The organism is Chitinophaga sp. CF118 (genome assembly GCF_900112615.1).
GTDB lineage: Bacteria > Bacteroidota > Bacteroidia > Chitinophagales > Chitinophagaceae > Chitinophaga.
The window spans coordinates 922,743-980,413 of record NZ_FOMK01000004.1 but is presented as its reverse complement, the minus strand read 5'-3'; the positions used below and the strand labels follow the sequence as shown (position 1 = coordinate 980,413).

At 42.5% G+C, this 57,671-nt stretch carries 32 protein-coding genes (2 of these 32 cut by a window edge); 30 read left to right on the top strand and 2 right to left on the bottom strand.

What is annotated here, in order from left to right; translation table 11 throughout:
• The 12 genes from BM176_RS20105 to BM176_RS20050 form a co-directional block, all read left to right on the top strand.
• Positions 1-2,807, top strand: partial view of a SusC/RagA family TonB-linked outer membrane protein gene (locus BM176_RS20105; RefSeq protein ID WP_090106082.1) — the 3' portion only. The gene continues 109 nt to the left of window position 1, outside the view; the window shows 2,807 of its 2,916 coding nt (coding positions 110-2,916); its start codon lies off the left edge, out of view; the stop codon is at positions 2,805-2,807.
• Positions 2,807-4,309, top strand: a complete 1,503-nt coding sequence (locus BM176_RS20100) for a RagB/SusD family nutrient uptake outer membrane protein (protein ID WP_090106081.1) — start codon at positions 2,807-2,809, stop codon at positions 4,307-4,309. Before BM176_RS20105 ends, BM176_RS20100 begins: the two co-directional genes overlap by 1 nt.
• Complete coding sequence (locus BM176_RS20095) at positions 4,306-5,880, top strand: carbohydrate-binding protein (RefSeq protein WP_090106080.1); 1,575 nt, start codon at positions 4,306-4,308, stop codon at positions 5,878-5,880. Before BM176_RS20100 ends, BM176_RS20095 begins: the two co-directional genes overlap by 4 nt.
• Positions 5,881-5,890: 10 nt before the next feature.
• On the top strand, positions 5,891-6,931 hold the full coding sequence (locus tag BM176_RS20090) for a DUF5007 domain-containing protein (RefSeq protein ID WP_090106079.1): 1,041 nt from the start codon (positions 5,891-5,893) through the stop codon (positions 6,929-6,931).
• A 60-nt stretch (positions 6,932-6,991) separates the two neighbouring features.
• The gene (locus BM176_RS20085) at positions 6,992-10,120 is read left to right on the top strand and encodes a SusC/RagA family TonB-linked outer membrane protein (protein ID WP_090106078.1); all 3,129 of its coding nucleotides are present in this window, start codon (positions 6,992-6,994) and stop codon (positions 10,118-10,120) included.
• Between the two features lie 30 nt (positions 10,121-10,150).
• Positions 10,151-11,680, top strand: coding sequence for a RagB/SusD family nutrient uptake outer membrane protein (locus BM176_RS20080; protein ID WP_090106077.1), 1,530 nt, complete (start codon positions 10,151-10,153; stop codon positions 11,678-11,680).
• A 10-nt stretch (positions 11,681-11,690) separates the two neighbouring features.
• The gene (locus BM176_RS20075; protein WP_090106076.1) at positions 11,691-12,392 is read left to right on the top strand and encodes a hypothetical protein; all 702 of its coding nucleotides are present in this window, start codon (positions 11,691-11,693) and stop codon (positions 12,390-12,392) included.
• Positions 12,393-12,412: 20 nt separating this feature from the next.
• On the top strand, positions 12,413-13,978 hold the full coding sequence (locus tag BM176_RS20070; RefSeq protein WP_143097865.1) for a DUF5008 domain-containing protein: 1,566 nt from the start codon (positions 12,413-12,415) through the stop codon (positions 13,976-13,978).
• Positions 13,979-13,991: 13 nt separating this feature from the next.
• The gene (locus tag BM176_RS20065) at positions 13,992-15,719 is read left to right on the top strand and encodes an alkaline phosphatase family protein (protein ID WP_090106074.1); all 1,728 of its coding nucleotides are present in this window, start codon (positions 13,992-13,994) and stop codon (positions 15,717-15,719) included.
• A gap of 9 nt (positions 15,720-15,728) precedes the next feature.
• Positions 15,729-17,069: a discoidin domain-containing protein gene (locus BM176_RS20060; protein ID WP_090106073.1), complete on the top strand. Its 1,341-nt coding sequence runs from the start codon at positions 15,729-15,731 to the stop codon at positions 17,067-17,069.
• Between the two features lie 135 nt (positions 17,070-17,204).
• Positions 17,205-17,981 carry an aminoglycoside 6-adenylyltransferase gene (locus BM176_RS20055; protein WP_143097864.1) on the top strand — a complete coding sequence of 259 codons (777 nt, stop codon included), beginning with the start codon at positions 17,205-17,207 and terminating at the stop codon, positions 17,979-17,981.
• 88 nt (positions 17,982-18,069) lie between these two features.
• On the top strand, positions 18,070-18,585 hold the full coding sequence (locus tag BM176_RS20050) for an O-acetyl-ADP-ribose deacetylase (RefSeq protein ID WP_090106071.1): 516 nt from the start codon (positions 18,070-18,072) through the stop codon (positions 18,583-18,585).
• Positions 18,586-18,587: 2 nt separating this feature from the next.
• Here the strand turns inward: BM176_RS20050 and BM176_RS20045 are convergent, their stop codons facing one another.
• Positions 18,588-19,481, bottom strand: coding sequence for an Abi family protein (locus tag BM176_RS20045; RefSeq protein WP_090106070.1), 894 nt, complete (start codon positions 19,479-19,481; stop codon positions 18,588-18,590).
• Positions 19,482-19,854: 373 nt separating this feature from the next.
• Between BM176_RS20045 and BM176_RS20040 the strand changes: the two genes are divergently transcribed.
• Positions 19,855-21,924: an acylase gene (locus BM176_RS20040; RefSeq protein ID WP_090106069.1), complete on the top strand. Its 2,070-nt coding sequence runs from the start codon at positions 19,855-19,857 to the stop codon at positions 21,922-21,924.
• Between the two features lie 537 nt (positions 21,925-22,461).
• Positions 22,462-23,205: a hypothetical protein gene (locus tag BM176_RS20035; RefSeq protein ID WP_090106068.1), complete on the top strand. Its 744-nt coding sequence runs from the start codon at positions 22,462-22,464 to the stop codon at positions 23,203-23,205.
• Between the two features lie 145 nt (positions 23,206-23,350).
• Here BM176_RS20035 and BM176_RS20030 read toward each other — a convergent pair whose 3' ends face one another.
• A complete protein-coding gene (locus tag BM176_RS20030; protein ID WP_090106067.1) occupies positions 23,351-23,743 on the bottom strand; it encodes a response regulator in 393 nt (130 codons plus the stop codon).
• A 346-nt stretch (positions 23,744-24,089) separates the two neighbouring features.
• Here BM176_RS20030 and BM176_RS20025 point away from each other — a divergent pair, with 346 nt between their 5' ends.
• The 16 genes from BM176_RS20025 to BM176_RS19950 all read left to right on the top strand — a co-directional run.
• Positions 24,090-25,814: a hybrid sensor histidine kinase/response regulator gene (locus BM176_RS20025; RefSeq protein ID WP_090106066.1), complete on the top strand. Its 1,725-nt coding sequence runs from the start codon at positions 24,090-24,092 to the stop codon at positions 25,812-25,814.
• Positions 25,815-25,938: 124 nt separating this feature from the next.
• The gene (locus BM176_RS20020; RefSeq protein ID WP_090106065.1) at positions 25,939-26,901 is read left to right on the top strand and encodes a terpene synthase family protein; all 963 of its coding nucleotides are present in this window, start codon (positions 25,939-25,941) and stop codon (positions 26,899-26,901) included.
• A gap of 200 nt (positions 26,902-27,101) precedes the next feature.
• The gene (locus BM176_RS20015) at positions 27,102-29,081 is read left to right on the top strand and encodes a KUP/HAK/KT family potassium transporter (RefSeq protein ID WP_090106064.1); all 1,980 of its coding nucleotides are present in this window, start codon (positions 27,102-27,104) and stop codon (positions 29,079-29,081) included.
• 572 nt (positions 29,082-29,653) lie between these two features.
• Positions 29,654-32,836 (top strand): SusC/RagA family TonB-linked outer membrane protein, encoded by a 3,183-nt coding sequence (locus BM176_RS20010; protein WP_090106063.1) that lies wholly within the window; start codon positions 29,654-29,656, stop codon positions 32,834-32,836.
• Positions 32,833-34,596, top strand: a complete 1,764-nt coding sequence (locus tag BM176_RS20005; protein ID WP_090106062.1) for a RagB/SusD family nutrient uptake outer membrane protein — start codon at positions 32,833-32,835, stop codon at positions 34,594-34,596. The genes BM176_RS20010 and BM176_RS20005 overlap by 4 nt, the downstream gene beginning before the upstream one ends.
• A 63-nt stretch (positions 34,597-34,659) precedes the next feature.
• On the top strand, positions 34,660-36,750 hold the full coding sequence (locus BM176_RS20000; RefSeq protein WP_090106061.1) for a DUF3826 domain-containing protein: 2,091 nt from the start codon (positions 34,660-34,662) through the stop codon (positions 36,748-36,750).
• Positions 36,740-39,814, top strand: a complete 3,075-nt coding sequence (locus BM176_RS19995; protein WP_143097863.1) for a DUF6298 domain-containing protein — start codon at positions 36,740-36,742, stop codon at positions 39,812-39,814. Before BM176_RS20000 ends, BM176_RS19995 begins: the two co-directional genes overlap by 11 nt.
• A 222-nt stretch (positions 39,815-40,036) precedes the next feature.
• Complete coding sequence (locus BM176_RS19990; protein ID WP_090106059.1) at positions 40,037-41,374, top strand: glycoside hydrolase family 140 protein; 1,338 nt, start codon at positions 40,037-40,039, stop codon at positions 41,372-41,374.
• Positions 41,375-41,377: 3 nt separating this feature from the next.
• A complete protein-coding gene (locus BM176_RS19985; RefSeq protein ID WP_090106058.1) occupies positions 41,378-42,274 on the top strand; it encodes a glycoside hydrolase family 43 protein in 897 nt (298 codons plus the stop codon).
• 88 nt (positions 42,275-42,362) lie between these two features.
• Complete coding sequence (locus BM176_RS19980) at positions 42,363-45,056, top strand: SusC/RagA family TonB-linked outer membrane protein (RefSeq protein WP_177230463.1); 2,694 nt, start codon at positions 42,363-42,365, stop codon at positions 45,054-45,056.
• Positions 45,057-45,068: 12 nt separating this feature from the next.
• A complete protein-coding gene (locus tag BM176_RS19975) occupies positions 45,069-46,766 on the top strand; it encodes a RagB/SusD family nutrient uptake outer membrane protein (RefSeq protein WP_218162240.1) in 1,698 nt (565 codons plus the stop codon).
• Positions 46,767-46,770: 4 nt separating this feature from the next.
• Positions 46,771-48,537: a sialidase family protein gene (locus BM176_RS19970; RefSeq protein WP_090106147.1), complete on the top strand. Its 1,767-nt coding sequence runs from the start codon at positions 46,771-46,773 to the stop codon at positions 48,535-48,537.
• Complete coding sequence (locus BM176_RS19965; RefSeq protein WP_090106055.1) at positions 48,534-52,226, top strand: family 78 glycoside hydrolase catalytic domain; 3,693 nt, start codon at positions 48,534-48,536, stop codon at positions 52,224-52,226. Before BM176_RS19970 ends, BM176_RS19965 begins: the two co-directional genes overlap by 4 nt.
• Positions 52,223-53,104 carry a sugar phosphate isomerase/epimerase family protein gene (locus tag BM176_RS19960; protein ID WP_255373549.1) on the top strand — a complete coding sequence of 294 codons (882 nt, stop codon included), beginning with the start codon at positions 52,223-52,225 and terminating at the stop codon, positions 53,102-53,104. Before BM176_RS19965 ends, BM176_RS19960 begins: the two co-directional genes overlap by 4 nt.
• A 97-nt stretch (positions 53,105-53,201) precedes the next feature.
• Entirely contained in the window at positions 53,202-57,392 is a 4,191-nt protein-coding gene (locus BM176_RS19955) for a glycosyl hydrolase (protein ID WP_090106053.1), read from the top strand.
• A gap of 6 nt (positions 57,393-57,398) precedes the next feature.
• Positions 57,399-57,671, top strand: the 5' portion of a protein-coding gene (locus BM176_RS19950) for a glycoside hydrolase family 2 TIM barrel-domain containing protein (protein WP_090106052.1). It continues 2,046 nt past the right edge of the window; only the first 273 of its 2,319 coding nucleotides appear in the window; the start codon lies at positions 57,399-57,401; its stop codon lies beyond the right edge, outside the window.

Genomic DNA, 57,671 nt, shown 5'->3' with positions numbered 1-57,671 from the left:
TTGTCGTTCCAAAAGCAGATTCTATATCGCTACAAAGGGAAGACATCTATCCCTATGCTTCTTTGCAACAACTGTTGAAAGGAAATGCTGCGGGTGTAAATATCCAGGAGTCCAGCGGGGAACCAGGAAGCGTATCCGGCATTTTCCTTCGTGGTAATGCTATTCCTTTTATCAGCGGCAAAAACGTTTCTGAGGCACAGCCTACCGTCATCCTGGATGGTATTCCATTGATCATGGACCATCCCTTTACCTTCGATGTGCAGCTATATGATTACAACCATCTTGGTCCCGCATCCAACCTGCTGTCAGCAATTGATCTGAACAATATAGCCACAATAGAAGTAGTAAAAGATTTCGGCCGGGCTGCCATCTATGGTCCGCGTGCTGCCAATGGGGGCGTGATTCTCATCACTACCAAAGCTCCTGTTAGCGGCCGGCGCAGAATCACCTTTAATACGTATTTCGGAATAGTACAACGTCCTCATATCTATACCACGAACGCAAAGTTTGAGAATGATTTCCGCCAGCAATTCTACAATAAATATGCAACTGTAGAACAGCAACAAACATATCCGCTTTATCTGCGAGATTCTACCAATTCTGCTTATTATGGTCCTTCCAACTGGACAGACCTCTACTATAAAAACAAGCCTGTTTACGGTGTAAATGCAAGTCTGTCGAGCGGCACCGATCGCGCAAACTTCATGTTTGCCGCGGGCAATCAGCGCTCTTCCAATTCAGCTGATAATACCCGTATGGATCGCTATAACGCAATGTTTGAAATTAATATGATGCCACTGCAGGGCCTTATGGTGTCTTCTATGATCAACGCTACCCGCCTGGAACGTAGACGTAATACCTGGCTGCGCGATCGCTTTGCTGAAATGCAATATCTGCCGGATCTCAGCAACCCGCTGCCACCAAATAAATTATACTATGGGCAGTATCTGAATGAATTCACAAAATCATTCGATGATAATAAAACGAACGAAGTAAATGGCTACTTCAAACTGAACCTGGACTTTGCGAACAACTGGCGCATTACATCTAATTTCGGATTTGATTATAATGAAGGCATACGTGATCTGTTCTACCCCAGTACCCTCCTGGAAACAGTGAATTATCTCTCCAATTATTTCGGATATAACCAGCGCGTTTATTTCAATAACACACTGACTTTTCATCACAAATGGAAAGCAAAACACGACCTCACAATAGAAGCAGGAGAGATGTTCCAGTCGGATTACAACCGCTATTCTTATGCCTATGCTTACAAAGGCCCGAACGACCTGATCCGCATAAACCTTTTGAACTCCGATAATACAAAAGACAATTACCTGTCCCCTAAGTCATTCAATCATGGACTCATCTTTTCATTCCTGGATAAACAGCGGCATCGCTTATTATCTTTTTATGGAAGAATGGCATATAAATATAACGACCAGCTGGACTTCTCTGTTCTGATGCGCGCAGACGGTTCCTCCAGCGCACAACCGGACAACTGGTGGATGTATTCACCCACATTTACTGCCGGATTAAACCTTAAAAACACCTGGCTGCAGGACTATAAAAATATCAATAGCATGCGCCTGCACGCAAGCTGGGGAAGAGTAGGCAGACTGATGCCAGACGACCGGTTTGGGGAAGGGCCACAATACATGTCCGACCTTTCATTCAGCAACAACCCCGTTCGCTTTTCTTACAACGGTTTTCCCGGTATCAGCCGTGCCTACTCATCCGGATATATTGGCTATGGTATCACCTGGCCTTATACAGACCAGCTGGATCTGGGTCTGGATGCTGCTTTCCTGCAAAACAAAGTGAATGTATCGCTGGATGTATACAATAAAACAGATAATAACATGATACTGGGAGTGCCCTTCTCCGCTGAGTATGGATACACTACCCAATACAAGAACGGGCTGAAGGTACGCAATCAGGGTGTTGATCTCTCCGTACAGGCATCTGTGTTACCACGGGAAAATAAACTGCAATGGATTCCGGGTATTAACATTAACTACAACCGCAATACTTTATTGGAATTACCCGGTGGCTTGCAGGAGCTGGTAGTAGCTAATGGCTCCAAACTATTGAAAGTGGGCCATGCCATAGACCAATACTGGGTATTGCAGAATAATGGCATCTATAACAGGGATTCAGATATCCCCGTGGATCATACCACAGGAAAAAAACTGAACTACAAAGGTATTCCTCTTATTGCAGGTGATCCCAGGTGGAAAGATCTTAATGGAGATAATATAATTGATGATAAGGATAAAGAACTGAAAGGACATGTGTTGCCCGTAATATCCGGTGGGTTTTCCAACGATTTCTATTGGAAGGGCTTTTCATTAGAACTCTCCTTTTATTACGCACTCGGTCGCAAAATCATGAATGCGGAAATGGCTAACCATTTTGATTTTATCAACAGGGAAGGCAAAATAGATATGAGTGCAGTAAAGGAAATAACCTTCTGGAGTAAAGCAGGTAACTATGATAAATATCCCGTGTATAATCCCTGGAGTACAGTAGATGCTTACCGCACAGATCAGGATCTCTTCCTGGAAAATGGGTCTTTCCTGAAACTGCGTAACCTCTCCATGCAATATGATCTTACACAAGCCAAATGGTGGAAGAAGAAAGGAACCGTCACTAAACTCGCTGTATATATTACCGCCAGCAATCTCTTTACCATCACGCCATACACAGGAGGTGATCCGGAACTGACGGACTATAACGGCTTTGATACAGGCTACGGATTACCAATGCCCAAAACATATACTATCGGGTTAAAAATGGATTTATAATGAAGCACCTACTGATCTTTATACTCATCATGTTTACCAGCTGTAAAAAACTGCTGGATATCAATTCCTCTCATGCAGTGTCAGAGGAGAACTTCTGGAACACTCATGATGATACACGTACCGCCCTTATTAGCGTATACGGATTAATGCGTGCTGCAATGGCAGATAATAATGCCTGGTGGATGTATGGAGAATTGCGTGAAGGTGATTTCACAGCATTGCAACGCCAGGATATGAAAGCAATTATCCGGGGAGATCTGCGTGCTTCCTATCCATTGTTACAGTCATTGTCTAACTGGCGCCGCTTCTACGCAGTGATCAATGCTGCTAATATGTTCCTGGAACATGTAGGTGAGGTGAAAGAACGAGATCCCAAATACTCCGAACAAAACATGCGGGTAGATATTGCGCAGATGCGGTTTATGCGGGCATATGCCTATTTCTTTATGGTATGTGTATGGGGAGATGTACCGTTGATTACCTCTTCACACGATGGAGAATTTGAAGATAAACCGCGTGAGGATAAACAGATAGTACTGGCTTTTATAGAGAAAGAACTGGTGCAATCTGCGGCAGACCTGCCTTATAAATATAGTGTGGATGATCCTCAGCAATCCGGGAGCTATTATAATGAAAGCAGCTCCAGGTGGGCTGGCGTGCTGGCCCGCAAACTCACTGCCTATGCTATTCTTGCCCACGTGGCTGCATGGCAGGGTAAATATGTAGATGCTTCCGTATACGGACAGTTTGTTCTCGATAATTATTCTAAAGCAGGAAGTTATTATCTCAGCACAGAAGACCTGGTAAGATCAGGAGGTTTCTTTCATTGGAAACAGGACAACCATATTCTGGCTTTCAACTTTGACTGGGGCCATGTGGATGCTACCTTTTCCGGCCACCTGGAAGAAATGACCCTGGCAAAGCCGGTGATTAATAAAGCACTACCAGATATCTATGTACCAAAAGATACCATCCTCTCTGTATTCGATCAGCCACTGGACGAACGCTTTAGTCTGGATACTCTAACAGGAGCACCTTCTTCTACAAGATACTTTGCGAACTTCAACAGCCAGGTACCCATCTTCAATAAAGTGAAAGTAATCCAGGATGGAAATACCGCAGATCCAACATTCAGGATTTACTCCAGTACCATTATCATTACCCGTCTTGAAAATATAACACTTCTACAGGCTGAAGCACTGGCAGTAATCGGTCAGCAACAAAGAGCTATTGATCTACTCAATACCATCAGGGATCTGAGAAAGATCAAACGATTTGATCCCGTTAGAGAGGGCGACCTCATTGATGCTATTTTCCGTGAGCGCCGCAAAGAGCTGATGGGAGAGGGCTGGCGCTGGTTCGATCTTATCAGATATAATAAGATCAAACAAAACGATCCGGCCTTTATGCAGCTGATTGCAAGCGGTGGTATCTACTGGCCGGTGGCAGATGAGATCATCACACAAAATCCATTGATCACACAAAACCCTTACTGGCAATGATAAAAATGATAAGTCTTACACTGCTGGCAATGATGTTGTTCTATGCAGGATGTAAAAAAGATCAGGGATATTATGATTACCAGAACCAACTGAAAAAGTATGATGGTAATACCTACGATTTCCTGAAAGAACAGCAACAATATGATTCTTTCCTGCTGGCAGTAGATCGCGTACAATTATCAGATAGTCTGAAATCGGGTGCCTATACAGTTTTCGCGCCTTCTGATGCAAGCTTCAAACAGGCTATTGACAATATGAATACGCTGAGAACCATTCAGGGCCGGGCGCTGATGAATATTAGCACAGTACCCTACGAACAACTGGATTCCCTGGTATGCCGTTACATTGTACGTGGTAAAGTGATGGCAGATAGTATGCTATTGCAGGACGGACTAAATCTACCGGATGTACGATACGGATATACGATGCATGGTAAACTCAATCGTACAGATGCGGAAGGACATGTAAAAGGAGGTCCGGGTGTAATCACCTACAGCGATACAAAAGAAGTGATCTATATAGACCGTTGGAGCAATGCCACTACAATGGCAATAGATATTATTACCAACAATGGAGTGGTAAATATCCTGGAAAAGGATCACATGTTTGGCTTCGATGAATTCATTCCGCGTATGAACCCTACCTACTCTTCTCCCTGGAATAGCGATGCTTTCTTCATCCCGGGTGTCATTGGACTTGAACAGTTTAATCGTGGGGGTAACAGAGTAGCCTACCTGGATTTCTCCAGCGCTAATTACGGCGGACAATACCGCCCTGCTGAATCTGTAGATATTGCTAACTCAGAAGAGGGTGGTATGAAAGTGGGCTGGACAGAAACCAACGAATGGATGTTGTATACAGTACAAGTTACAGAAACCGGTAGTTATAACATGACTCTCCGTTATGGTAGTCCTAATGATAATGGTCGCGTACACCTTGAACTGGATGGTATTATTGTACATGGTAGTGCAATCTTTACGCCTGCAACGGGTGCTTACAGTACTTTTCGTGATGTAACTACCACAGTGCAACTTTCGGCAGGCAACCACCTGCTCAAACTTTTCTATGACTTTGCCAATTTTGACCTGCGCTTCCTGAAGTTTACTCCCATCGGCAGGCCATTGCCTATACCCGGTGTGATCAATCTCGAAGATTATGATGCAGGTGGAGAAGGTATCGGATACCATGATAATAATACCGGCAATAACGGCGGTAAATGGAGACCGGGAGAAGGTGTGGACATCGACTTCTCGAAGAATGAAAGTGGTGGTTACCAGGTAGGCTGGACTGAAGACGGTGAATGGATGAACTATACAGTGGATGTAAAGGAAACAGGTTTCTATACAGCAGCAACTTTGATGGGAAGTCCTAATAATGACAAGAAGTTTCACCTGGAATTTGACGGGCTGGATGTATCTGGTATCGTGAAAGTCCCTAATACAACAGACTATCACAAACGGCAGTACGTAACGGCAACTGTATACCTCACCAAAGGAATTCATGTGATGCGCTTCTTTGAGGATACGGGGGGGTATGATGTGAAGTCTGTCACCTTCAAACCATTGAATTAAAAAGAGACCAATGAAACTAAGAATAGCCATCTTATTACTGATAACAATCTTCGCTGCCTGCCGCAAATGGGCGCCGGACGATCAGGATTTTCTGAGTAAACGCGCAGTATATAATCAGAAGATTTTCGCGCCTACACTTGGTCGCACTACCCTGTATTCCCAGATCTTTAATACAGATAATTCGTCCGTACCTATTCATTTTAAAATAGTGAATGTGCGGTATAAAAAAGATGGACAACCTTCCACAGATCTTGACAAACCTTTAGAGGTACTGACGTGGAAAACAACTTATACAGGTGAAGAAAAATCACTGGAAGAGATAGCCGCCAAACGTGTGATTGAAACACATCCTGCATGGGAAATAAGACCGGAATCAGGAGATTTTGTGCTATGGGCAGAAGCAGATAGTTCCTTCTTCCGTCAACAACCGGATTCGGGTTACCTGTTTGATGTAGAGGCCACTAATTCCGGAGGTACCAACGTGTATAAAGACATGTCGCTGATGCCACTTCGGGAACAGCCTTATAGTCCTTCTGAATATGATCCCATCACAGGAAAGCAACGGGCGGATTATCCAAACCCTGCAGATTCTTCCACTTTCATATTACAGTATAATCATCCGGGAATTAATAACATCATCAATGACGAAACAAACCTGGCGCTTAAATCAGACAGTGTAAGAGTGTTGTTCAATAGAAAGGGCGACGGTAGTTCACTTACATTCAAATTCATGGATAAAGATTCTCTGCCCATTGATCCGGCAATGTTTAATCTCACTCCGTGGGATTCGCTGTTGCACGGATTTAATAAAGTGCTAACTACTACAGCAGTTACGTACCAGGTGGCCTATCCCATTCCACTGATGCGGTATAGAACAAGATATACAAGTGGGGATGGCTTACAGGCTTATGTAAAGTTCAGTTTCACGAGGATAGGTTACGGTAATATCCGGCAAACGTGCGTAGTGGATCTCTATTTTAGTATCTACCGGAAAGGAGATTGGGAGATCATTTTTTATTTCCGGAATAATCCACGGTTCAGAGATGAGTAAGCAGCTTTCATAAGCATCCAATCATTCTATAGCATCGTTAAAATATTTAATACTGCATATATGCAATCCGATAAAAGATTAAGTTTCCTTTTCCTGTTCTTATTCCTCGCCTTGGCATCACAGGCACAGGAAAAGGTGCTGGTAAAAGGTATTGTTAGGGATGCCCAGACGAACGAACCACTGGTAGGAGTGAGTATTATGGCTGGCACTCCTCCAAAAGCCGTGGGCGTTACCAATGCAAGTGGTGCATTCTCGGTATCCATACTACCGGATGCGGCGATAGTATTCCGTTATATTGGCTTCTCCGATTACAGGATGAAATTGAAAGATAAACGTGATCTGGTAATACGACTGGTGGTGACGGAGAACAAACTGAACGAAACAGTGGTGATCGGTTATCAGAAGAAAACAAGAGAAGTTACTACAGGGTCTGCTGTGATTATCAGCGGAAAGGACTTGCAGGATATCCCTGTATCCAATGTGGAACAACTGTTGCAGGGGCGCGTGGCAGGATTAAATATTCAGAACAATACCGGCACACCGGGGGGTAGAGGTATTGTGCAGATCAGGGGACTGTCTAACATGAATGTATCGGGCAACGGGAATGATGCATTCTTATCGCCTACCTCTCCTTTATACGTGATTGATGGAGTACCGGTAGAAGCAGATGCCAACTTTGAATATGGATACCAGTCGGCCGGGCCAGGGGTAAGTCCGCTGTCATTAATCCCTCCGGAAGATATCGAAAGCATTGAAGCATTGAAAGATTCTCAGGCAACCGCCTTATATGGTTCCCGTGGTGCTTACGGTGTAATGCTGATTACTACACGCAGAGGTAGTTCTCCGATCCCCCTTGTACGTTATACAGGTAATTTCTTTGTTAATACACCACCAAAATTGCGTAACACTATTGGAGGGGTAGCAGAAAGACGGTTACGTATCGCACAGATATACAACAGTGGTAACATAGACGATATCAATAAAATTTCTACCACTCCTTTCCTGGCAGACAGTCTCAACCCTTATTATAATAATTCTACCAACTGGCAGGGCGTGTTTTATCGCGCCACCTTTAACCAGTCGCACAACGTGAATATCAGTGGTGGTGATCCTAAGTTCAATTACAAAGTAGATCTGGGATATTATAAGGAGAACGGTGTGATTCGTAATACCGGATTTGACCGTTATTCTATCAACACCAATATGCAATATCAACCCAATCCTAAACTCAGAGTAATGACAAGTTTATCTACACAGGTAGGTAAAAGGAATAAGGGAGATGGGAATGGACTTACACAAAGCGGCGTATCGAAGAATGCAGCATCTTCTTCTTTACTGCCAGGCCCCTCTTACTATCAGAGTACAGCAGGTGTATTATCATCTTTACAAACAAAAAACGACAATAAAACGGCCAACCTCCGCACTAATCTGGACATCAGTTACCAGTTGCTGAAAGGCTTTAATGTTGGTTCCAGCATCAGCTACGAATATGCTTCCAACACAGAAGACAGGTTCACACCAGCAGAAGCGCATAACGACTTCTCTCAGGTATACGCTTATAACGATCGTAAGTATACTTTGTATAACCGTAACACCTTATCCTATTTTTATTCCATCAATAACAAGCACAACTTTTTTATATCCGCATTCAATGAATTCTATAACCGTGGTTTCCAGGCGCAGGCAATTCAATTGGAAAAAACACCGAATAACCAATACCAGGGTCCCCTGGGATATGATGGATGGGCCAGCCGGGGAGGAGGTTTGTTAGATAACTACTCCCGTCAGCATGTGGCTTCCTTTGCAGGAACATTCTCTTACAACTATAAGCAGAAGTATGTGCTGGATCTCAGCTACCGGATGGATGGTACTTCCAGCAGTGGCTTTGAAGATCCTTATTCAAAAAATCCTGCAATAGGTATCCGCTGGAACTTTAACAAAGAGAACTTCCTTACAGAAAGTAAATGGCTGTCGTATGGTTCATTCCGTGGCAGCTGGGGACAAAATATCGTTCCTACTGGTGATATCTTTTCGATCTATGGTACCTATGATCCCCGTGGCACTTATAATGCCAATCCAAGGCTGGGGATTAACTTCAACCAACTACCCAATACCTATCTCAAACCAACTACCACCACGCAATACAATTTCGGCTTTGAAGCCGGACTATTCGACAGCAGGGTAGAAGTGATCTTTGATGCCTATTATAAAACAGTGAAGAATCTATTACGTACAAAATCATTATCGAACATTACAGGCTTCAATGAGATTACTACAAACGAAACATCGCTGATCAATTACGGTTATGAGCTGACACTAACTTTCCGTTTACTGCCTAAAACAAGTGCCGTACAATGGACGGTTTCTCTGAATGGAGCTATCAACAAAGATATCCTTACCAGCTTGCCCAATGGAGCCAGGCAGATAGTACAATATGATACTGATACTCATCAGAACCTCCTTTTCAGGGTAGGGCGTAATACACTAACAAACTACCTGCTGAAAACAGAAGGTGTGTATGCCACCGATGCAGACGTGCCTGTAGATCCCGCCACCGGTCAGCGTTACCGTACCAGCAATGGAGTGTACTTCAAAGGTGGAGATCCTATTTTTAAAGATGTGGATGGTAACTATATCCTGGATGGCAATGACTATGTACCAGCAGGTAATTCACAGCCACTGATAGTGGGAGGGTTGCAGTCATTTCTCAACTGGAAGAACTTTTCGTTCAACATCAGCGGTTCTTTTACAATGATCAGGGATATACTCAACAATGCATTTGCAGAACGGATGCAGTATCTCGGTGATCCTTACAGTACAAAAGCAGTGGTAGATTTCAGCGATGTGGATTACTGGAAAGGCTCCGGCAGTAATGCGAAATACCCTAACCCTTTTGATTATACGAGATACAATGATATCAGGCCTTATCGCTATGACCAGACACTGATCCAGGAAGACGGTTCTTATTTTAAGATCAATACAGTTACACTGGCTTATCTGCTCAACAGGAAAATGACTAACCGCTACGGTGTTAATTCTGTCCGCATGTATATGTCCTGCAATAACCTGATTACGTTCTCTGGTTACAGTGGACCTAATCCTGAAAATGTCTCTGCGCTGGGGCGTGATCAGTCCAGTGGTTATCCGATTCCACGTACTTACAATTTTGGTATCAATGTAGAATTTTAATTTTTCTGGAAGTCCCTAAATAAATCGATTATGTATCGCAGGATTATTTACCTCACCGCACTCTTAACGCTCATTAGTCAGTATGGGTGCAAAAAATTCCTGAATGTACAACCCCTGGACCGGTTGTCTGGCAACGCATTCTTTAAAAGTGCCAAAGACGTAGAAGACAACATCTGGGATATCTACGGTCTGTTCAGAGATGTAACCGGTTCCTGTCCCATGTTCGCCGTTGCAGGAGAGGTAAGGGGAGGAATGCTTCCCTCATCACCACAGAAGAACGATGGCAGTGATCGTTCATTTGTAGATTATGTAGCACAGAATCAATTGCTTCCTGTAATATATACCCCCTCCGGGAAAGACTTCTGGAACATCTTTGACCTGCCTAACCTGGCAGATTGGAAGCCATTTTACCGTGTGATCCAGGCCTGTAATATTTTGCAATATGAAATTACCCGCCGGGATATTCCCGATCTCTCTGCAGATGCTATAAAGAAATACCAGGCAGAGGCTTCATTCATGCGCAGCATGTGTTACTTTATGATGGTACGCTTATGGGGAGATGTACCTTATTATACAGATGCCTATCACGAAGCGCCATTGCCAAGAGAAAAGATGGTGACGGTGATGAACAACTGTATCGCAGACCTCACAACAGCAATGGAAGCACTTCCCTGGACATTCAACGACCCTGCTTTCCGTGGCGCCCGTGCCAGTAAAGGAGCTGCTATCGCCTTACTCATGGAAATGAATATGTGGAATGCTGGTTTTGATAAAGGCAATGCGCAGAATTATTACACACAAACTGCGAAGCTGGGAGATGATCTCATAAAAAGTGGTGCGTACGAATTACTACCAATTGAACAGTCGTTCACCATTTTCAAAGGGCGTTCCAAAGAGAGCCTGTTTGATATTGTGATCAGTTCCAACTATGGAGAAACACTCGCCGAAAAATGGAATGACCTTTCTGAACTTGTAGTTCATTATCCTTATAAACGTCCTGCCAACGGTCATCAATACAGCTTTACCTATTTCCGTGCAGAATATCTGCGCCGGTTATATCCCATAGGCGTTCCCGATGCACGCACAGAAATGTGGTTCGATTCACAGATGTTCGCCAACGATGGAACTTTCCTCTTTCTGAAATATAACAGCGTATATGAACAGGGCAATGACGATGTAAACGTGGATAATAATCTCATCGTATTACGGTATGCCGGCGCAATTCTTTTAAGGGCAGAAGCGCTCGCGGAAATTGGGCAGGATGATGAAGCAGTCCGAATGATGAACCTCATCCGGGAACGCGCTAAAACAACCCTTTATCAGGGACCCGGAGGTATAGGTCTGAAAGAGGCCATCTTCACCGAAAGAGCAAAAGAGCTGATGATGGAAGGACATTACTACTTTGATCTGGTACGTACCGGCCGGGTAATGAACCAGCAATGGTGTTATTATCCGCTTACTCAGTCACAGTTTGATAATGGTGCATGGACCTGGCCAATCAGTACTTCCGCACTGGATAATAATCCTTATATGCAACTCAACAATTATTGGTTAAGATAAAATATTTCTTATGCAGCAGTTTAAATGTGTACTGATGGGAATATTGATCCTGGTAGCTGCCTGTAAAAAGGACAATTACTATAAGGATTCCGGCAGTCATGATCCGCATTTTAAAGGGAGTACACTCGATTATCTCGATTCTGTTCCTTTCTATTTTGATAGTGTGGCGGCAGTTGTACGGCTGGCCGGAATGGAAGAAGTATTTAAGAATGATACACTTACTTTTTTTGCCCCTACAGATAAAAGTATTCTGAACCTGGTGAAAGAATTGAACTATTCCCTGTACACCTTAGGATATGATACGGTGAAAGTACTGGCAGACGTTCCTTCAGATATCTGGCAGAAGTATCTGCAGATGTATATGTTTCATGGCGCCAGTCAGCTGAAGGATTATCCGCAGATAGATTATAACCTTAAAGCTGTTTATCCCGGGCAGGGGTATTTGTCCTGGAACGGAACACCTATGAATATCGGGGTAGTATATAATGATGATAACGGGGTGAAGTATGTAGGCTACCGTCAGTTAAGTATTGCTTACATCCCTGATCCGGCCCGGCCATTGGATAACTGGTATACAGAATTTATTGCTTCCAGCAATCTTGTAACTGATAACGGTGTAGTGCATACGTTAAATGTGAATCACCGGTACTTCGGGTTTAGTGTAAGCAGGTTCATTGCAGATATGCAAAACGCTATGCAAAACGGTGGTTGAAAATTAAAATTAGTCAGCAGATGAAAAAAATATTCTTACTTCTACTCCTGGTCATCGCCTGCAAAAAAGATGATAAAGTATATGATGATCCTTATGCGGGAGGCAAAAAGCCGCTGGGGGTAACCATGAGTACAGACCTGCCCACACCTTCGGAAGCAGCACCGGGTGTTACTATCCGCTTTAAAGGAAAGGGGATGTTAAAACATAAAGATTCCATCCATTTTAATTTCAATGGAGAGCCGGGAGAGATCCTGGCAATAGACAGTACGGGTGTTGAGGTGAAAGTACCCGAAACTGCCAGTACTGGTGTGACTTCTGTTACTATTGGCGATCAGATCTTTTTCGGTCCGGTATTCAAAGTAAAAGGGAATCTGGAGGTCGATAATAATTTTAAAGTAGTAATAGGTGCCAATGGTGCAGTGTTAGATGTACATCGTTTTTCTGATGGCCGCCTCTTAATGATTGGTCAGTTTTCCGATTATGAACACAAAGGTGTAGTCAAGCCAATCAACAGGATCGTTATGACCTCAAAAGATGGTGAGATTGACCGTACGTTGCTCTCCGGAAGAGGAGCCGATGGTGCGCTCGTAACAATGGATGCTTTACCAAATGGAAAGCTGGTGGCAGGAGGGAATTTTACTTCTTATGATATCCACCTTGCAGAGATCCATAACATTACAGTGCTGAACAGCAATGGGTCTATCGATTCCATGACGGTGAACACTTTCCTGAAAAAGGATACAGTGCCTGCATTTAACGGTGGTACAGATGGCACTGTCAACAAAGTATTCGTGCATAATAATATGATAACGGCAATCGGCAACTTTAACTATTATCTGCAGTATGTATATGGAGAATCAGACTTCCGGCATGAACGAGATTCACTAATTACAGATAGTGTGGTAGTCCGCCAGTTGATCCGATTCTACCCTAATGGATCGCTGGACTCTTCTTTTAACTATGACCTATCCAAACATAAGAGTTATGACGGGGCTAACGGACCTATTAACGATGCTTTCATGCAGGCCGATGGAAAGATTATTATTGTAGGGCGTTTTACCCGTTACAATGGTTTACCTGCATCCAATATAGCCCGCATTAATACAGATGGCAGCCTGGACCCTGGCTTTGGTGGCGCCGGTGCCGACAACGCTATTAATACAATCCGGTATAATGAAACTACACAGAAATTTATGCTGGCAGGATCGTTTACCAAATTTGACGGAGCCTCACATCACGGACTGGCTATGCTGAAAGCAGATGGAACAACCGATGAACAGTTCTCCTCTTTACAAATGGGTACCAATGAAGTTTTCTATTGTGCACAGCAACTGAGCAATGGATTAATCATTGTGACCGGCAATTTTAAAAGCTACGGTAATGTACACAGAAGCGGGCTGATGGTATTGGACAACAAAGGCGCCCTGGCAGCAGGGTACAACAATACCGGCGATCTGGAAGGCGGGGTAGCTAAGATCTTTGAAACAACCAACAGTTCCGGACAAACGCAGGCATTACTGTTAGGCTATTTCTACCGGTTCAATCAGATCGATGTAGGCAATATTACCCGCTTGTTATTTAAATAAAACAGAGCAGCACATGAACAAGAGCATACTTATAATAACGGCCGCCATGATATTCCTGTCATGCAACAAGGGATTTGACCGCCTGCTGGATAACAATAACTATGAAGATACCACAGGGGCAGTTGCCAAAGTTCCCAAGATATTATTCCTGGTGGTAGATGGTGCCCGCGGAGAAGCGGTGCGTAAAGCAAATGCCCCCAACCTTGAGGCCATGTCAGAGCATGCAATTTACTCCTGGAACAGTATCAGTGATACATTGTATCAGAATGCCACTGCCTGGGCAGATTTGCTCACCGGTGTGCATAAGGAAAAACATGGTGTGACCACCAGCGATTTCAGTAATAATCGTTTGTCCACTTATCCCGTATTCTTCAAACATATTAAAGCACGTATGCCTGCATTCAGGATTGCGACCTTTAGTGCTGCGGATTCACTGGGCACTATGCTGATCACAGATGCTGATGTTAATCAGACCTTCGGAAATAACGATGCTGCAGTAACGACAGCTTTGCTGGAAGAACTGAAAGTTGATTCAGCAGGACTGATCTTCGGTCAGTTTGGAGAGATTGCAGCCGCCGGTAAAACATATGGTTATGATGTAAACATACCTGAATATAAATCAGCGATCCTGCAGGTAGATACTTACATTGGTAATATTCTGACAGCTTTAAAACAGCGCAGCACTTATGCAAAGGAAGATTGGCTGGTGGTTATTACTTCCGGTAATGGCGGTCCGTTTACACTGGATCCTGCCGATGATGATGCAACTATCCTCAGTAATACCAAAGCAAACACATTTACTTTCTTCTATTCTCCCCGTTATGCCCCCAACTTTATAGACCGGCCGTATACGGGAAACCGTTATTCGGGTAAGTCTGTACGATTGTATGGCAACACCGCTGCTACAGCAGTGTATGCTACAATAGACAGCGGAAAAACAGATTATTACCTGGGCAGTACGCAGGAGGCTACCATAGAACTGAAAATTAAAAAGAACAAAACATCCTACGGCGATTATTCTTTTACTTACCCCTCTGTGATCGGTAATAATATGTCGCTCGACTGGTGGAACAATACCGGCTGGGCCATTTCCCTGGAAGCAAATGCCTGGGGGCTTCATTTCGGACAGGCAGGCGCTGGCTTTAATATGGCTACTGCCGGAAGCATTGCTGATGGCAGATGGCATGATATCGCCGCAGTATTTGTGAACAGAGATAACAAACGTTACCTGCGCCTGTTCACAGATGGTGGTTTTAATACAGAAGCTGATATCACTTCTTATGGCAACTTTGATACAGATGCCCCATTAACATTAGGGTTTATGCCGGGCAATGTAACAGACAATAACCGCTGGCTGAATGCCTATATCACAGAAGTAAAGTTCTGGAAAGCAGCGCTGCCGGATGCGGTGATCAGCCAGTATGTTTGTGTACCGGAACTTCCCTCATCCCATCCTTATAAAGATTACCTGGTAGGATACTGGCCATGTAAAGATGGTTTCGGTAATGTGTTTGAGGACCAGAGTGAATGGAATCATGATTTTCAGATTCATGGAAGTTATCAGTGGGACGATTTCAGTGATCTTATGTGTCCCACTTCTGCCAGTAACCTGGCACAGCTGGTACCTCAGCCGGTAGATGTAACCCGGCAGGTCCTGAATTGGTTACAGATAGCAGCCGATACCAGGTGGGATCTGGATGGCAGGGTATGGATAACCTCTTATGTTACTATCACAAAATAATCAGATCATATGCGCAACATATTTGTCTTACTCTTCGTGTTATTTGTCCTTTCCTGTAAAAAGGATAGTAAGTTTAAAGATGAGCAATTGGGCATTGTAAATGTATCTGTCAGCACAACTGAAAGATTTACAAAAACGGCAGATAATGTAACGATCCCTATTAACATTGTTTTATCTGCAGCTGCCCCTAAGATCTTCACGGTAAGTATTGGCGTGAATAATGATACGATCAATGAACTGATCAATAATCAGCAGTTAGCCGGAGCCATTTTACTGGACAACAGTTATTATCAGTTACCCAAAACGGCAGAGATCCGTTTCGGACTGGATACCTTTGCTATCCCTTTGCAGGTAAGCATGCAAGCCATTGAAAAGTATTATGGTAACAAACTGGCACTGGCAGTTACACTAAGTAATCCCGGTAAGAATAATACGCTGAATGCAGCCGCTAAAACTGCTATCGTGATTATCAATACAACGGATATCATCCGTCAGTCAGAGATCCACTATGTCTCTTTTACGGAAGCCGGAAAAATTTTGGAGCAACCATCCGGTACGGATCATATATTAGGCACTAAAGAAGTGATACTCCCGGTAAGCGTTTCTCTGGGTGGTGTTGCAGGAAGTGCATTTACTCTAAGTGTGAGTGCTGCACCAGACACTGCACAATCATTGATTGATGATGGTACGCTGGGAGGTTCTGTATTACTGAAGGAAGGAGATGATTATACATTGCCTGCTAGTATCAGTTTCCCAGCCAATACCAATGTTGCAAAGTTCAATGTAATAGTAAAGACGGATGCATTAAGAATGTATGAACTGAACAAACCCGCATTGGCTATTACGCTCGGCGAACCTACCAAACACCTGTTGGATTCAGTAAAACGTACGCTTGTAATGGTATTGGATCCATCCAGGCTGATCGAAACGGATATCACCAATACAAATATTAAATACACGGTGCAGTATGATAATGGAAATACAAATGAAAACTCACCTAAGCTGATTGATAACAATGTGAACACTAAATTTCTGTTAGGTAGTTTTACCTCCGCCTGGATGCAGCTGGAGTTTGCTACACCGCAAATAACCGGTGCTTACACCATTACTTCGGCCAACGATGCACCGGGTCGTGATCCCAAGAACTGGAAAATAGAAGGATCTAATGATGGTGTGGACTGGACAATATTGGATCAGCGTACAAACCAGACATTTGGTTCACGCTTCCTAACGGTGAAGTATACTTTTTCAAACCAGGATGCTTATAAATTCTATCGCTACACTGTTACTGCTGTAGGTAGTGGCAATTTGTGGCAGCAAGCGGAATGGCGATTGCTGAAACGTCCGTAACTGTTTACCCGCTCCCTTCAATATAACCCTTAAGCAGGGCTGGTCAATATTGGCTAGCCCTGTAGTTATTTAATTTATAATCTTGCTTTCACATTTGCCAAATATTCTTAACTTTTAGGCTTACAATATGAAATAATGCAAAAACAATTTGCCGACAAAGTAACCAGTTTTATTAAGAAAGACAGTGATGTTATAGGACTGGCAGTTGCCGGCTCCTGGCTCACTAATGAGATAGATGAATTCTCCGACCTTGACCTCATCCTGGTAACAAAAGAAAAGATCTCTGGTAGCAAAGAGAAAATGTTGGAATATGCTAATCAGTTTGGAACACTCTTAACCGCATTTACAGGTGAACATGTTGGTGAACCCAGGCTATTGATTTGTCTTTATGATAATCCGTTATTGCATGTTGATATCAAGTTTGTAACAATTGAGGAGTTCCAATCCCGTATAGAAACACCAACTATACTTTGGGATACAGATGGTCAATTACAACAGGTAATTGATCAAACAACGGCTACATTTCCTTATCCGGATTATCAGTGGATTGAAGACCGTTTCTGGGTGTGGATTCATTACGCATTGCTGAAAATAGGGAGAGGTGAATATTTTGAAGCGATGGATTTTTTCGGTTTTTTAAGAATGGTAGTATTAGGACCATTACTGCATATAAAAAACGGGAATTTACCAAGAGGTGTCCGGAAAGTAGAAAGTATGCTTCCTGATAATGACCTTGCAGCATTGAAATTAACAATGACAGAACATAATAGATTATCGTTGCTAAGTGCAATTGAGAATGCTATAACGCTTTATCGTAATCTTAGAAAAAGCTTGTTCGGCAAGGATATTGTATTACATACAGCCGCAGAGGAGAAGGTAATGATGTTTTTGGAGGAGATAGAAAAAATGTAGTTTATAGGTTAGTAGATTTGCGGCGATCATCGCCGGAAATCTGCTATATAATGCACGATATTTGTTATTCTGGTACTAACTTCAATCCATGACCACAAGAATAAAACTAATCCAGGGAGATATAACTCAATTAGCTGTTGATGCAATTGTCAATGCTGCCAATTCATCTTTGCTTGGCGGTGGGGGTGTAGATGGAGCTATCCACAGGGCAGGAGGCAAAGCTATCCTGGAAGAATGCCAGCTGATCCGTGCGCGCCAGGGAGGGTGTAAAACGGGGGAGGCTGTAATTACCACCGCTGGTAATCTGCCAGCTACTTATGTAATTCATACGGTTGGTCCTGTATGGAATAAAGGGAATGCTGAGGAAGAGCAGTTATTGAGAAATGCTTATCAGCACAGTTTGGAATTGGCGATAGAGAACGAGGTAAAGACAATTGCTTTCCCGAATATCAGTACGGGGATTTATCATTTCCCTAAAGAGAAAGCGGCCGCGATTGCTATTAAAACAGTCAGAGATTTTTTAGAAAAGAATGATAGTATTGAGGAGGTAGTATTTGTCTGTTTTGATACGGAGAACTATGAGATTTATAAGAGATTATTATAAACTTACGTCCAGATCTGCTCTTTTCTCCAATTCTCAGTGAATCCCATATGTTGATAATCCATATCAGGATTATTATCAATCAGTGTTAGCAGTTTATTCTTAAAATTAGATCCAGGCTGTATTTTATTGATAAGATATTGCATGCAACAGAGCGTCGCATAAAGGCTGCTTAAATCTATTTTACCAACTTCTTCTAAGAACCGGTGTTTAGATCGCGAAGGCAAGATAATAGTTTTAGCCATTGATCTGTAAACTATACAACTGTGATGTGCGCATCTGTTTCTCAATTGAGTTATACAGTGAAGCCAATTTACAAAAACATTGTCGGGCAAATTGTATTTCCAGCAGATAGCTAATTTTATAGTTCTATCTGATAAATGTTCGAATATTTTTGATATAGTACCAAAAGAAAGTGATTCGAAAATCATCCAGCATGGAGGTAGATGAGGTTCACTATAACGTTGTCTGTAGCGCTTAACGGCATATTCATCGGAATTTAATGTGTCCTTTTCTACTGAGGTTAAGAAATCATCAAAGTTAAATGAAGGTAAGAAATGCTGTCTTTCCATATACCAATGTGTACCATGAACATGAGCCATTGAGTTGGAAATTAATGTCTTTATTGCTACCTCAATTGTTTCTATAGCATCAAAAAGAACAAACTTTAAATCCCTATCAAAAAGATATAATTTAATAACCTGATCAAAGGTACTATTAGGTACAAAATTACCCGTCTGAGCATTCTTAAATTTATCTGCGTAGTTTTTAAGTCTGGAATAACTAACATGAGATAACCAGCGTTCCACATCATTTGCAGAATCTACCGTTAATCCTTTGGCCTTGAGAAGCTCTACTTGCTCAGGTATAGTAATTGAGGGAACTTGGTATGTTAACATTACAATGGTATAAAAAAAAAGAGCCTGCCAGATTTGCCCGTGTAAACAGAGGGGTGGCAGACTATGTCTCTACGAAGATAAGAAATATTATTTTGAATAGAAAAATTTTTCATAAAAAAATTACCAAAAATCCGATGAAGTAATAGCCATCTCAGTTCATAATTTTTATACTATTAGAATCTCTTCCGGTTCGCGGTAGTTCTGAGGTGCAGCAAAAACATCATCTCCGTAAAGCACCGGTTGAAATACTTCTAATACGATATAGCAGTAAAGACATTACCTTCTATTTTATTTGGTCAATTGTAAAAAATTAAGATATTTATATAAAATCAAAATGTAACCCATCTTCACCTTTTTCAGAAAATAATCTATTATGAGAACCAAATCGACGTATTGCCTGCTAATGGCGTGCTTCCTTTTTTCTGGCCTTGCCTGTAAAGCAGACCCAATTAAGATTATATGGGATACCTGGGGCGTACCTCATATTTACGCCAACACAGAAAAGGACTTATTCTATGCTCAGGGATGGGCGGAGATGCAACAACATGCTAATCTGCTCCTGGAGTTATATGGTCAGTCAAGGGGGCGTGGGGCGGAATACTGGGGGATAGAACACCTGCCCGAGGATAAGTTGATCAATGCCCTGGGATTCCCCGAACTGGCTAATTCCTGGCGGCAACAGCAGGATCCCCAGACGAAGATTATGCTGAATGCTTTCGTTGCTGGCATGAACGATTATATAAAAGCACATCCGGAAGTAGTAAAACCCGGAAACAAGGTGATATTGCCCATCACTACCGACGACATTAACCTGCACGCCATGTATGTTTTCTTTACCCGCTTTGTGGGTGGGGCAGATCTGGGAAGAACTACCCAGTGGAAAGACATGGGGTCGAACGGTTATGCTGTGGCACCTAAAAGATCAGCTTCCGGTCATGCAATGCTGGTACAGAACCCTCATTTGCCCTGGCTGAAAGAATTTACCTGGTTTGAATCGCAATTGAACATTGGCGATAAAAGCATTCACGGTGCTCACTTGTTGGGATTTCCTGGCTTTGGCATTGCATTTAATAAAGACCTGGGTTGGACACATACCAATAATACCCTCGATAATGCTGATACCTACGAGCTGACCTTGCAGGATAGCGGGTATATTCTGGATAACCATCGCAAAGATTTTACCCGCATTAAAAAAACGCTTAAAATCAAAGGAAAGGATGGAGCCATGAGTGAGCAGCAGATCGAGGTTCTGAGTAGTGAGTATGGGCCTGTGATCAGGAAAGGAGTGGGTAAGGCGCTGGCTATTCATATGGCAGGAACTGATCATCCCGATGCATTGCTGCAATGGTGGAAGATGGCAAACAGCCGGAACCTCACAGAGTTTGAATCGGCATTAAAGATGGCGCAGATTCCCTTCTGGAATGTGCTGTATGCAGACGTGCATGGAGATATTTTTTACATATTCAATGGATTGGTACCAGCCCGCAGTTATGGTGACTGGTACTATTGGAATAAGATCATTCCCAGCACCGCATCAAAGGACATCTGGAAAGCGGCCCTGCCTTATAGGGATCTGCCTAAATTAAAAAATCCCGTTACAGGATGGCTGCAAAATGCGAATGACCCGCCGTGGACCTGCACCGTGCCACAGGCATTGCACCAGGCTGATTATCCAGCGTATATGTCACCGGATTTTATGTCTATGCGTTCCCAGCGTTCGGCAAATATGTTACTGAGCGATAGTTCCATCACTTTCGATGAATTGGTTAGTTATAAACTATCTACACATTCAGGATTGGCAGACAGGGTACTGGATGATCTGTTCAAAGCGGTAGATGCTTCTTCCTCCGCCACTGCAAAAGAAGCAAAGGAGATATTGATGAAATGGGACCGGTCGGCCGATGTGGATAGTAAGGGTATGGTGTTGTTCTTTGCCTGGGCAATGAAATTTCATCCTGCCGATGAAGCAAACTATACCCATCACTGGGATACCAAACATCCTACTACAACGCCCTACGGACTGGCCAATCCGGCCAATGCAGTGCTTTTGCTGGAACAGGCTGCCAATGAAGTGAAAACTACCTTTGGAACGCTGGACGTGCCCTGGGGACAGTATTACAGGCTGAAACGCAATAATATTAATCTGCCTGCAAATGGTGCTGATGGTTCCCTGGGAATTTTTCGTGTAGCCTCCCCCGGTCAGGCTAATGGTAAGGAACTGTCTGTTGGGGCAGGTGATTCCTGGGTAGGCGTGGTGGAGTTTGGCAAAAGGATCAATGCCCGGGTTTTACTCAGTTATGGTAATTCTTCGGAAGTTTCTTCCCCTCATAATGGTGATCAGTTAACGTTGTTTTCGGAAAAGAAACTCAGAGACCCCTGGTTTTATCCGGAAGAACTGGAAAAACATACGGAAAGGGTAGAGGTATTGGAACGGAAAAATTAATAAAATGAGGAGCTGACTAAAAGCAAAAGGGTCTTATCTATCCGGGAAGACACCTTTTTCAGTCAGCCCCTTTACCCTCTTATCCACAGATTTTCCACAAAATGGCTTAAAATTGAAAATACAACTCATTGATAAACAATATTTATTAGGTTTTTTTGTGTTTTATGGAAATAGGTGAGTAAATTTGGACGCCCAATACCGATAAATTGCCCTTTTTTATAATGGGTTGATCTGGTATAAATTATACCCAAGAGCCGGCTTTTGCCGATTGTTCTATGTGGGAGGCAGCTATGAAATTATAGTCCTGATATACCTATGAAAAATACGAAACCTAAGATGAATGTATCTTCTCACGTCGCCATCCCGGCAAACGATCTTCTTTTCCATGTTTATGTAATCAGCACAGCTTCAGCCATTCTTTATCCGAGAACCTTTCCTTTTTTAGCAAACCCGTTACCGGTAATAGTTTCAGATTTCTAATTTGAAAATGACACCGATTAATAATGATAAAATTGTTCTCTGATTAAATTTTTTAAAATGAGTTTTAAGTTTACCAAGTTACTATTCCTGTTTAGTCTATCTGTTTTAAGTCTTACAGCATACTCTCAAAAGAAACAACCGGTAAAAACTGACCAAAAAAAGAAAGTTGCGTCTGCGAAACAGAAAGAAAAAGCAGTAATGCCTCCTAAAAAGCCATCTGTTTTCAAAGAGCCGGTAAAGAATTTCATGTCACATGATGTAACTGTTGCATCTTTTTATCTGAAAAAAGAACAAAAAGTTATCTTCTTTGAAGATACCATTAATGGAATGGAATGTACCACTTATTTAATGTCTGAAGTAGAGGTTATTAATAAAGTAGGAACACCTAAAAGAACGCCTGGATTTAAAAGATGGACACAGGATAAACCGGCTATTTCGGTGAATAATTCCCTGTTCATGTCAAGCCTGAGCATAAGGAATGCCGGTAGCCTGATCCCTGTATCAATAGCATATTTTAAGTTTTATGATGATGAATATATCATGATAAATATGCAGCTCTTTTCAGTAGTAGCCGGAGAATTCTGGAGCAATATATTACTGAAACTGGATAAGAAACATAAAGTGATTAAAGAGTACGTTATTGAATCTAATGAGAAGATGAACCGTAGGAAACTGGGAGATTATAACAATGACCATGACCTTGATTATTCTATATATAATAAAGAGATCAGTGCAGATGGAAAAAGTATGAAACGATCTATGGACATTTATTCCGTAGATGGAGATAAGAAAATACTGTAAAAATAGAGCGGAGATATAGTCATCCTACGTTCATCCTACGTTTTTAACGTAGGATGAACGTAGGATGACTATATCTCCGCTTTGTATGTTTAGGAAATCTTTGCCATTTATCCAATGTTCGGATACGTTCTATCAGCCCTGAAATTTAACTTAATTCCATAGCTAAGATATCTTCCAGTTGTTTGCAGAGTTCGCCAAAGCTGGAAGGTTTGGTAAGGAAATGAGCGGCACCCATACCCGCAGTTTCTATGGCGTCTTTTTCCCGTAGTGAGGTAGTGAAGATTATAACCGGGATATTGCTGAAAGCCTTATTCTGCTTGATTGCTGCGAGAAACTGTTTGCCATTCATCTTAGGCATATTCAGATCCAGGAATATCAGTTGACAACTGAATGCATTATCCTCAAACATGCGTAATCCTTCTTCTCCGTCAGATGCAAAATGACAGGTTACAGAGCTATCGACAATTGCCATAGCCTCTCCGAAAAGCTCCTGATCATCCATATCATCATCCACAAGTAAAATAACCCTGTTTGCCATATGTGTCGCAAAATTATGAATATTATAGATATTAACAGCCTGCTATTAATGTTGGTTTGTTAATGTACTTAATATAATTTATTTAAATATGAAATGATAGCATAGGACAGTTACTGTATGAAAGTTTTGTAATTCGCATTACTTAAGTATCATCAATTCCATATGAAAAACATCATATAGCCAGCCGGTCCGTTAACATTTTATATCCATAGCATAGCATAACGTGATGAGCGCTGCCTGATTTTTATCAGTGCAGCGCTTTATTTTTGTTAACTTAGCAATTATTTTTAACCATAATATCTTGGCGAGTTGAAGCGGGCATGAAAATATCCTACAGGGTTACACTATGACTAAACCTCAAAAAAAGTACTCTATTATTAGCCTGATCAGAGCAGGAACTGACGTATTGCAGGAAAATGGGAAGCGGACAATAGTTATTATTGTAAATGTAATGGCCGTTATTCCCTTATTGCTGGCGTTCATAATGGGCCCTATTCTGTATGCAGTGACACGTAACTGGGAAATGTGGGTTTACCCCTGGGTAGAGGTAGTAGTATTGTCAATGGTGGTAGTCCTCAATACAAAACATAAATTTAACGCCGCAGCATTACTCGTATTCTATACACATCTCTTCGGCATGTTCTTTTTTGGACTGATCATTGGTCCGGCAGCATGTATAGAAGGAATCTCTATATTTCTGGTAAGCCTGAGTTTTCTATTATTCTCCAAAAGATTATATCAGATCTTTAGTATTGCGGCATTGTTCATCGTCACCCTTTCCCTGGAAGTTAATTATTACTATGGAACAGTTGAGCACCTGCCTTATTCTGCAGATCAGGGAAGGATCATATCTGCCATGATCTTCTTTGCGGTGGTTATCCTTAATATTTTAGTGGTGAACTTCTATAGCACGGATTTCCTTAAATGGATTGGCCGGGTAGAAAAGAAGAACGACTCGAAAAGTGACTTTATTACTAAAACAAGCCATGACCTTAGAGGATCTATTAATGTAATAGAAAGTATCTTAAATGAATGCTTTGACCCTTCTGGCAATAACGAGGAGCAGGTGTTGGTAGAATCAAAGCATCTCCTGAATATGTACTTTGCCCTACAGGATGCTAAACTGGTAATGAATGATGTACTGAGCTTACGGAAAATGGAATCCGGAGTTTATGACGAGATTATAAAGTCTTCTATAGAAATAAGAGAATGGTTTGAAAAACGAGCTTCTGCCTACCAGATATTAGGAGATAGCAGGTCTATAAATATTGAGTGTAATATTTCTGATGAGATCCCGGAATACATTATAACAGATGCCGCAAAACTGCATAGAATTATTATCAACTTATTGACAAATGCGATCAAGTTCACACACAATAATTCAACAATACACATAAATGTATATGCCAGTCTCGGAATGGTATTTAATGTAGATGTAAAAGATGAAGGAGATGGTATTGAAGAAGCCTATATCGAAAAGATCTTTAATCCCTATGTTTCACAGGCCGGGCAGAGCACAGAAGCTACCGGGTTGGGACTTACCATTTCAAGGCATTTTGCAAACCTTCTTGGTGGAAGTATTATCGTGAAAAGCAAGATGGGTATGGGAAGTACATTCTCTCTTTCCATACCATTGGAACGAGGTGTTTCTGCACGGATCATAACATCACCGGAAAGAGAGAATAAGCTGTTGCCGATGAGTGTTCTGGTGATAGACGATGATCCTATGTGCAGGATGATAGCAGAGCGGATGCTGTTTAAAATGGTCAGCGAAGTAATGGTCGCAGATACCCTGGATAAAGCCTTATTGCTTTCGGAAGAAAAAACGCCGAATGTTATTCTGCTCGACTTAAATATGCCCGGCCTCACCGGAAAGGAAATGTTACAAAAAATCAAATCACATCAATTATTATCACATGTACCGGTAATCATCTGCTCCAGCGATGCTTATGAAGAAACAATCACAGAAATTAAAATATTGGGTGCAGACGGTTATATCATAAAACCTATATCATCATTCAACCAGTTATATAATGAAATCGTCAAGTTTAATTATCTTACATTTAGCTGATAAATTAATATAACTATTTATATATAATAACCCTACCATGTTGTAATACCCCTCCCTTTCTTTGGATGCATTTTTTCTATATTTCAAATGATAAAGACTTTTTTAACCTTCTAAATCATTTGTCATGTATTACTCATCTATTAGCATTCCAGAATTGTATTGTCCTTTCAACTCCCAGATCAGCCCGTACGCAGGCGCGGTCGAATCACATACTTCCAAATGGGTGGAAGAGTTCCGTATCCGCGATGATATCAAAGGTTACACAGAATCAAGATTTGCCTATATGACTTCGCGGTTTTATCCAACCGCAGAATATTCAAGGCTCTGTCTTGCCAATGACCTGCTCGTATTATTATTTTTGCTGGACGATGTTTTTGATAATAAAAACGAAGAAACCCAGAACCCGGAAACCCTGAAAAAACTCCTGTATTCCTGCCTCGAAATATTAAAAAACGACCGCAGTTATACATTGGAGTCAGGTGGTAATATCCTGGCAGCACTAACCGATGTATGGAAACGAATGAAGGATTGCACTTCTATTCAATACCAGGAGAAATTTGTACAGGATATGCTGAAATTATTCAGCGCAGTCGACTGGCAGAACAAAAATGTAAATGCTGCAAAAATACCGTCCATTGCAGATTATATCGAAAGCCGTCCCCTCATTGGCGGGGCTCATATTGCGGCTACGCTCATTGAACTCACGGAGCAGGTACACCTGCCGGCCAATATCATCAGTCATAAAAAAATAATAAACCTCACTATGCTTTGCGGCCACCTGGGTTGCTGGGCAAATGATCTGTATTCTTTGAATAAAGAAATGGAACATGGCGACATGCATAACCTGGTACTGGTAATGCAGGAAGAAAAAAACCTGAACATTGAAAATGCTATCAATGAAACAGTACGACTGCATAACCAGGAGATGATCCAGTTTGAAAGGATCTTCCATTCATTGCCCTCATTTAATGATGAGATAGACGAAGAAGTATATAAATATGCTTTTTGCCTGGCGATGATTGTAAGAGGAAATATTGACTGGAGCCTGCAGGATACATCCAGGTATGGTATGGTGGGACAGGCATAGTGGCCTGGTTTTTCCGCTCCTTCCCCAGGAAGCAAAATCGTATGCTTTCTGGGATTGGGGCGGATATCCGTAATTAAAATGTCCTTAAAATGTGCTCTGGCATTAACTCCATGGGGCTTTAATATCATAGTTTTGTTGCCGATTATGCGTGGGCTATAAATTTTTTAAGCCGGCTGCTTCCCTTACTTACAACTTAAAATATGGATGCTCATCATCATCATTTTAAAAAGATCACTACCGCTGGACTGTTAATAGCACTTGGAATTATCTATGGTGATATTGGAACCTCTCCACTATACACATTTCAAACCATCATGAATGAAGGTGGTGTTATTGATGAACAGCTGGTATTCGGCGCTATTTCCTGTATCTTCTGGACACTTACGCTGCAAACAACATTTAAATATGTAATTATTACCCTTAACGCAGATAACAAAGGGGAAGGAGGTGTATTCTCTTTATACGCCCTGGTGCGGCGGTTTGGACCAAAGCTTGTATTCCCTGCAATTATTGGTGCTGGTACTCTGCTTGCTGATGGAATCATTACGCCACCGATTACAGTCACCTCTGCAATTGAAGGGCTGAATATGGTAAAAGGACTGAACAATGTGATCGTCCCCGGTAATAGCCTGGTAGTGGAAATTGTACTTGTAATTATTTTGTTACTCTTTATTTTCCAGCGTTTTGGGACTAAAGTTGTTGGTGGTGCATTTGGACCAATCATGTTCCTCTGGTTCCTGATGCTGGGTGTTTTGGGTATCAGCCAGATCATTCATTATCCTTATATTTTCCATGCACTCAATCCTAAATATGGTCTTGCTCTGCTTATAGAACATCCTAAGGGATTCTGGTTATTGGGGGCCGTGTTCCTGTGTACTACCGGGGCAGAAGCATTATATTCAGACCTTGGACATTGTGGAAAGAAAAATATACAAATAAGCTGGATCTTTGTAAAAATTACACTCATTCTCAATTACCTCGGGCAGGGTGCCTGGACTCTGTTGCAAAATAAAAGCAGCCTCGGAGGAGCCAATCCATTTTTCGCGATTGTACCGCATTGGTTTCTGCTGCCTTCTATCTTTATCGCTACATGTGCTTCTATTATTGCCAGCCAGGCGTTGATAAGTGGTTCTTTTACCCTGATCAGTGAGGCGATTAGTTTAAATTTCTGGCCTAAGGTTACAGTGAAATTCCCTACTAATATCCGTGGTCAGATCTATATTCCAAGTATCAACTGGATTCTTTGTGCAGGTTGTTTCCTGGTGGTATTATACTTTCGCACCAGTGAATCAATGACGGCAGCTTATGGTTTTTCAATTACTATTGCCATGTTGATGACCACAGTACTTATGTTTTACTTCCTTCGTTATGTAAAACATTATCCATTGTGGGTGGTTTCATTGATCATGGTATTATTCATTGCTGTGGAATCTTCTTTCTTTGTAGCCAATGCTGTAAAGATTGTAAAACGCCTTTTCTTCCTGGTTTTTGAAGTAGGACTGATCTCTACTATGTACATCTGGTTTAATGCCCGTAAGATCACTAACCGTTTTCTGAGCTTCATTAATCTGGATAAACACTTACAGGAAATAAAAACATTGAGTAATGACAGGAGTGTGCCTAAAACAACTTCACACCTGATTTACCTTACGAAAGCTGATCTTCCCCATCAGATTGAAAAAAGAATACTGACCTCTATATTTCAGCACAGTCCTAAACGGGCAGATATTTATTGGCTCATTCATATTGAACGTACCGATGAACCATATACAATGGAATACGGAGTAGAAGAAATGAATGATGGAAATGTGATCCGGGTGGATTTTATGTTAGGCTTCCGGGTACAACCAAGAATCGGATTGATGTTCCGTAATGTGGTGAAAGATATGATCCAGAATAAGGAGCTGGATATACTAAGCCGTTTCCCTGCCCTTGCAGTTGAAAACCTGGGGAATTATAAGTTTGTTATTTTTGAGAATATGCTGTCATATGATAATGAATTCTCAGTTGGGGAAGGATTTATCCTCAATAGCTACTTTGCAATCAATAAACTGGCAACTTCTGATAGTAAGGCATTCGGATTGGATAGCAGCCAGACATTAGTAGAAAAAATACCATTAGTGGTAACGCCGAAATCCGGGATCCATCTTAAGCAGGCTTTTTATAAAAAACGGGAATAGTAATCCTGGCTTTTCTGAATATTACAACAAATCTGAACAAAAAAACAGGACAATGGGTAATTCTCATTGTCCTGTTTTTGTTATTAACGTTTCCTGCCGGTGTTACCAATCTGAAAGAAGACTAATTATATCCATCTTAAACTTTTCTAGTGCATTTCAATTAAGAGTTTGTTTCTGCAACACCAGGCTTCGCTTGGTATTTCAGAAACAAACTCTTTTAAATTTTCCGGCAACGATTGCGTAAATAATTATTCCCGGGTCTGAATTATTCTGTAGATTGAAAAATATTTTAGTGTCATATCGACACAACTAAGATTAAACAATTCCACTGTTGCAAGGTATATCAGCTGTAGATTGGCATGTTATTATACAAGTATTTTTGTTATCGTTAATTGAAAAATTGCTCAAAATTCCAGTATGAAAAAGTATGTATTCAACCATGTGCTAACTAATGATCTTCCAACCATTATCTTAAAGTTCAGGTCATAAGATTTTTTCCGCAGGTTATTAGCATGAATCAAAAACCCATGTTATATATCCCTCTATTTTGTATGCATTAAATCATTCAGGTAATGATTAAGAATTTATTTTCGGGGACACAACTCCTGATAGGGATGTTGTTTGTTAATACGACGGCTGTTGCGAGACAACTAACCGCGTATGTAAAACCAACGCTTACTGCCGACTCTATAACGCAGGCTAAAGAAATTATAATCAAGGGGAAAGTATTGTCAAGGGAGGATCGTACCGGTATACCGGGTGTTACCGTAAGAGTGAAAGTAGGTAACAAAGGGACCACTACTTTGGCAGACGGTAGCTATTCTTTGAAAGTACATGAAAACTCTACAATCATTTTTTCCCAAATGGGATATGTAACAAAGGAAATTCCTGTAAATGGTCGTACAGCCATAGATGTTGTATATCTGGAAAAAGATGTGAAATCACTTAATGAAACTGTAATCATAGGATATGGTGTTCAGAAAAGAGCGAATGTATTAGGTGCTGTTAGCGCTGTGAATGCATCCGAGATTGAAGATCTGCCAGTGGCCAACCTGGCCACTGCACTGCAGAATAAAGTACCTGGTGTATCTGTTTCTCAGGCATCGGGCCGGCCGGGAGCTACTACTTCACTCACTATAAGAAACCCTGTTACCTGGGCAGCTACCGGCTCCTCTACAGATCCACTTTTTGTAATTGACGGCTTCCAGCTTACCAAACAGGATTTCGATAACCTGGATGCTACACTTATTGAAAGTGTCACCTTCCTGAAAGATGCCGCCGCTTCTATCTATGGTGCAAGAGGTGCAAATGGCGTTATTCTGGTAAAAACAAAAATGGGACGTCCCGGAAAACCACGCATCAGTTATGCTGGCTCATATGGGATCTCTTCTGCTACCTACATTCCGGAAATGCTGACAGGCTATGACCATGCAGTATTGTTGAATAATAAATACACCAGCCTTAAAGATGTTGATGCAAACAAATATTATACACCAGATGAGCTAACATATCTTAAAACACATAATAACAACTGGATAGATGATGTATGGAAAAGCTCTCATCTAAGTCGTCATACCCTCAGTGTGAGCGGGGGAACAGAGCGACTCACCTTTTTTGCCGGTGGAAACTATTACAAGGAAAACGGTAATGTGGGTGATCTGAATGTAACAAAATACGGGTTACGTATGGGTATCAATGCAAAGATCACCGATAATCTTACAACAACCATTTCCTTCTCTACCGATAATGCATTAACCAACAGACCTACACCTAAAACTGTACAATCAGGATTAACAGAACAGTCAGATCAGATGAGTGCTACAGTGAGTGCACTATTGCTTACTCCCGGATGGGTACCTATGTACATTGATGGTAGACCGGTATACTCTTCCGTGCCAGGCTGGCACCCCGGAGAGCTGGTGAAAACAGGTAGTTACAGCAAACTGAAATCTCAGGGACAAACCATCAATGCGAGTCTGGATTATAAGGTGCCTGCTATAGAAGGATTAACATTCCGCGTACAGTATGCCCGTAATGCCCGTAACAACTTTGGGAAGGAATATTATTTGCCTTACTCGCTCTACAACTTTGTGAAGGAAGGCACACATACTGGTACACAGAATGTGATTTTCACCAATCAGCTGACTACCGCCAATCCAAGTATTCTGATTAAGAACGGTAACCTGATGACGGAATCATATGGCGGTACTTCCAACTATCAGTTGAATGAGTCTGTGAACTACGGACGGAAATTCGGCAAACATGATGTTAACCTGATACTTGTAGCTGAACAGAGCGAAACACAGAGTGATAATTTTGATACCCGTCGTGAACAAGTGGTAATCCCTGGTATCGATCAGCTGTTTGCATTCAGCCAGGACAAATCCTTTTACGATAACTCCGGCTCAGCAGCTGAGGGTGGAAGAATGAGTTACCTGGGAAGACTTAACTATGCTTTCATGGATAAATTCCTGCTCGAAGCTACTTTCCGTGCAGATGCTTCCCCAAACTTCCCCAAAACATCGCAGTGGGGATATTTCCCATCTGTAGCAGTGGGTTGGAAATTGTCTGAAGAGAATTTCTTCAAAGAACATGTGAAGTTTATAAATGATTTTAAAATACGTTTCCAGGTAGGATTAACCGGTAATGATGCCGTTAAAAACTACCAATATAAAGAACGCTATACACAAACCACCGGTATGCTGTTTGGTAGCACATACACGAGCGGATTAAGCAACAATGATATTCCAAATCCTTCTATCACCTGGGAACGCGCATTATACAAGAATCTTGGATTTGATGGAACCGCGCTGAACCGCAGTCTTAATTTTTCGATCGATCTGTACCATCGTTATAATTACGATATGCTGATGCAACCCACCAGTACCGTGCCTACTACCTTTGGTGGTGGTATCTCCGATCAGAATTATGGCAGGTTAAAATCCTGGGGACTGGAAGCCATGCTGAACTATAATGGTTCCATTACGAAAGATCTTAAATTCTCTGCAGGTATCAACTTCGCCATCAGCGATAATAAGGTGATCCGCAAATTCTACGGAGCAGGAGATACCGCCTGGAAAAATCCTATTGGTCGCAGAACAGATAATGGTATGGAAGGGTATAAGTCTACCGGCATTTTGCGTACACAAAAGGAAGTAGATGCCTTCCTTTTGAAGAATCCTGGTTACACAATTGACGGGGCGACATTGATTCCCGGATACATGAACTTTGAGGATATTAACAAAGATGGTAAGATTGATGAAAATGATAAAACCCGTATTGCACCAAGAAGTGGAAGCGTTTATGGGGTAGGCTTTATTCTGGGAGCTTCCTGGAAAACCTTTAAACTGAGCGCCAATATTGGTCTGCAGGTAGGTGGATATGAGGCGTATGATAAAACTGCCAGAACACCGGCAACAGAGAATCAACGCTCACTGGCTATCTGGAAAGATTCATGGTCGCCCGAAAATCCTAATGCAAAGTATCCACTCATCAATTCACCACTCATCAAAGAAGTATCTGATTTCTGGGTACGCAGTGGTACAACTATGCGGGTAAATAATATGATGTTGTCTTATGGATTGCCTCAGGAACTGTCAGCAAAATGGAAGATTCCTGACCTTAGGTTCTTCGTTACCGGCACCAACTTATGGTCAATCATTAATAATCAACCTTACAAAGATCCGGCTACCAACCTGGCAATAGATTATCCTGCACTCCGTACCTATACGTTCGGTTTAAATCTGAGTTTATGAGAAAGTTATTGATATGTATTTCAATTTTGGCAGGACTTAGTGCCTGCTCAAAAATCCTGGATAAAACAGATCTCTCGGGAATAGATGAACGTACCTGGGATGCTGAATCTACTGCTACGCTTTACCTGAACAGGCTCTATGATATTTCCATGCCCACATGGCCTAACCTGGCTGGTTCCGCTGCATTGCCTACTGCTATTCATGATCTGGCAGATGATTATAACGGAGGCGAACAAAAGGTGTGGTACGGACAACTATCAGTAGATAATGTGACTGACTTTTTCGGTGGTAATGCATCAAATAATGCCTGGGCTTACATCCGTAAAATTAATATTCTGCTTACGGAAATAGAACAGGGCGCATTACCGCTGGATGTGAAAACTAAAATAAAAGCACAGGCCTATTTTTTAAGAGGATGGGTCTATTTTCAGCTGGTAAAACTTTACGGCGGTGTGCCATATATTAGTTATCCGCAAGACTGGGTAACAGATAACCTCCAGGTAAAACGCAATAAAACATCTGAATGTATAGACTCTATTGCGCGTGACTTTGATATGGCTACTTCATTGCCCGCTAGCTGGGGAAGTGCAGATCGTGGTCGTATTACAAGAGGTGCAGCATTAGGTATAAAAGGCCGTATGCTGCTGTTCTGGGCCAGTCCGCAGTTTAATCCCACTAATGATCCGGCGCGCTGGGAACGTGCCTATAAAGCCAACAGAGCGGCTTATGATACATTGCTCATTGATGGCTATGCATTGTTTGCCAGTTTTGCCAATGTATGGCTGGATGAAGGCACCGGAAATAAAGAAGTGATTATGCTGAGATCTTTTGACGGAGCAAACAAGGCCAGTACTTTTGAAGATGCAGCCCGTCCTAACTCCGAATCCAATGGCGGTGGTGGTTCCTATCAGCCTACCCTGGATCTGGTCAGAGCTTTTCCTATGAAAAACGGAGCGGCAATCACAGATGCAACCTCCGGTTATGATTCAGTATATTATTGGAAGGGTCGCGATCCCCGTTTTGATGCTACTATTGCTTACAATGGTTGTATCTGGCCACTGAGTAATAAAACGGGACGTAAACAATGGTTATACACTGGTATTACAGACGATAAGAATAAACCTTCGGTAACTGGTTTCTACTGTCGTAAAGGACTCAATACATCTACCATTAAGGATAATACTAAACTAGGAAAAACAGACTGGATAGAACTGCGATTAGCAGAAGTAATGCTAAACCTGGCAGAATGCGCAAATGCTACAGGACGTACACAGGAAGCTTATGACCTGCTGATTGCTATCCGGAAAAGAGCTGGTATTGAAGCAGGTGGAACTGGCTTGTATGGATTAAAGACTGGCATGACACAAACAGAAATGTTTAGCGCTATCATGCTGGAACGTAGAATAGAACTGGCTTTTGAAGGAAAAAGATATGATGATCTGCGTCGTAATAAATTATTTGATCAGCTGAATGGCACCCGTAGACACATTCTGAAGATAGCTGTGAAAGCACCATTTACTGTAAAAGATCTGGAAAAACCAGATGCTGCTGGTATTATGTTGCGTGATCGCATTGATATCAACGGAGCAGATTACACTACTTACTTTACCACTACAGTGGATATACTTGATACACAGAATCCAATTAAATTTTTACCGGAATATTATTTCTATGCGATTCCTACATCAAATATTCTCAGGAATCCTGCACTGGAACAGACCTCCGGATGGGGTAGTGGTACGTTCAATCCGCTGGAATAATATTTAATGATTTGTTCAATAGAGAATGCTAATTCAGAATAATCAATTCGTAATTTAATAGAGATGAAAGTATATTTCTTTTTAGCTGCATGTTTCATCGCGCAGCAAGCACAGGCTCAATATCCAAAAATTCCTAAGGATGTACAGGAAGTAAGTGACAAACTGCTGGACAGCGCCAAAAAACATGCAGACGAAGCATGGCAGAAGGCCCTACCCATTGTTCAGCAGGAAGCAAGACATGGTAAACCGTATGTTCCGTTTGCCGCCCGTCCTACAGATCTTCCACAGGCAGATATACTTGCTTTCCCGGGAGCAGAAGGTGGTGGCGCTTATACTTTTGGTGGACGCGGGGGTAAAGTATTTGTAATTACCAGCCTGGAAGATAATGGTCCGGGTACCTTACGTGAAGCCTGCGAGTCTGGTGGGGCACGTACCATCGTATTTAATGTGGCGGGTATTATTCATCTGAAAACGCCTATCATGCTTCGGGCTCCGTATGTAACCATTGCAGGACAAACAGCTCCTGGTAATGGGGTATGTATTGCAGGTGAAAGCTTCTGGATAGATACTCATGATGTAGTGATCCGTTATCTGCGGTTCCGCCGTGGAGAAACCAATGTAGGGCGCAGAGACGATGCATTAGGCGGCAATCCCATAGGTAACATCATTATAGATCATTGTTCTGCCAGCTGGGGACTGGATGAAAATATTTCTCTCTACCGGCACATGTACAATCCGGGTGAAGGATACCAGGAAGAGAAACTGCCAACAATAAATATTACTATTCAGAACTGTATTTCCTCAGAAGCTCTTGATACCTATAACCATGCTTTTGGTAGTACACTGGGTGGTGAAAACTGCTCTTTTATCCGCAACCTCTGGGCGTGTAATGCCGGACGTAACCCTTCAGTAGGCTGGTTCAGCGTATTCAATTTTGTTAATAACGTAGTTTTTAACTGGAAGCATCGTACAGTCGATGGAGGTGATTACCGCTCACAGTTCAATATCATCAATAACTATTTTAAACCAGGTCCTATTACTCCTACTGACGATCCTGTTGGTCATCGTTTGCTGAAGCCTGAATCCGGCCGCAGCAAGTTGAAATACCAGCAATACGGCAGGGCATATGTAAGCGGGAATATCATGGAAGGAAATGATAAAGTGACAAGAGATAACTGGGATGGTGGTGTACAGGTGGAAGATCTGTCGGATGCAGGCAAGTATAAAGAAGATATGAAGTCTGATAAGCCGATGCCAATGCCTCACTTCACAATCATGCCGACTAAAGACGCCTATCAGTACGTATTGGATAATGCAGGTGCTACCTTACCTGAAAGAGATCCGGTAGATGCCCGCGTAATTGAGCAGGTAAGAACAGGAAAGATCCTTTATAAGGAGAATATGTCTTCCACCCTGGGGCATGAATATATCACCCGTCGTTTGGGAGCAGACTCTTATAAACAGGGGATAATTTATGACATCAGACAGGTAGGCGGATATCCTGAGTATAAAGGGAAACCCTATAAGGATACTGATGGAGATGGTATGCCGGACGAATGGGAAATTCGTCATAAACTGAATCCGAAAGATGCTTCAGATGCCATAAAGGTTGGTAACGGAGACGGGTATACAAACATTGAAAACTTCCTGAATGATATTAAAGGAGATAAGAAAAGCTATACCGTTGTTGCAACAGAACGTGCAGATAAAATAGTGGCCGCACTGGGTATAAGAAATGTACAGCAGTCAGCAACAGTACGTGATATTATTGCACAACAGTATATAGATATTAAGGATACTGAAAAAGATACAGCAGCATTACATCAACTGCATGTACGTTATCTATCTAAGTTATCTTCAGTGTTAACTACTGAACAGGTAACAAAAGTAAAAGATGGTATGACCTATGGTGTCTTACCGGTTACCTATAGTGCTTATCTCGATATGCTGCCGCAGCTCACTTCCCAGCAGCAGCGACAGATTATGTCCTGGCTGGTAGAAGCGCGTGAATATGCTATGGATGCAGGCACTTCAGAAAAGAAACATGCATGGTTTGGTAAATATAAAGGTCGCATCAATAATTATTTGTCTGCTGCCGGTATTGATATGAAAAAGGCGGAAGCCGAATGGAAGAAACGAAGGGATGAAAAATAACTTATTCATTATACTATTGGTCTGTTGCATCCCCCGTATGATGTATGCACAGAAAAAGACTGCTCCTGTCCCGCCGGTTTCGGTAGGACAGGATGGTCGTTTAATATACACAGCTGATTCATTGGGCAATCGCATTCCCGATTTTTCTTATTGCGGATATATGGCGGGAGAAGTTCCCATTCCGGATGTGCCGGTACGTGTGCGTGTACCTGTAATGAATGGCGATGCTACAGTACGAATCCAGGCGGCCATTGACTACGTTTCTTCATTACCGGTAGGTGGTGCTGTACTGCTGGACAAAGGTATATATGAAGTTGCTGGTAGCCTGCATATCAGAACTTCAGGAGTTGTACTCCGGGGTAGCGGCCGGGAAACGCTGTTATTGGCTACTGGTCACAGTAGGGAAACGCTGATCACCATCGCCGGACAGGATAACAAAATATTATCTCCTGTAGTGCAGATCATAGATGCATATGTACCGGTGAATGCACGTAAAATAAGAGTTCGTAATCCACAGGGAATAAAAACAAACGATCTTGTTCAAATAACAAGACCCTGCACAAAAACATGGCTCCTGCAACTGGGAACTGAACATTTTGGTGGAGGTATTACTTCACTGGGCTGGAAGCCAGGCGAAAGGGAAATTCACTGGGATAGAAAGATTACCGCTATCGCGGGCGATATACTCACACTGGATGCTCCGCTTACAACAGCCCTGGACACAACTTATGGCGGTGGTACCATCAGCGTATATCACTGGCCCGGATGCATTTCACAATCAGGAGTTGAAAACCTGCGATGCCGTTCAACATATGATACAACAAATGTAAAAGATGAAGACCATCGCTGGATGGCGATCACTTTTGAAAATACAACAGATGCCTGGGTACGGCAGGTAGTGTTTGAACACTTTGCCGGATCTGCTGTCGCCGTACTTGAAACTGGCAGACGCATCACCGTAGAAGATTGCATTTCTCTTGCACCAGTTTCCGAAATTGGAGGACAACGCAGAAACACTTTTTTTACAGCCGGACAGCAAACTCTTTTTCAACGCAACTATGCAGAATATGGTTATCATGATTTTGCAACAGGTTTTTGTGCTGCTGGTCCAAACGCTTTTGTACAATGTGAATCATACATGCCTTTCAGTTATAGCGGTGCTATTGATAGCTGGGCATCGGGTTTATTACTTGACAATGTGCAGGTAGACGGACAGGCACTCGGTTTTCCTAACCGTGGACAGGATGGGCAGGGAGCAGGATGGAGTGCAGCAAACAGCATGTTATGGCAATGTGTAGCAGCAAGGATAGACTGTTATCGCCCGTCGGGAGCAGATAACTGGTCATTTGGCTCCTGGGCACAATTTGCCGGCGATGGATACTGGAATAGTTCAAATGAGTATATTCAGCCCCGTAGTTTGTATTACGCGCAACTGAGTGATAGGATCGGAGAGAAATCAAGGGCACAATTACTGCCTGTAACGTCCGAAGCATCCAGTAGTCCTACAGTAGCACAAACGGAAGCGCTGATCAAACAATCAGAGCAGCCAGCATTGACACTATATGACTGGATTCTTCAATCAGCACAAAGGAATCCAATTTCTGTTAATGCCGCAGGTGTAAATACGATTGACAATATCGGATATAAGAAGCCTTCTGCAGATAGACCATTGCCACCCATGCATATCAGCAATGGTTGGCTGATACGTGATGGTGCGGTATTAACTGGTGGGCGAAGGGATGTGCCCTGGTGGCGCGGAAGTATAAAACCTTATGATGTAAAAGAAGCAGGACCTCATATCACCCGCTTTGTACCCGGACGCACAGGCACCGGTTTTACAGACGATCTGGATAGTGTAACCGCACGAATGCAGAGAAAACATGTAACCACTATTGAGCATAACTATGGTTTGTGGTATGATCGTCGTCGTGATGATCATGAGCGGGTAATGCGTATAGACGGAGACGTATGGCCACCCTTCTACGAGCAACCCTTTGCCCGCAGCGGACAAGGAACTGCCTGGGATGGACTGAGCAGGTATGATCTTACCAAATACAATCACTGGTACTGGGATCGCCTGAAAAGATTTGCCACCCTGGCCGATAGTAAGGGATTGGTATTAATACACCAACAATATTTTCAGCATAATATCATAGAAGCGGGGGCACATTATGCAGACTTCCCCTGGCGGCCTGCCAATAACATCAATGCAACGGGATTCCCTGAACCACCACCTTATGCAGGTGGTAAACGCATATTTATGTCAGCGCAATTTTATGATACCACATATGCTGTTAGGCGTAATCTGCACAAGGCTTATATCCGCCAATGTCTGAACAATTTTTCTGGCACCTCCAGTGTGATTCAGTTACTGGGAGCGGAATTTACAGGTCCGCTTCACTTCGTACAATTCTGGACGGATGAAGTGGCTGCCTGGAAAAGAGAAACGGGCCAGCAGGCAATCATTGGATTAAGCACTACCAAAGATGTGCAGGATGCTATTTTAGAAGATCAGAAAAGATTAGCAGCAATAGATCTCATCGATATCCGCTACTGGTATTATCAGCAGAATGGGAGCGCATATGCACCGCAAGGCGGTCAGCACCTGGCTCCGCGCCAGCATGCAAGACTGCTGAAACCTAAGAAAAGCAGTGCAGAGCAGGTATATCACGCAGTAAGAGAATACCGCAGTAAATATCCGGGTAAAGCAGTGTTGTATTCAGCAGATGGATATGATGCTTTTGGCTGGCCTGTATTTATGGCGGGTGGTTCACTGGCTAACATTCCTGTGATCGGTGCATCGGGATTTCTATCTGCTGCAGCAACGATGTTACCAGTTGATCTGCCTGATTCCACACAGTTTGCATTGCGTAACGATCGTGATGAGTATATTGTTTACAGCACATCTTCCACTATTCAACTGAATCTTCCTAAAGGCTCATTTAACGCCTGCTGGATAGATGTAAAAGACGGGCATGTATTGCAGACAGATAAACATGTAAAAGATAACAATTTTAAAAACCCGGTGACCGGACCTGTAGTACTATGGCTGCGCCGGATATAAACGCATACAGAAAGGCCGATGAGGCTCGATTGTTAATGATCATAAATACACCTTGTGTGCCGTGATGCTTAGGTGAAGTATAATAAAGATCTAATCTTAAATCTTATACTAAAGCCCAATTAAGAAATAAAACAGGCAAACGCAGTGTATTTATGATCATTAACAATCTATACAGGTTTCTCTAATAGTAATCAATACCAGGTCTCTCAAATACTAAACCATATGCTGAACAAAATAATCGCCATTGCATTTATAATATTCTTTTCACTCAATGCGCATAGTCAGCAGGCATTAAGTGTATCTAAAAATAACCATTACCTGCAAACCTCTGACGGTAAACCCTTCTTTTGGCTGGGAGACACAGGCTGGCTGTTATTTACCAAGCTGACTACGAAACAAGCAGATCAATATCTGAAAGACCGTCAGCAGAAAGGATTTAATGTGATCCAGGTAATGATCTTACCTGCACTGACTGCAAAGGATGTATATGGAGACAGTGCATTAATAAACATGAATGTGGCGCATCAATCATCAACCGGTTATTGGAATCATGTAGATACAGTTATTGATATGGCAGCTGCCAGAGGTTTATATATGGCCTTAGTACCTGTATGGGGCGGCAATGTAAAAAGTGGATTGGTGAGTGAAAAGGATGCTGTTACATATGCCGCTTTCCTGGCAAAGAGATATGCGGGAAAACCGAATATCATCTGGCTGAACGGTGGTGATATAAAAGGAAGTGATTCTATTGCAGTATGGAAAGCAATAGGTAGTACTTTATACAAAGAAGATAAACATCACCTTATTACTTTTCACCCGCGGGGTCGTATGCAATCATCAGACTGGTTCCATAAAGATGCATGGCTGGCATTTAACATGTTCCAGTCGGGCCATCAAACGTATGCGCAGGACACAACACAGAAATCTTATGGTGAAGATAACTGGAAATATGTAATGGCAGATTATCGTCGCATACCTGTTAAACCGGTAATTGACGGTGAACCTTCTTACGAAGGTATCCCGCACGGATTGCACGATACGCTGGCTCCACGATGGACAGCAGACGATGTTCGCCGCTATGGTTATTGGTCTGTTTTTGCAGGTGCTTTCGGTTATACTTACGGCAATAATTCCGTGATGCAGATGCATCGCCCGGAAGATGGCCGCGGTGTGTATGGTGTAAAAGAATATTGGTCAGATGCTATTCAAGCACCCGGAGCGGCACAGATGTTATATCTGAAAAAACTCATGCTCTCTCATTCTTATTTTGACCGGATTCCAGATCAGTCACTGATAGCAGCAGGAGAGGGAAAACAATATGAGCGGCTGCTGGCCACCAGGGGTAAAGATTATGCTTTTATCTACACATATACTGGTCGCAATATCTCTGTGAATATGGGACACATTTCCGGAAAAAACGTAAAGGCCAGCTGGTATAACCCACGGGATGGCAGCAGTAAAGAAATAGGCACTTACAGCAATAAAGGTGTGATGGTATTTGATCCTCCCGGTGAGCAACAGAATGGAAATGATTGGGTACTGGTAATTGATAAGATCTGAGGCATGAAAAAACACTGGTTATATATCCTACTGCTTTTTTCCTGCCGTCCGGCAAAGGAAGTATATATGTTCACTTCTTTCAGGGAACCTGCTACTGATGGATTACATCTGTTATACAGTTATGATGGTTACAAGTGGACGGATCTGAAAAACACTTTCTTACAACCTTTACCAGGGAAAGTATTACGCGATCCTTCCATTGTAAAAGGTCCGGATAATATTTATCACCTGGTATGGACCATCAGCTGGAAAGGAAATGAAGGATTTGGATATGCAGAATCAAAAGATCTGATCCACTGGTCAGATCAGCGTGTTATTAATGTAATGGAACATGAACCCACTACGGTAAACGTATGGGCTCCTGAAATCTTTTATGATGATGAAGAACAGCAGTACCTGATCATTTGGGCCAGTACTATTCCGCAACGGTTTCCCCGTGGAGTAGAAGCAGAAGATAATAATCACCGGATGTATTATACTACTACGAAGAACTTCATCACTTTCTCTAAAGCAACACTTTTTTATGATCCCGGTTTCAGTGTAATAGACGCAGTGATTGTAAAAATAGAGAAAAGTAAGTATGCACTCGTTCTGAAAGATAACACCCGGCCGGAACGTGATCTGAAAGTAGCGTTTGCAAATAAAGCAACAGGGCCTTACATAGATTGTTCCGCACCTTTCACCGGACATTTGACTGAAGGCCCCACTGCTGTAAAGATCAACAATGAATGGCTGATTTATTTTGATGCCTATGGAGAGAAGAAATACCGTGCCATTAAAACAAAAAACTTTAGAGCATTTACGGATATATCACAACAGGTCAGTTTACCCGCTGGCCATAAACATGGAACCATTTTTAAAACTACACGCAAAACATTACAGCAAATAATTAAACAATAATAATTTTATGGTTATAAGAACAACTATTTTATTAACCCTGTTCTGTATAACAGCCTATGCTCAAGACACTATCCACAAACCGGATACTATGAAGGTTCGCGACCTTAATGAAACTGTTGTAATTGGTTACGGTGTGATAAAGAAACGAGATCTGACAGGTGCTGTTTTTAGTGTAAAACCCGATGTGATCATGCAGGCACCCACTTATAATGCGCTGGAAGCATTACAGGGAAGAGTACCGGGTATGGATATTACCCGCACAGCAGGTAATCCTGGTGCAGGCACTGATGTGCAGATCAGGGGAACAAGATCTATCAGTGGCAGCAACACCCCTTTGTATATCATAGATGGAATGCAGGGAGGTAATATCAGCAATCTGAATCCCGGAGATATAGCATCTATTGAAGTATTAAAAGATGCTTCGGCAACTGCCATCTATGGTTCACAAGGCGCAAATGGGGTGGTGATAGTTACCACTAAAAAAGGAACAGAAGGGAAAACGAAAGTATCCTACAGTGGCTTCTACGGGATCAATGGATTTACACAATATCCCAAACCAAGATTAGGGGAAGATTATATTAAACTAAGAAGAGAAGCATACCGTGCTTCATTAGCCCCCGGAGATCCCATGCCGGATGATGCTGCATTGTTTGCCAATGAAGGCGAATATAAAGCGATCCAGGAAGGACAATGGGTAAACTGGTTAGATCTGCTCACTCACAATGGTACGGAGCAACAACACAGCGTATCTGTAAGTGGCGGTACGGACAAAACTAAAGCCTACTTTTCAGCAGGTTATTTTAAAGAGGAAGGGGTGTTAAAGAACAATGATATGACGCGCTATACGGTGCGACTAAGCATTGATCAGAAAATAAATGACAGGGTCAAGGCTGGCATCCAGAGTCAGTTGAATTATCAGAAGGTTAACAACAGAAAAGATCCGCTTAGCGTTGCATTAACCACTACGCCACTCGGTGTTCCTTATGATAAAGCCGGTAATGTCAACCTCTATCCTGTAGCAGGTAACACTACTTCGATCAGCCCTTTGACAGATGACCGCGGAGAACTGATATCCAAAGATGAGGCACTCAGGACTGTTACTTCTCTCAATGGTTATGCGGAGGTTAAACTGGCAGAAGGATGGACATTCCGTTCTAACTTCGGAACTACGCTCACCTTCACCAGGAGAGGGACTTTTTTTGAAGGAACATCTCTGCAGCAGAAAGATGCAGGCACCTCAGTAGCCGGTATTGGAAGCAGTAATAACCGCTTTTATAACTGGGATAATATCATGACCTATTCCCGGCGGATATCAGATCATTCATTCACGGTAACATTGCTGAGCAGCTATACCCGCCGCGATTATGATACGTTATACGCAGGGGGATATAATCAGGCACTGGCTTCGCAACTGTTCTATAACCTGGGTGCTACAGATGCTACCAGCAGAGGTCTTGTGTCTGCTTATATCGGTTCTAAATCGATGTCTTATGCAATGCGGGTCAACTACAGCTATAAAGGCAAATATTTACTAACCTTGTCCGAGCGTATTGATGGTGCTTCGAGATTGGCTCCCGGTCATAAGTATGCAGCTTTTCCTTCTATCGCTGCCGGATGGCGGATTATAGATGCAGTGAAACTAAGAGCCAGTTATGGTATAGCAGGTAACTCAGGTATCGCTGAATACGGTACGCAAACAGGGATATCTGCATATCCTATGTCTTTTGGGAATGTGGCTGCACCGGGATATATATTCAGCGATCTTGCCAGTAATCCTGATCTGGGTTGGGAACTGTCTGCCACTACCAATGTGGGACTTGATCTTGACTTCTTTAATGGCCGGTTAAATGCCACTATTGATGCTTATAACACAAAGACAACAAATCTGTTACAGGTCAGGACATTGCCACAATCCTCAGGTATTGTAAAAGTATACCAGAATATCGGGGCAACTAATAACAAAGGCATTGAAATAGCACTGAATACTGTAAACATTCAGGAGGATCATTTCAAATGGACAACAGCGCTTACTTTTACTACCAACAAGGAAAAGATCACATCCCTGATTGATAATACAAATGTGATCGGTACTAATGCTGAAACAAATTCATTATTACTGGATCGCCCTATCAAATCTTTTTATACCTACAGGAAAGAAGGCATCTGGCAAACTAAAGACGCAGCAACTGCAGCAACATATTCCTTTGGAGGTACTCCTTTCAAGCCCGGAGATATTAAACTACAGGACGAAAACGGAGATCACATAATTTCTGCGAGTGATGACAGGATGTACATTGGCGCTGCTGTACCCCGCTGGACGGTAGGTTTGCAGAATAGTTTTACATACCGCGCTTTCGATCTTGGAATTTTCCTTTTTGCCCGTTGGGGACAGATGCTGAATGCAGAATTTCTCGGTAGATATAATCCGTCAGGAGAAGGTGGTGGGCCTGCTATGATCAATTACTGGACGCCTGAAAATCCAACCAATGATTTTCCCCGTCCTTTGAGAGGAGGTAAAATCAGTAGTTACGCGGGTTATCAGGCGCTCAACTTTATAGACGGATCTTACGTAAAGCTGAAGAATGTTACGCTGGGTTATACATTACCGGCACACTTGGCACAACACCTGAACATCCAACGTTTACGACTGTATGCTACGGGATCTAACATCTTTACAAAGGCACGTAGTCATCTGGTGAAATACTATGATCCTGAAAGAGGTGGAGCGGAATCCACACCGCTGAATAAGCAATTTGTTTTTGGATTAAATGTGGACTTCTAAATACTATACGTTATGAAAAAGATATACTTTATCATGATTTTCCTGGTTGCCTGCAACCTCGATGAATATAATCCTTCCGGTGCTACCGCCGGTGCCGTATGGACTACACCACAAGGTTTTATTACACTGGTAAATGCTGCGTATAGCGAACAGCGTGCCTGGTATGGAAAAGAAGATGGTTTGTTTATGGGAGAATCCGGTACAGACCTGTGGTTCAATTCCAATAAGGATAACTATGCGGTTGAAACGATGCGTTATGAAAACTTCACACCCTCTACCAGTAATCCTAACAAAGCAGGGTGGAAGTTGCTGTATAAAGCGATTAACCTGTGTAATGCAGGGATCGGCAGGATAGGTAGTGCGGGGTTTACTGATACGGTAGAGCGCAACGGCAGGGAAGGAGAACTACATTTTCTGCGTGCCTTTTATTACTGGCATGTAGTGGAAACATATGGTGGCGTAATGTTATTAACAAAGGAAACAGTTGGCGTAACGCTCACTGCCACCAGGAGCCCTGTAAAAGATTTTTATCAACTAATTACCAGCGATCTTGAATATGCAGTGAAATATCTGCCTGTCAGCAGAGGGACTGATTACAGTCGTGCTACCAGGAAGTCTGCATTAGGGTTACTTGCCCGGGTGTATTTATCAGGTGCTTACTATTATTCAGGTGCAGAAGCGCAATCATGGTTTAAAAAAGCACAGGAAACAGCAAACGAAGTCATTAACAGGAAAGCAGAATTTGGTGTAGACCTTTGGACTAATTATGCAGACCTCTGGAAACCGCAGAATAATAAACAGAATAAAGAAGCTTTGTATATCATCAGTAATTCTACCAATGTTGCATTGAATTACGATGGTAATGCCAATCGTCTGCATCTTTGGTTCCTTACTACTTATAGTTCCAAACCAGGTATGCAGTTAAGTCTGGAATATGGAAAAGATAACAACCGGCGATTTATGCCTACGCGGGCTTTGCTGGATTTTTATGATGAAAGTAAGGATGCCCGATATAATAGTTCCTTTCAGGAAGCATGGATTTGTAACAAAGCATACACATGGACGGCAGCAGATGTAGCCAGTTATAAAAAAGATCCTTCCCTGATAGGGAAAAAGATGATTCCCGGCAGTGATACAATGTTATACGTTACTAAAAAAAGCATTCCGGATAAGGCATTGCTACCTTATATCGTAATAGACCGCGATAGTACTTATCATGCAAACGGCTCTATTTACGGCGCTAATGATTTTGTACAATTGAAAAAATTCATGGATCCCATCACACGGGTTAATGCAAATTCCTATCCGGGCTACCTGGATATCTTCGTGATAAGATTGGCAGAGATGTACCTGATAGCAGCTGAATCAGCCTTCCAGCAGGGAGACAACAATGCAGCAGCAGTAAATATTAATGTGCTGAGAACAAGAGCCGCTATTAAAGCTCCCGTTGATCATACTGCAGATATGCAGATTACTGCAGCAGACATCAATCTTGATTTTATATTGGATGAAAGAGCAAGAGAACTGGCAGGAGAGCATCTTCGCTGGTTTGATCTAAAACGTACCGGTAAACTGGTAGACCGTATTCATCAGTATAACCTGGATGTTACACAGATACAATCATTTCATATGCTCAGACCAGTACCACAGGTAGAACTGGATGCATTAACAAACGGTCAGGAATTCGGACAGAATGAAGGTTATAAATAATTGTATGATCAGGAAAGCAGGTTTATTTTTCGTGCTATTATTATCCACTTCTGCTTTTGCACAGGAGGGTGTCCATTACACGGGTAATACATTAGTGAATGTAGATTATCATCATGGCCAGTTACGGCCTGTAATGGGTGTACATAATATCCAGGTGATGCGGGCTAACCGTGAAATCTCTCATGGCTGGACTTACAACCATGCACCTATGCTGGCTTACTGGCATAACAGGTTCTACGTTGAATACCTGAGTGATGAAACGGGGGAAAGTATTCCACCAGGACAAACATTATTACTTACCTCTGCGGATGGTGTTACATGGTCATCACCGGAAGTTATTTTTCCTCCTTATAAAATTCCTGACGGTCCGGTAAAAGATGGTATTGCGCATAACCTGTATGCTGTGATGCATCAGCGAATGGGATTTTATGTTTCTAAAAGTAATCACCTGCTGGCCTTAGGTTATTATGGTATATGCCTGAATGCAAAAGATGATCCGAATGATGGTAATGGTATTGGGCGTGTAGTAAGAGAAATTTTACCCGATGGGAAATATGGTCCTGTTTATTTTCTCCGCTATAATAAAGCCTGGAATACAAGTAATACTTCATTCCCTTTTTATACCAGTAGTAAGAATAAAGATTTTATAGCAGCCTGTAATGAATTACTGGCCACGCCATTAATGATGCAGCAATGGAATGAAGAAGCAGACAGAGATGATCCTCTTATTCCTTTGCAAAAGCAATACAAAGCTTTCTGTTATTATCATCTGCCGGATAAAAGGGTGGTAGGGTTATGGAAGAATGCACTCACCGCTTTAAGCAGCGATGAAGGCAGAACATGGTCTACAGTTGCACGTGCACCAGGATTTGTGAACAGTACTGCAAAGATCTGGGGCCAAAAAATGGCGGATGGCCGTTTCGCTACTGTATACAATCCCTCGGAATACAGATGGCCGCTGGCATTGTCGGTAAGTGATAACGGACTTGAATATACTAACCTGCTCCTTGTGAATGGTGAAGTACCTCCAATGCGTTATGGAGGGAATTATAAATCTTACGGACCGCAATATGTAAGAGGAATAGAAGAAGGAAACGGCACTCCGCCAGATAGTAATCTATGGGTTACATATAGCATGAATAAAGAAGATATCTGGGTGGCAAAGATACCAGTGCCAGTAAAAGATACATGTAATTCACACCTCAATGGAAATATTACTGACCTGGAAACATGGAATATTTATAGTCCGCTTTGGGCGCCTGTAAGTATTACAGACAAAGGTCTTACCCTACAGGATAAAGATCCTTATGATTATGCAAAAGCTGAACATTTAATTCCTGCTACAAAAAAACTGCTTGTTGAATTTTCAGTAGTACCGGATGATCATGGACAATTACAGATAGAATTACAGGATGGAAAAGGAACAGCTGGCCTCCGTCTTATTTTTGATGCAGACACTACACTGAAAGCAAAAGCTGGCGCCCGCTATAAGAATTTCATGCGTTATAAAACAGATAGTCTTTATCGAATCCGTATCACTTTAAATACAACTACACGTTTTTATACCATCAATGTAAATGGCAAAGATGCGCTGACCAGCCTCCTGTTTGCACCACTGGATGTGGTAGAGCGGATTGTATTCCGCACTGGAGAGCCCCGGCATTTCCCTAATGCCGATACCCCGGCAGATCAGGACTATGATTTGCCAGTGTTACCGATAGCTAAGAATGCTGTGTATTATATCCGTTCACTTAAAACAGCAGCTTTATGATCAGGGGATTGATGACTATGTTATTAATGATGGTTGGTTTTCATGCACCGGTATCAGTTTCCACTTTACGTTGTGAAATGCTGACGGATCCGGAAGGTATGGATGTGCTTACACCCCGTTTATCCTGGGAAATAAATGGTAGTGAGAAGAATATTAAACAAACAGCTTACCAGTTGCTGGTAGCGTCTTCTATAGAGAAACTGGAAAAAGGGGAAGGTGATGTATGGAACTCCGGTAAAGTATTATCAGATCAATCTATTCATGTAGTGTATGCCGGTAAACAATTGCAAAGTCAGGCAGACTGTTACTGGAAAGTAAAAGTCTGGACTACCCGGGGAGAGAGTGATTGGAGCAAATATGCGCATTGGAGTATGGGGCTGTTCAACTGGAAGGCTAAATGGATAGGATTGGATAGTGCTTTTGCATGGGATAGTGCACAAAGTAAATTCTCCCGGCTCTCCGCGCGCTATGCTCGTAAATCATTCGAAGTAAAATCCCCTGTTAAAAAGGCAAAGGTGTATATCGCCGGTCCCGGTCATTATGAGTTATACATAAACGGAGCACGTACCGGTACAGATGTACTTACACAGGCTCCTACTGATTATACTAAAAGTATTAAATACAATACCTATGATGTAACCAATGCATTAAAAAAGGGCAACAATACCCTCGGTGCTGTATTGGGCAATGGGCGTTACTTTACTATGCGACAAGCATATAAGCCCAAAAAGATCAGAACTTTCGGTTATCCTAAATTATTACTGCAACTGGAAATTGAATATGAGAATGGAATACACCAGACTATCATCAGCGATGATTCATGGAAGATGACTGCAGATGGTCCTATCCGTACCAATAACGAATATGATGGGGAGGAATATGATGCAACTAAAGAAATGCCGGGATGGAATAATACTGCTTTCAATGACAGTCATTGGATGAAGGCTTCACTGGTGCAATCTCCCGGTGGGCGATTGGAAGCACAGATGAATGAGCCGATTAGGGTGATGGAGAGAATCAAACCTGTTACTATCCGTGAAATTACACCAGGCGTGTATATCATGGATATGGGTCAGAATATGGTGGGGTGGTTACAGTTGAAAGTAAAAGGAAGCAAAGGACAACAGGTGAGTATCCGTTTTGCAGAAACAGTAAAGAAGGATGGTACATTGTACATGGATAATCTGCGTGATGCAAAAGTAACAGATAAGTATACACTGAAAGGTGGAGCAGAAGAAACCTGGGCACCTTCTTTTGTTTATCATGGCTTTCGCTATGTAGAAATCACCGGGTATACCCCAAAATTAACCGACTTTGAAGGACAGGTAATCTATGATAATCTGCAAACTACCGGACAATTCGAAACATCCGATCCTACTCTCAATCAGATTTATAAAAATGCTTACTGGGGTATTAGAGGAAACTACAAAGGTATGCCGGTAGATTGTCCGCAACGTAATGAACGCATGCCCTGGCTGGGCGACAGAGCCACCGGTGCACACGGAGAGAGCTTTATATTCGATAACGCAAAACTGTACGCCAAATGGCTGGATGATATTGAGGATGCGCAAACAGCCGAAGGCGCTATTCCCGATGTAGCTCCTGCTTACTGGAACTACTATTCGGACAATGTCACATGGCCGGGTAGCTATCTGTTAATAGCAAATACTTTGTATGAACAGTTTGGTGATCAGCAGCCCATCATCAAACATTATCCTTCTATGAAAAAGTGGATGGAATATATGCATGGTAAATATCTGGTGAATGGGATTATGACCAAAGATAAATATGGCGACTGGTGCGTACCACCGGAATCGAAAGAGCTGATCCATGCAAAAGATAGTACGCGGTTAACTAACGGTGCTTTAATCGCAACAGCCTCCTATTATCATCTGCTCACTTTAATGCAGCATTTTGCCGGAATGGTCCATCAGGAAAAGGATGTAAAAACATTCGCCGCATTATCTGAAACGGTAAAGTCGGCTTTTAATCAGCGCTTCTTCAACAAAGAGAAATTACAATACGATAATAATACTGTAACAGCAGATCTGTTGCCCCTGACCTTTGGTATGGTCCCTGCTGCTTATCATAAGCAGGTATTTGAAAAGATCACAGACAATATTATCAATAAATACGACGGACATATCAGCACAGGCGTAATAGGTACACAGTGGCTTATGCGCGGATTAACAGAGAATGGCAGGCCTGATCTTGCTTACGGAATAGCAGCAGACAGAGACTATCCGGGATGGGGATACATGGTAGCCAATGGAGCTACTACTATCTGGGAATTATGGAATGGTAATACCGCCAATCCAGCTATGAACTCTCATAATCATGTGATGTTGCTGGGTGATCTACTTATCTGGTATTATGAAAACCTGGCGGGCATCAAAAGTAATACTGCTTTCAAAGAAATCATCATGCAGCCTACCCCTGTAAAAGGACTGGATGAAGTGAATGCGTCCTTTCATTCTATGTATGGATTGATTCGCAGTCACTGGAAGAAGGAACCTGGCCGCTTTATCTGGAATATTACCATTCCTGCAAATACTACGGCTACCGTATATATTCCTGCACATGTTCAGAATGATGTAAAGAGTGAAGGAACCTTTTTACGCATGCAGCATGATACAGCGGTGTTTAAAATAGGTTCGGGCGATTACACTTTTACATCTCAGCTGGAAACAAAGAAAGGGATGATCACAGACGAATTTATTTTTGATGATGCACCCTTCCCTGAAAGTCATGCTGCCACAATTGCAGAAACGCCAAAAGGTTTAATCACGGCCTGGTTCGGCGGAACAAAAGAAAGGAATCCGGATGTGGGCATCTGGATTAGCCGGCAGGTAAATGATAAATGGACAGCTCCGGTTGAAGTAGCAAACGGAATCGTATCAGACAGTGTGCGGTATGCCTGCTGGAATCCGGTATTATACCAGGTACCAGGAGGTGATTTGTTATTGTTCTATAAAATTGGACCTAAAGTATCAGGCTGGAAAGGATGGCTGAAAACATCTTCAGATGGAGGGATCTCCTGGTCTGCGCCAAAGGCATTGCCTGATGGTTTTTTAGGCCCTATAAAAAACAAACCGGTATTGCTGGATAACGGAGTGTTGCTATGTCCCTCAAGTACCGAAGAAGGCGGCTGGAAAGTGCATTTTGAAGCAACGCCTGATTTCGGTAAAACATGGAGTATGATAGGCCCGATTAATGAAACGAATAATGCAATTCAGCCCAGTATTCTCTCTTATGGTAAGGGGAAATTACAGATCCTTTGTCGCAGTAAGGAGCGCGTAATAGAGCAGGCATGGTCTGAAGATAATGGCCGTACCTGGTCGCCCATCACAGCTACTTTACTTCCAAATAATAATTCCGGTACAGATGCTGTAACGCTGGCAGATGGCCGGCAGTTATTGGTTTACAACCATGTTAAAACACCGGAAGGAGCCTCCAAGGGAGCGCGTACACCGTTGAATGTTGCGGTCTCTAAAGATGGTATCAACTGGGATGCTGCACTAGTGCTGGAAGATTCGCCTATTAGTCAGTACTCTTATCCTTCCGTGATTCAAACGGCTGATGGATATGTACATATTGTATACACCTGGCGGCGGCAACGTATAAGGCATGTGAAAATAGATCCACGTCAGCTTGAATTAAAACCGATAAAAAACGAACAATGGCCATGATAAACAGACGACAGTTCATCAACAACGCTGCCATAATATCAGCAGCCATGCTATTGCCAAAGTATTTGCTGGCTGCTGCAAAGGAACCCCGTTACAAGATAGCGGTATGTGACTGGATGATTCTGAAACGGCAAAAGCTGAGTGCTTTTCAGCTCACTAAAGATATTGGAGCTGATGGGTTAGAGGTGGATATGGGAGGATTAGGTAACCGCCCGACTTTCGATAGTAAACTCGGAGATCCGGCCGTTCGGCAGCAGTTCCTTGATAAAGCAGCAGAATTGAATGTGGCAATTAGTTCTATTGCTATGTCTGGTTTTTATGCACAGTCTTTTGCTGAAAGGGCTGGTGTGGATGTGATGGTACAGGATTGTATCAATACGATGGTACAGATGAAAGTGAAGATAGCTTTTCTTCCATTAGGGGTAGAAGGGGACTTAATAAAACACCCGGAATTACGTCCTGTTATTGTAGAACGATTGAAAGCGGTGGCGGTAAAAGCAACCGCTGCGGATGTGATCATCGGTATTGAAACAGCGCTGCCCGCAGCAGAAGAAGTAAAACTATTAGATGAAATTGGTTCTCCCGCCATCCGCAGTTATTTCAATTTCTCCAATGCAATACAAGCGGGCCGTGATTTGTATGAAGAACTACGTACACTTGGTAAACACAGGATCTGCCAGATTCATTGTACAGATACTGATGGGGTATTGTTACAGCATGATCCGCATATAGATATGAAAAAAGTAAAACGCACGCTCGATAAAATGGGCTGGCGTGGCTGGCTTGTGATAGAAAGATCCCGTGATGCAAATGATGTGAAGAATGTGAAAGGGAATTTTAGTGCAAACACAGCTTACCTGAAATCAATTTTTCAATAAGTAATTAAGCTTACTGGAAGTATGATTTCAGCCGTAGTGTTGAACAAATCAAACCGTAGAAATATTTATAATAATCAGTAGTGTCCTGTTATAACTCATGAAACGACTTTTTTTCATAACGGTTTTCTTATTCTGCGCAACCAGTTTGTTTGCGCAGAAATCGCTCGATCCCCTTTTCCTGCATCCGCCAAAATCAGCTAAACCCTGGGTGTTCTGGTACTGGATGTATGCTGATGTATCACGTGAAGGTATTAAAGCCGACCTGCAATCTATGAAAGAAGCTGGTATTGGCGGCGCTTACCTGATGACTATCAAAGGAAAGACAGATTCAGCTTCAGTGAATATAGCAGAACAACTGACCCCCAGATGGTGGGATATGGTAGGATATGCCATGAAGCAGGCAGACAGCCTGGGATTACAGATAGGTATGCACGTTAGTGATGGTTTTGCTTTAGCTGGTGGCCCCTGGATCACCCCGGAATTATCAATGCAAAAAGTAGTATGGACTATTTCATCTCCCAGGGATACTTTACCACAACCTGAAACAAACGAAGGCTATTACCGGGATATTGCAGTGTTAGCTTATCCTTCTCCGGTATACAATTCTTCAACACCAGTGGTCACTACCAGTGGAGCAGCAGCTCAATTCCTGGCAGTTTCTGGTAATAAAGAAGTCTTTAAAAGCAAAGAATCCTGCTGGATTCAGTATGCATATGAGCAGCCTTTCACTTGCCGGTCTGTAATCATCCGTACAAAAGGTAATAACTATCAGGCTCATCGTTTATTGATAACTGTGAGTGATGATGGAACGACTTTTCGTCCTGCATATAAAATGGAATCTCCCCGTCATGGCTGGCAGGATACAGATGCAGATGTTACCTATTCTATCCCGGCTATCACGAGTCGTTATTTCCGTTTTGTGTACGATCCTGCAGGATCGGAACCCGGCGCGGAAGATCTGGATGCCGCTAAATGGTCGCAAAGCCTGAAAATATGCGGTATTGAATTATCACCTTTGCCCCGTATTCATCAGTATGAAGGAAAGACAGGAGCAGTATGGCGGATAAGTCCATCAACCCAATTGCCGGATTCTCTTTGCATTGCTCCTGATAAAATCATTGACCTTACAGATAAGATGGATGCAAACGGATGTTTGCATTGGAAGGCACCGGCGGGCAACTGGACTGTGTTAAGAATTGGTCATACCTCCACCGGGCACACGAATGCAACTGGCGGGGCAGGCAAGGGCCTGGAATGTGACAAGTTTAACCCTGTGGCTGTCCGAACACAGTTTGAACATTGGTATGGAGAAGCATTAGGCAGAACAGGGCCCGCATTGAAAATGTTCCATGTAGATAGCTGGGAATGTGGCAGCCAGAACTGGTCGCCGGTATTCAGGACAGCTTTCCGCAAACAACAAGGCTATGATCTGCTGCGTTACCTTCCGGCAATGGCAGGAATACCGGTAGAAAGTGCTGCGAAATCAGAAGCGTTTCTGCATGATGTAAGAGAAACAATCACCTCACTTGTGCAACAGAATTTCTACGATACACTGGCATCACTGGCACATGCAAAAGGATGCACTTTCAGTGCTGAAAGTATGGCCCCCACAATGACTGGCGACGGTATGCTGCATTATAGTGCGGTAGATATCCCGATGGGAGAATTCTGGTTACGTAGTCCTACACACGATAAACCAAATGATATGCTGGATGCAATATCCGGTGCGCATATCTATGGGAAAAAAATTATCCAGGCGGAAGCTTTCACCTCGTTACGTATTAAATGGGATGAACACCCCGGTATGCTGAAAACATTGCAGGACCGCAACTATGCACTGGGCATCAACCGGTTGGTATACCATGTATTTATTCATCACTCCTCTGAAGGCGATGGCCCTGGTAAAACAATGGATGGGATAGGTCTTTTCTTTCAACGCAGTCAAACCTGGTGGAAGCCGGGGGCTGCCTGGGTTACTTATGCACAACGTTGTCAGGCTTTATTGCAGCAGGGCCGTCCTGTAGCAGATGTTGCTGTATTTACCGGTACAGAAATTCCCCGGCGTGCCGTATTGCCGGACAGGTTAGTACCTGTATTACCAGGTATTTTCGGAGATAGTATTGTGAAAAGTGAGCAACAACGTTTAGCTAATAAAGACTTACCGGTAAGGGAAATGCCTGCGGGTGTAACGTCTGGTGCCAATATCGGCAATCCGGAAGATTGGGTAGATCCATTGCATGGGTATGCCTACGATTCTTTCAATCCTGATGCATTGATGCGGCTGGCTAAAGTAAACAATGGACGTATTGATCTTCCTGGTGGTGCCTCTTACAAACTATTGATATTACCGGGTGTTACTGCCATGTCTCCCCAGGGGAATGTATTATCTCCTGAAATATTAACCCGCTTATACCAGCTGGTAAATGAGGGCGCGACGGTATTGATCAGTGGTCCGCTGAATGGCGATACTACTTTTAAAACTGGCAGGTTGGGAAAAGGGTTAATAGTAAAAGGTCCCTGGCAACAATCTTCCTTTGCATCACTGGATCTGCATCAGGATCTGTTAGTGCCAAAAGGAACCGCCTGGACGCACCGTACCTCAAAAGATTTTGATCTCTATTTTATTTCCAATCAACAGAACAGCGAACGTATTATAGATTGTTCTTTTCGTATCAGCGGTTTTATTCCGGAATTATTTGACCCTGTTACAGGAGAACGGTATGCATTAAGCAACTGGCAATCGATAAACGGACGTACTATATTGTCATTACAGTTGCCCGCCAATGGCTCTGTGTTTGTGATATTCAGGAAGCATACTGTTGTGAAAGAAGAACATACAGGCAATAACTGGCGTACACTAACAGCTTTGCAGGTATTAGATAGTACGTGGAAAGTAACATTTGGGAAATCTGCTCCTGTTACTTTTGAGAAGCTGGCAGACTGGAGTACATATGAAACCGACAAGAACATTAAATACTTTTCCGGTACAGCGAATTATACACAAACGTTTTACTGGAATGGAAATAATGGTCGTAATATAAAGTTAAACCTGGGAGAGGTATATAACCTTGCCGAAGTAAAAGTTAATGGTATCTCCTGTGGAATAGCATGGACACCACCTTATAGTGTTGATGTTACAAAGGCATTAAAGAAAGGACAGAATAAGATTGAAATAGAAGTGACCAACACCTGGTATAACAGTGTCTCTCGGAAAGAACCGCTGCTGAAAGCCGGGTTGCTGGGTCCTGTACAGTTGCAGTCAGATCTTCCTGATAGTATGACTATGAAAAAGATCTATTCAAAAATTAAAACGCCATATAAATATGGATTAGTTCTCACTCCTTCAGATAGTTTAAAAAAGATGGATTGTCCAAGTATCTTCAGGAAAGATGGTAAATGGTATATGGTCTATATTGTTTTTGATGGAAAAGGATATGAAACGTGGTTAGCTAAAAGTAATGACCTGCTTCATTGGGAAACGAAGGGAAAGATGATGTCTTTTTCAGACAGCACCACCTGGGATGCTACACAAAAAGCGGGATATATTTCATTGCAGGATTACAAATGGGGAGGTAGTTATGAATGGGCATCATACAATGGAAAACACTGGATGTCTTACATAGGAGGCGCAGAACACGGATATGAGCAAGGGCTGCTTTCGATAGGAATTGCTCACACAACTAAAAGTATTACCACCCCGCACGAATGGCAGCGTTTGGAAAAACCGGTGTTAAAAGCGACCGATAGTAATGCCGGATGGTGGGAGAATAATACCATTTACAAAAGTTCCATTATTTACGACAAGGATAAAACAACCGGTTATCCTTTTGTGATGTATTACAATGCCAAAGGAGATAGTCTTCGTCCCAAGAGAGGGAAGGAACGGATAGGGATGGCCGTTTCCAATGATATGGAACATTGGATCCGCTATAAAAAAGATCCTGTCCTGGATCATTTTACCGGTATTACCGGCGATGCTGTGATCCAGAAAATTGACAATATCTGGGTAATGTTCTACTTTGGGGCTTTCTGGAAAAACAGACCCAATGCATTTAACCGCTTTGCCTGTTCTTATGACCTTGTTCACTGGACAGACTGGACGGGAGAAGACCTGATCACCTCTTCAGAAAGTTATGATGAACGATTTGCCCATAAATCTTTTGTGATAAACTATAAGGGTGTAGTTTACCATTTTTATTGTGCTGTAAATAACGCAGATCAGCGCGGTATTGCCGTGGCTACCTCTGTTGATATGGGGAAGAGTAAACTTACATTCACAAAGAAATAGAACGTTATGAGAATACTTACCATCTTACTTTGTTTTGTTATCTCATCTGCACATGCACAACAGCAATTGTTTGATGAGAGCTGGCTTTTTCATCGCGGTGCCGCACTCGGCGCAGAAGATATTACATTCAACGATACTTCCTGGCGAATGCTGGATCTGCCGCATGACTGGAGCATTGAAGATCTTCCCGGTACAACATCTCCTTTTAATGCCGGTGCATTGAGCCAGGTAAATGGAGGATTCACAATCAGTGGAACAGGATGGTATCGCAAACACTTT

What these genes read in the sequence shown, in the direction of transcription:
- BM176_RS20075 (WP_090106076.1), top strand. Translation starts at nt 11,691, where the DNA reads ATGCAGCAGTTTAAATGTGTACTGATGGGAATATTGATCCTGGTAGCT.
- BM176_RS20000 (WP_090106061.1), top strand. Translation starts at nt 34,660, where the DNA reads ATGAAAGTATATTTCTTTTTAGCTGCATGTTTCATCGCGCAGCAAGCA.
- BM176_RS20020 (WP_090106065.1), top strand. Translation starts at nt 25,939, where the DNA reads ATGTATTACTCATCTATTAGCATTCCAGAATTGTATTGTCCTTTCAAC.
- BM176_RS20045 (WP_090106070.1), bottom strand. Translation starts at nt 19,481, where the DNA reads ATGTTAACATACCAAGTTCCCTCAATTACTATACCTGAGCAAGTAGAG.
- BM176_RS19965 (WP_090106055.1), top strand. Translation starts at nt 48,534, where the DNA reads ATGATCAGGGGATTGATGACTATGTTATTAATGATGGTTGGTTTTCAT.
- BM176_RS20010 (WP_090106063.1), top strand. Translation starts at nt 29,654, where the DNA reads ATGATTAAGAATTTATTTTCGGGGACACAACTCCTGATAGGGATGTTG.
- BM176_RS20050 (WP_090106071.1), top strand. Translation starts at nt 18,070, where the DNA reads ATGACCACAAGAATAAAACTAATCCAGGGAGATATAACTCAATTAGCT.
- BM176_RS20030 (WP_090106067.1), bottom strand. Translation starts at nt 23,743, where the DNA reads ATGGCAAACAGGGTTATTTTACTTGTGGATGATGATATGGATGATCAG.
- BM176_RS20060 (WP_090106073.1), top strand. Translation starts at nt 15,729, where the DNA reads ATGCGCAACATATTTGTCTTACTCTTCGTGTTATTTGTCCTTTCCTGT.
- BM176_RS19995 (WP_143097863.1), top strand. Translation starts at nt 36,740, where the DNA reads ATGAAAAATAACTTATTCATTATACTATTGGTCTGTTGCATCCCCCGT.
- BM176_RS19960 (WP_255373549.1), top strand. Translation starts at nt 52,223, where the DNA reads ATGATAAACAGACGACAGTTCATCAACAACGCTGCCATAATATCAGCA.
- BM176_RS19955 (WP_090106053.1), top strand. Translation starts at nt 53,202, where the DNA reads ATGAAACGACTTTTTTTCATAACGGTTTTCTTATTCTGCGCAACCAGT.
- BM176_RS20025 (WP_090106066.1), top strand. Translation starts at nt 24,090, where the DNA reads ATGACTAAACCTCAAAAAAAGTACTCTATTATTAGCCTGATCAGAGCA.
- BM176_RS19990 (WP_090106059.1), top strand. Translation starts at nt 40,037, where the DNA reads ATGCTGAACAAAATAATCGCCATTGCATTTATAATATTCTTTTCACTC.
- BM176_RS19985 (WP_090106058.1), top strand. Translation starts at nt 41,378, where the DNA reads ATGAAAAAACACTGGTTATATATCCTACTGCTTTTTTCCTGCCGTCCG.
- BM176_RS20090 (WP_090106079.1), top strand. Translation starts at nt 5,891, where the DNA reads ATGAAACTAAGAATAGCCATCTTATTACTGATAACAATCTTCGCTGCC.
- BM176_RS20085 (WP_090106078.1), top strand. Translation starts at nt 6,992, where the DNA reads ATGCAATCCGATAAAAGATTAAGTTTCCTTTTCCTGTTCTTATTCCTC.
- BM176_RS20040 (WP_090106069.1), top strand. Translation starts at nt 19,855, where the DNA reads ATGAGAACCAAATCGACGTATTGCCTGCTAATGGCGTGCTTCCTTTTT.
- BM176_RS20015 (WP_090106064.1), top strand. Translation starts at nt 27,102, where the DNA reads ATGGATGCTCATCATCATCATTTTAAAAAGATCACTACCGCTGGACTG.
- BM176_RS20035 (WP_090106068.1), top strand. Translation starts at nt 22,462, where the DNA reads ATGAGTTTTAAGTTTACCAAGTTACTATTCCTGTTTAGTCTATCTGTT.
- BM176_RS19975 (WP_218162240.1), top strand. Translation starts at nt 45,069, where the DNA reads ATGAAAAAGATATACTTTATCATGATTTTCCTGGTTGCCTGCAACCTC.
- BM176_RS19980 (WP_177230463.1), top strand. Translation starts at nt 42,363, where the DNA reads ATGAAGGTTCGCGACCTTAATGAAACTGTTGTAATTGGTTACGGTGTG.
- BM176_RS20005 (WP_090106062.1), top strand. Translation starts at nt 32,833, where the DNA reads ATGAGAAAGTTATTGATATGTATTTCAATTTTGGCAGGACTTAGTGCC.
- BM176_RS20080 (WP_090106077.1), top strand. Translation starts at nt 10,151, where the DNA reads ATGTATCGCAGGATTATTTACCTCACCGCACTCTTAACGCTCATTAGT.
- BM176_RS19970 (WP_090106147.1), top strand. Translation starts at nt 46,771, where the DNA reads ATGATCAGGAAAGCAGGTTTATTTTTCGTGCTATTATTATCCACTTCT.
- BM176_RS20065 (WP_090106074.1), top strand. Translation starts at nt 13,992, where the DNA reads ATGAACAAGAGCATACTTATAATAACGGCCGCCATGATATTCCTGTCA.
- BM176_RS20095 (WP_090106080.1), top strand. Translation starts at nt 4,306, where the DNA reads ATGATAAAAATGATAAGTCTTACACTGCTGGCAATGATGTTGTTCTAT.
- BM176_RS20055 (WP_143097864.1), top strand. Translation starts at nt 17,205, where the DNA reads ATGCAAAAACAATTTGCCGACAAAGTAACCAGTTTTATTAAGAAAGAC.
- BM176_RS20100 (WP_090106081.1), top strand. Translation starts at nt 2,807, where the DNA reads ATGAAGCACCTACTGATCTTTATACTCATCATGTTTACCAGCTGTAAA.
- BM176_RS20070 (WP_143097865.1), top strand. Translation starts at nt 12,413, where the DNA reads ATGAAAAAAATATTCTTACTTCTACTCCTGGTCATCGCCTGCAAAAAA.